53 protein-coding genes (1 of these 53 only partly in view) are annotated in these 56,067 nt (G+C 66.5%); 26 read left to right on the top strand and 27 right to left on the bottom strand.

The window, feature by feature from the left end:
- Positions 1 to 119 carry the start of a Kelch repeat-containing protein gene (locus AC5Y6Y_RS23455; RefSeq protein ID WP_473139827.1) on the bottom strand. The gene continues 2,986 nt to the left of window position 1, outside the view, so the window shows 119 of its 3,105 coding nt (coding positions 1-119); the start codon lies at positions 117 to 119; its stop codon lies off the left edge, out of view.
- Positions 120 to 244: 125 nt separating this feature from the next.
- Here AC5Y6Y_RS23455 and AC5Y6Y_RS23450 point away from each other — a divergent pair, with 125 nt between their 5' ends.
- Complete coding sequence (locus AC5Y6Y_RS23450) at positions 245 to 1,093, top strand: arylamine N-acetyltransferase family protein (RefSeq protein ID WP_473139826.1); 849 nt, start codon at positions 245 to 247, stop codon at positions 1,091 to 1,093.
- Here AC5Y6Y_RS23450 and AC5Y6Y_RS23445 read toward each other — a convergent pair.
- From AC5Y6Y_RS23445 to fadD3, 5 genes are read right to left on the bottom strand one after another with little or no spacing between them, the layout of a single operon-like run.
- Positions 1,058 to 2,224, bottom strand: a complete 1,167-nt coding sequence (locus AC5Y6Y_RS23445) for a pyridoxal phosphate-dependent aminotransferase (protein WP_473139825.1) — start codon at positions 2,222 to 2,224, stop codon at positions 1,058 to 1,060. The two genes, AC5Y6Y_RS23450 and AC5Y6Y_RS23445, sit on opposite strands and share 36 nt — an antisense overlap.
- Positions 2,221 to 3,171, bottom strand: coding sequence for an acyl-CoA dehydrogenase IpdE2 (gene ipdE2, locus AC5Y6Y_RS23440; protein WP_473139824.1), 951 nt, complete (start codon positions 3,169 to 3,171; stop codon positions 2,221 to 2,223). The genes AC5Y6Y_RS23445 and ipdE2 overlap by 4 nt, the downstream gene beginning before the upstream one ends.
- Positions 3,168 to 4,109, bottom strand: a complete 942-nt coding sequence (locus AC5Y6Y_RS23435) for an acyl-CoA dehydrogenase family protein (protein ID WP_473139823.1) — start codon at positions 4,107 to 4,109, stop codon at positions 3,168 to 3,170. Before AC5Y6Y_RS23435 ends, ipdE2 begins: the two co-directional genes overlap by 4 nt.
- An 8-nt stretch (positions 4,110 to 4,117) precedes the next feature.
- Positions 4,118 to 5,254 carry an acyl-CoA dehydrogenase family protein gene (locus AC5Y6Y_RS23430; protein WP_463828600.1) on the bottom strand — a complete coding sequence of 379 codons (1,137 nt, stop codon included), beginning with the start codon at positions 5,252 to 5,254 and terminating at the stop codon, positions 4,118 to 4,120.
- Positions 5,254 to 6,783, bottom strand: a complete 1,530-nt coding sequence (gene fadD3 / locus AC5Y6Y_RS23425; protein ID WP_473139822.1) for a 3-((3aS,4S,7aS)-7a-methyl-1,5-dioxo-octahydro-1H-inden-4-yl)propanoate--CoA ligase FadD3 — start codon at positions 6,781 to 6,783, stop codon at positions 5,254 to 5,256. Before fadD3 ends, AC5Y6Y_RS23430 begins: the two co-directional genes overlap by 1 nt.
- Before the next feature lie 103 nt (positions 6,784 to 6,886).
- Here fadD3 and ipdE1 point away from each other — a divergent pair, with 103 nt between their 5' ends.
- Together ipdE1 and ipdF are read left to right on the top strand one after the other, a co-directional pair.
- The gene (gene ipdE1, locus AC5Y6Y_RS23420) at positions 6,887 to 8,035 is read left to right on the top strand and encodes an acyl-CoA dehydrogenase IpdE1 (RefSeq protein WP_473139821.1); all 1,149 of its coding nucleotides are present in this window, start codon (positions 6,887 to 6,889) and stop codon (positions 8,033 to 8,035) included.
- A complete protein-coding gene (gene ipdF / locus AC5Y6Y_RS23415; RefSeq protein ID WP_499930491.1) occupies positions 8,032 to 8,820 on the top strand; it encodes a (5R,7aS)-5-hydroxy-7a-methyl-1-oxo-2,3,5,6,7,7a-hexahydro-1H-indene-carboxyl-CoA reductase in 789 nt (262 codons plus the stop codon). Before ipdE1 ends, ipdF begins: the two co-directional genes overlap by 4 nt.
- Positions 8,821 to 8,845: 25 nt before the next feature.
- Here the strand turns inward: ipdF and AC5Y6Y_RS23410 are convergent, their stop codons facing one another.
- Positions 8,846 to 10,459, bottom strand: coding sequence for a PPE family protein (locus tag AC5Y6Y_RS23410; RefSeq protein ID WP_499919319.1), 1,614 nt, complete (start codon positions 10,457 to 10,459; stop codon positions 8,846 to 8,848).
- A gap of 341 nt (positions 10,460 to 10,800) precedes the next feature.
- On the opposite strand from AC5Y6Y_RS23410, the gene AC5Y6Y_RS23405 reads away from it, so the two are divergent.
- The 4 genes from AC5Y6Y_RS23405 (at position 10,801) to AC5Y6Y_RS23390 (ending at position 14,801) form a co-directional block, all read left to right on the top strand.
- A complete protein-coding gene (locus AC5Y6Y_RS23405) occupies positions 10,801 to 11,937 on the top strand; it encodes a hypothetical protein (RefSeq protein WP_473139820.1) in 1,137 nt (378 codons plus the stop codon).
- Positions 11,938 to 11,993: 56 nt separating this feature from the next.
- Positions 11,994 to 12,596 (top strand): TetR family transcriptional regulator KstR2, encoded by a 603-nt coding sequence (gene kstR2 / locus AC5Y6Y_RS23400; RefSeq protein WP_463828605.1) that lies wholly within the window; start codon positions 11,994 to 11,996, stop codon positions 12,594 to 12,596.
- Between the two features lies 1 nt (position 12,597).
- Entirely contained in the window at positions 12,598 to 13,758 is a 1,161-nt protein-coding gene (gene fadA6, locus AC5Y6Y_RS23395; protein WP_473139819.1) for a steroid 3-ketoacyl-CoA thiolase FadA6, read from the top strand.
- A gap of 182 nt (positions 13,759 to 13,940) precedes the next feature.
- Positions 13,941 to 14,801 (top strand): type IV toxin-antitoxin system AbiEi family antitoxin, encoded by an 861-nt coding sequence (locus tag AC5Y6Y_RS23390; RefSeq protein WP_473139818.1) that lies wholly within the window; start codon positions 13,941 to 13,943, stop codon positions 14,799 to 14,801.
- 130 nt (positions 14,802 to 14,931) lie between these two features.
- Here the strand turns inward: AC5Y6Y_RS23390 and AC5Y6Y_RS23385 are convergent, their stop codons facing one another.
- From AC5Y6Y_RS23385 to echA20, 5 genes are read right to left on the bottom strand one after another with little or no spacing between them, the layout of a single operon-like run.
- Complete coding sequence (locus AC5Y6Y_RS23385; protein ID WP_473139817.1) at positions 14,932 to 16,938, bottom strand: fatty acid desaturase; 2,007 nt, start codon at positions 16,936 to 16,938, stop codon at positions 14,932 to 14,934.
- A gap of 34 nt (positions 16,939 to 16,972) precedes the next feature.
- Positions 16,973 to 18,040, bottom strand: a complete 1,068-nt coding sequence (gene ipdC / locus AC5Y6Y_RS23380; RefSeq protein WP_463828608.1) for a (3aS,4S,5R,7aS)-5-hydroxy-7a-methyl-1-oxo-octahydro-1H-indene-4-carboxyl-CoA dehydrogenase — start codon at positions 18,038 to 18,040, stop codon at positions 16,973 to 16,975.
- Positions 18,037 to 18,783, bottom strand: a complete 747-nt coding sequence (ipdB, locus tag AC5Y6Y_RS23375; RefSeq protein ID WP_473139816.1) for a cholesterol ring-cleaving hydrolase subunit IpdB — start codon at positions 18,781 to 18,783, stop codon at positions 18,037 to 18,039. The genes ipdC and ipdB overlap by 4 nt, the downstream gene beginning before the upstream one ends.
- Entirely contained in the window at positions 18,780 to 19,661 is an 882-nt protein-coding gene (gene ipdA / locus AC5Y6Y_RS23370) for a cholesterol ring-cleaving hydrolase subunit IpdA (RefSeq protein ID WP_473139815.1), read from the bottom strand. The genes ipdB and ipdA overlap by 4 nt, the downstream gene beginning before the upstream one ends.
- Positions 19,654 to 20,415 carry a (7aS)-7a-methyl-1,5-dioxo-2,3,5,6,7,7a-hexahydro-1H-indene-carboxyl-CoA hydrolase gene (gene echA20, locus AC5Y6Y_RS23365; RefSeq protein WP_473139814.1) on the bottom strand — a complete coding sequence of 254 codons (762 nt, stop codon included), beginning with the start codon at positions 20,413 to 20,415 and terminating at the stop codon, positions 19,654 to 19,656. Before echA20 ends, ipdA begins: the two co-directional genes overlap by 8 nt.
- Before the next feature lie 66 nt (positions 20,416 to 20,481).
- Between echA20 and AC5Y6Y_RS23360 the strand changes: the two genes are divergently transcribed.
- Both AC5Y6Y_RS23360 and AC5Y6Y_RS23355 read left to right on the top strand, forming a co-directional pair.
- Positions 20,482 to 21,279: an SDR family oxidoreductase gene (locus tag AC5Y6Y_RS23360; RefSeq protein WP_473139813.1), complete on the top strand. Its 798-nt coding sequence runs from the start codon at positions 20,482 to 20,484 to the stop codon at positions 21,277 to 21,279.
- A gap of 16 nt (positions 21,280 to 21,295) precedes the next feature.
- The gene (locus AC5Y6Y_RS23355) at positions 21,296 to 22,216 is read left to right on the top strand and encodes an SDR family oxidoreductase (protein WP_463828613.1); all 921 of its coding nucleotides are present in this window, start codon (positions 21,296 to 21,298) and stop codon (positions 22,214 to 22,216) included.
- A gap of 4 nt (positions 22,217 to 22,220) precedes the next feature.
- On the opposite strand, the gene AC5Y6Y_RS23350 is transcribed toward AC5Y6Y_RS23355, so the two are convergent.
- From AC5Y6Y_RS23350 to AC5Y6Y_RS23335, 4 genes are read right to left on the bottom strand one after another with little or no spacing between them, the layout of a single operon-like run.
- Entirely contained in the window at positions 22,221 to 23,447 is a 1,227-nt protein-coding gene (locus AC5Y6Y_RS23350) for a class I SAM-dependent methyltransferase (RefSeq protein ID WP_473139812.1), read from the bottom strand.
- 11 nt (positions 23,448 to 23,458) lie between these two features.
- Positions 23,459 to 23,914 (bottom strand): nitroreductase family deazaflavin-dependent oxidoreductase, encoded by a 456-nt coding sequence (locus tag AC5Y6Y_RS23345; protein ID WP_473139811.1) that lies wholly within the window; start codon positions 23,912 to 23,914, stop codon positions 23,459 to 23,461.
- 9 nt (positions 23,915 to 23,923) lie between these two features.
- Positions 23,924 to 24,310 carry a DUF8021 domain-containing protein gene (locus AC5Y6Y_RS23340; RefSeq protein ID WP_473139810.1) on the bottom strand — a complete coding sequence of 129 codons (387 nt, stop codon included), beginning with the start codon at positions 24,308 to 24,310 and terminating at the stop codon, positions 23,924 to 23,926.
- A 7-nt stretch (positions 24,311 to 24,317) separates the two neighbouring features.
- Entirely contained in the window at positions 24,318 to 25,493 is a 1,176-nt protein-coding gene (locus AC5Y6Y_RS23335; protein ID WP_473139809.1) for a steroid 3-ketoacyl-CoA thiolase, read from the bottom strand.
- 122 nt (positions 25,494 to 25,615) lie between these two features.
- Between AC5Y6Y_RS23335 and AC5Y6Y_RS23330 the strand changes: the two genes are divergently transcribed.
- From AC5Y6Y_RS23330 to AC5Y6Y_RS23300, 7 genes are all read left to right on the top strand, one after another.
- Positions 25,616 to 26,866, top strand: a complete 1,251-nt coding sequence (locus tag AC5Y6Y_RS23330) for a cytochrome P450 (protein WP_463828618.1) — start codon at positions 25,616 to 25,618, stop codon at positions 26,864 to 26,866.
- On the top strand, positions 26,866 to 27,879 hold the full coding sequence (locus AC5Y6Y_RS23325; RefSeq protein ID WP_473139808.1) for an acyl-CoA dehydrogenase family protein: 1,014 nt from the start codon (positions 26,866 to 26,868) through the stop codon (positions 27,877 to 27,879). The genes AC5Y6Y_RS23330 and AC5Y6Y_RS23325 overlap by 1 nt, the downstream gene beginning before the upstream one ends.
- Entirely contained in the window at positions 27,870 to 29,033 is a 1,164-nt protein-coding gene (gene fadE29, locus AC5Y6Y_RS23320) for an acyl-CoA dehydrogenase FadE29 (RefSeq protein WP_473139807.1), read from the top strand. Before AC5Y6Y_RS23325 ends, fadE29 begins: the two co-directional genes overlap by 10 nt.
- On the top strand, positions 29,030 to 29,983 hold the full coding sequence (locus AC5Y6Y_RS23315) for a bifunctional MaoC family dehydratase N-terminal/OB-fold nucleic acid binding domain-containing protein (RefSeq protein WP_473139806.1): 954 nt from the start codon (positions 29,030 to 29,032) through the stop codon (positions 29,981 to 29,983). The genes fadE29 and AC5Y6Y_RS23315 overlap by 4 nt, the downstream gene beginning before the upstream one ends.
- Positions 29,980 to 30,381: a MaoC family dehydratase gene (locus AC5Y6Y_RS23310; RefSeq protein WP_463828622.1), complete on the top strand. Its 402-nt coding sequence runs from the start codon at positions 29,980 to 29,982 to the stop codon at positions 30,379 to 30,381. Before AC5Y6Y_RS23315 ends, AC5Y6Y_RS23310 begins: the two co-directional genes overlap by 4 nt.
- Positions 30,381 to 31,550, top strand: coding sequence for a 17-hydroxy-3-oxo-4-pregnene-20-carboxyl-CoA lyase (gene ltp2, locus AC5Y6Y_RS23305; RefSeq protein ID WP_473139805.1), 1,170 nt, complete (start codon positions 30,381 to 30,383; stop codon positions 31,548 to 31,550). The genes AC5Y6Y_RS23310 and ltp2 overlap by 1 nt, the downstream gene beginning before the upstream one ends.
- 306 nt (positions 31,551 to 31,856) lie before the next feature.
- Complete coding sequence (locus tag AC5Y6Y_RS23300; RefSeq protein WP_473140344.1) at positions 31,857 to 32,723, top strand: hypothetical protein; 867 nt, start codon at positions 31,857 to 31,859, stop codon at positions 32,721 to 32,723.
- Between the two features lie 467 nt (positions 32,724 to 33,190).
- Here AC5Y6Y_RS23300 and chsH3 read toward each other — a convergent pair whose 3' ends face one another.
- Positions 33,191 to 34,051 carry an enoyl-CoA hydratase ChsH3 gene (gene chsH3 / locus AC5Y6Y_RS23295; RefSeq protein ID WP_473140343.1) on the bottom strand — a complete coding sequence of 287 codons (861 nt, stop codon included), beginning with the start codon at positions 34,049 to 34,051 and terminating at the stop codon, positions 33,191 to 33,193.
- A 1-nt stretch (position 34,052) separates the two neighbouring features.
- Positions 34,053 to 35,747: a 3-oxosteroid 1-dehydrogenase gene (gene kstD / locus AC5Y6Y_RS23290; protein WP_473140342.1), complete on the bottom strand. Its 1,695-nt coding sequence runs from the start codon at positions 35,745 to 35,747 to the stop codon at positions 34,053 to 34,055.
- A gap of 72 nt (positions 35,748 to 35,819) precedes the next feature.
- Here kstD and AC5Y6Y_RS23285 point away from each other — a divergent pair, with 72 nt between their 5' ends.
- From AC5Y6Y_RS23285 to AC5Y6Y_RS23255, 7 genes are all read left to right on the top strand, one after another.
- Positions 35,820 to 36,605 (top strand): 2-keto-4-pentenoate hydratase, encoded by a 786-nt coding sequence (locus AC5Y6Y_RS23285; RefSeq protein WP_473140341.1) that lies wholly within the window; start codon positions 35,820 to 35,822, stop codon positions 36,603 to 36,605.
- 47 nt (positions 36,606 to 36,652) lie between these two features.
- Positions 36,653 to 37,567 carry an acetaldehyde dehydrogenase (acetylating) gene (locus AC5Y6Y_RS23280; protein WP_473140340.1) on the top strand — a complete coding sequence of 305 codons (915 nt, stop codon included), beginning with the start codon at positions 36,653 to 36,655 and terminating at the stop codon, positions 37,565 to 37,567.
- Positions 37,564 to 38,613: a 4-hydroxy-2-oxovalerate aldolase gene (gene dmpG / locus AC5Y6Y_RS23275; RefSeq protein ID WP_473140339.1), complete on the top strand. Its 1,050-nt coding sequence runs from the start codon at positions 37,564 to 37,566 to the stop codon at positions 38,611 to 38,613. Before AC5Y6Y_RS23280 ends, dmpG begins: the two co-directional genes overlap by 4 nt.
- Positions 38,614 to 38,726: 113 nt before the next feature.
- A complete protein-coding gene (locus AC5Y6Y_RS23270) occupies positions 38,727 to 39,008 on the top strand; it encodes a hemophore-related protein (RefSeq protein WP_463828629.1) in 282 nt (93 codons plus the stop codon).
- Positions 39,009 to 39,099: 91 nt separating this feature from the next.
- Positions 39,100 to 40,239, top strand: a complete 1,140-nt coding sequence (locus AC5Y6Y_RS23265; protein WP_463828630.1) for a hypothetical protein — start codon at positions 39,100 to 39,102, stop codon at positions 40,237 to 40,239.
- Positions 40,236 to 41,018, top strand: coding sequence for an SDR family oxidoreductase (locus AC5Y6Y_RS23260; protein ID WP_463828631.1), 783 nt, complete (start codon positions 40,236 to 40,238; stop codon positions 41,016 to 41,018). Before AC5Y6Y_RS23265 ends, AC5Y6Y_RS23260 begins: the two co-directional genes overlap by 4 nt.
- Positions 41,018 to 42,163: a sulfotransferase family protein gene (locus AC5Y6Y_RS23255; RefSeq protein ID WP_473140338.1), complete on the top strand. Its 1,146-nt coding sequence runs from the start codon at positions 41,018 to 41,020 to the stop codon at positions 42,161 to 42,163. The genes AC5Y6Y_RS23260 and AC5Y6Y_RS23255 overlap by 1 nt, the downstream gene beginning before the upstream one ends.
- A 174-nt stretch (positions 42,164 to 42,337) precedes the next feature.
- On the opposite strand, the gene AC5Y6Y_RS23250 is transcribed toward AC5Y6Y_RS23255, so the two are convergent.
- Positions 42,338 to 42,787, bottom strand: coding sequence for a hypothetical protein (locus tag AC5Y6Y_RS23250; protein WP_463828633.1), 450 nt, complete (start codon positions 42,785 to 42,787; stop codon positions 42,338 to 42,340).
- 4 nt (positions 42,788 to 42,791) lie between these two features.
- The gene (locus AC5Y6Y_RS23245) at positions 42,792 to 43,961 is read right to left on the bottom strand and encodes a 3-ketosteroid-9-alpha-monooxygenase, oxygenase component (protein WP_463828634.1); all 1,170 of its coding nucleotides are present in this window, start codon (positions 43,959 to 43,961) and stop codon (positions 42,792 to 42,794) included.
- Positions 43,962 to 44,089: 128 nt separating this feature from the next.
- Here AC5Y6Y_RS23245 and AC5Y6Y_RS23240 point away from each other — a divergent pair, with 128 nt between their 5' ends.
- Positions 44,090 to 44,617, top strand: coding sequence for a gamma carbonic anhydrase family protein (locus tag AC5Y6Y_RS23240; RefSeq protein WP_463828635.1), 528 nt, complete (start codon positions 44,090 to 44,092; stop codon positions 44,615 to 44,617).
- Positions 44,618 to 44,708: 91 nt separating this feature from the next.
- Here AC5Y6Y_RS23240 and AC5Y6Y_RS23235 read toward each other — a convergent pair whose 3' ends face one another.
- The 6 genes from AC5Y6Y_RS23235 to AC5Y6Y_RS23210 all read right to left on the bottom strand — a co-directional run bounded on the left by AC5Y6Y_RS23235 (position 44,709) and on the right by AC5Y6Y_RS23210 (position 52,785).
- Entirely contained in the window at positions 44,709 to 47,960 is a 3,252-nt protein-coding gene (locus AC5Y6Y_RS23235; protein ID WP_473140337.1) for a PE family protein, read from the bottom strand.
- Positions 47,961 to 48,233: 273 nt separating this feature from the next.
- Entirely contained in the window at positions 48,234 to 48,644 is a 411-nt protein-coding gene (locus AC5Y6Y_RS23230; protein ID WP_463828637.1) for a nuclear transport factor 2 family protein, read from the bottom strand.
- Positions 48,641 to 49,522, bottom strand: coding sequence for a TIGR03619 family F420-dependent LLM class oxidoreductase (locus AC5Y6Y_RS23225; protein WP_473140336.1), 882 nt, complete (start codon positions 49,520 to 49,522; stop codon positions 48,641 to 48,643). Before AC5Y6Y_RS23225 ends, AC5Y6Y_RS23230 begins: the two co-directional genes overlap by 4 nt.
- Positions 49,519 to 50,712 carry a thiolase family protein gene (locus AC5Y6Y_RS23220; protein WP_473140335.1) on the bottom strand — a complete coding sequence of 398 codons (1,194 nt, stop codon included), beginning with the start codon at positions 50,710 to 50,712 and terminating at the stop codon, positions 49,519 to 49,521. Before AC5Y6Y_RS23220 ends, AC5Y6Y_RS23225 begins: the two co-directional genes overlap by 4 nt.
- Complete coding sequence (locus AC5Y6Y_RS23215) at positions 50,712 to 51,773, bottom strand: thiolase family protein (protein WP_473140334.1); 1,062 nt, start codon at positions 51,771 to 51,773, stop codon at positions 50,712 to 50,714. Before AC5Y6Y_RS23215 ends, AC5Y6Y_RS23220 begins: the two co-directional genes overlap by 1 nt.
- A 16-nt stretch (positions 51,774 to 51,789) precedes the next feature.
- Positions 51,790 to 52,785, bottom strand: coding sequence for a Zn-ribbon domain-containing OB-fold protein (locus AC5Y6Y_RS23210; RefSeq protein ID WP_473140333.1), 996 nt, complete (start codon positions 52,783 to 52,785; stop codon positions 51,790 to 51,792).
- A gap of 69 nt (positions 52,786 to 52,854) precedes the next feature.
- Here AC5Y6Y_RS23210 and AC5Y6Y_RS23205 point away from each other — a divergent pair, with 69 nt between their 5' ends.
- A complete protein-coding gene (locus AC5Y6Y_RS23205; protein ID WP_473140332.1) occupies positions 52,855 to 53,886 on the top strand; it encodes an LLM class F420-dependent oxidoreductase in 1,032 nt (343 codons plus the stop codon).
- Positions 53,887 to 53,943: 57 nt separating this feature from the next.
- Here AC5Y6Y_RS23205 and AC5Y6Y_RS23200 read toward each other — a convergent pair whose 3' ends face one another.
- Positions 53,944 to 54,654 (bottom strand): acetoacetate decarboxylase family protein, encoded by a 711-nt coding sequence (locus tag AC5Y6Y_RS23200; RefSeq protein ID WP_473140331.1) that lies wholly within the window; start codon positions 54,652 to 54,654, stop codon positions 53,944 to 53,946.
- A 45-nt stretch (positions 54,655 to 54,699) separates the two neighbouring features.
- Between AC5Y6Y_RS23200 and AC5Y6Y_RS23195 the strand changes: the two genes are divergently transcribed.
- On the top strand, positions 54,700 to 55,929 hold the full coding sequence (locus AC5Y6Y_RS23195) for a cytochrome P450 (RefSeq protein ID WP_463828644.1): 1,230 nt from the start codon (positions 54,700 to 54,702) through the stop codon (positions 55,927 to 55,929).
- Positions 55,930 to 56,067: the final 138 nt, after the last annotated feature.

Below are 56,067 nucleotides of genomic sequence, written 5' to 3'. Positions count from 1 at the left end.
CGGTAGATGACACCGGCGCCGCCGCGTCCGACCTGCTGCGCGTCTTCGAAGCCGGCCGCTGCCAACTCCGCAACGATCCCGCTGGCTGCCGCGCCCTCGGTAGGGGAGTCTTCAGGCATATCTCGGCGTTTCCCCTTCGCGGCGTTGGATGATGCGCGAGGTCAACAGTAGCGAACCAGTTCCTTGCGTAGGTACCGTTCCGGCAACTATCGCCCGGGAGGGTCGTGGGGGCCACAATGGCGGCATGGCACTGGATCTGACCGCGTACTTCGAGCGCATCGACTACCGCGGCGCTGCTGAGCCGACCCTGGAGGTCCTCGAACGGTTGATCGCCTCCCACACCCGGGCAATCCCGTTCGAGAACCTGGATCCGTTCCTGGGTGTGCCCGTGGACGACCTGAGCCCCGCGGCACTGGCTGACAAGCTCGTCCACCGGCGTCGCGGCGGTTACTGCTACGAGCACAACGGCTTGCTGGGATATGTGTTGGCCGACCTGGGTTTCAAGGTGCGCCGCCTGACCGGACGGGTGATTTGGATGAGGGCTCCGGACGCCCCGATCCCGGCGCAGTCCCACACCGTCCTGGCGGTGACCTTCCCCGGCTGCGCCGGCCCCTACCTCGTCGATGTCGGCTTCGGTGGCCAGACGCCCACCTCGCCGCTGCGGTTGCTGACCGGCGGTGCGCAGCAGACCAGGCACGAGCCGTACCGTCTGCAGGACGGCGGCGACGGACTCGTCCTGGCGGCCCGGCTGCGCGACGAGTGGCAGCCGTTGTACGAGTTCGCCACGAAGACCCGGCCGCCGATCGATCTGACGGTCGGAAGCTGGTATGTCTCGACGCATCCGTCGTCGCACTTCGTCACCGACTTGATGGCGGCCCGAGTCACCGAGGAGGGGCGGATGAACCTGGGCGGGCGCACGCTGGTCATCCACCGGCCCGGCGGCACCGAGAAGATCGACCTCGACGACGCGGCAGCGGTGGTGGACACCCTCGCCGCCGATTTCGGGATCAACCTCGGCGACCTGGACCGGGCCGCTCTCGAGGCCCGCATCGACGCGCTACTGGCGCGGGAGCCACGAACCGAGCCGGCGTAACGCCTCTTCGACGTCGCCGGTCGGTCCGGCGAACGACAGCCGGACGAAGGAGCTGCCCCGTGCCGGGTCGAAGTCGATACCCGGTGCGATCGCAACACCGGTGTCGCTCAACAATTTCGAACAGAACCGCAGCGAGTCGGCAGTGAAGTCGGAGACGTCGGCGTAGACGTAGAACGCACCGTCGGTCGGGGCCAGCCGGTCGAGGCCGATGCCGCGCAGTCCGTCGAGCAGCAGCGCGCGGTTCACCGCATAGTGCTGCAGATTCGTCTCGGCCTCAGCGGTCGATTCCGGGGTGAACGCCGACACCGCGGCGGTCTGCGACAACACCGGCGGGCAGATGCTGAAGTTGCCGGTCAGACAGTCGACTGCGCGGCGCAGTTCGGCCGGCACCAGCAGCCAGCCCAACCGCCAGCCCGTCATCGCGTAGTACTTGGAGAAACTGTTGACCACCACGGCATTTCGCGAGGTCTGCCAGGCCGAACTGGTCTGCGGCGCCCCGTCGTACACCAACCCGTGGTAGACCTCGTCACTGATCAACCGCACGCCGGTGTCGTCACACCAGGATGCGATCGCCGCGAGTTCCTCCGGCGGGATCACGGTGCCGGTCGGGTTGGCCGGACTGGCGACGATGACGCCCTGCACCGGCGGGTCCAGCGCGGCCAGCATCTGGGCAGTGGGCTGGAACCGGGTCTCGGGTCCGCACGGGATCTCGACCACTTCACATCCCAACGCCGACAGGATGTTTCGGTAGCAAGGGTACCCGGGACCGGCCATCGCGACCCGGTCGCCCACGTCGAAGCAGGCCAGAAACGCCAGCAGGAAGCCACCCGAGGATCCCGTGGTGACGATCACCGCATCCGGCTCAACCGAAATACCGTGACGCACTTGATAATCTGCCGCTATCGCGGCCCGCAGCTCGGGAATGCCCAGCGCAACGGTGTAACCCAACTGGTTGCGATGCAAGGCCGCGGCGGCCGCGGCGCGCACCGGTTCCGGGGCACCCACGCTGGGTTGGCCGGCCGACAGATTCACCAGGTCGCCGTGCGTGCGCTGGCGCTCGGCGGCCGCCAGCCAGACATCCATCACGTAGAACGGTGGGATGCCTGCGCGCAGCGCGACGTGCCGGGTCACGATGCCGGCAGAACTTCGGATTCCAAGCCGCGCAGAATGTCTCGCGTAGTGCTCAGCAACTGCGCACTGCCGTGGGCGCGTTTGAAGTACAGATGCATATCGTGTTCCCAGGTGATCGCGATCCCACCGTGCAGCTGAATAGCCTCGGCCGCCACCATGTTCAGCGCCTCGGTCGCGGCCAGTCTGGCCGTGGCGGCATTGACGGGTGTGGGCTGGTCGCATGCCTCGTTGACGACGGCCTTCGCGGCGGCGACGGTGACGTACAGGTCCGCCATCCGGTGCTTGAGCGCCTGGAAGCTGCCGATCGGGCGGCCGAATTGCACGCGGCTCTTGGCATATTCGACGGTCAGGTCCAGACACCGCTCGGCAGCACCGATCTGCTCGGCCGCCAGCAGAATGGCCGCGAAGTCCGCCAGACCCGGATCGGCACCCAGGTCGGCGGTGTCCGTGGGGGTCAGGCGCGCCAGTCGGCGAGTCAGATCCATGGTCGTCACCGGTTCCGCGCTGAACTCGGTCCACCTGCTCACCCGGCCGTCGGCGGCGGCCACGACGACGTCGGCGACGTCACCGTTGACCACGTAGTCCGGGTCGAGCACCAGCGCCCCGATCGAGCTGCCGTCGGCCAGCGCCGCCAGCGTCTCGGCATCGGGTTCTGCCGCGGCCAGCAGCGCGAGCTCGGCCAGGGTGGTACCCCACAGCGGGGACGGCACCAGCGCGCGGCCCAGCTCCTGCAGCACCGTGGCGGCATCCGCCAGTTCGCCGCCCGCGCCGCCGAGTTCGTCCGGGACGACCAGCGCGGCTGCGCCGACCTGCTCGCACAACAACTGCCACAGCGACTCGTCGTAACCTCGTTCGGACTCGATCGCCGCCCGCACGGCGGCCGGGCCGGCGTGCTTGCCCACCAGTGCGGCGACGGTGTCGCGCAACATCTCGCGTTCTTCGGTCATAACGCCTCCAGCACTCGTCGCCGGTGCGATCGCGGTGTACCCCAGGCCGATCGCAACGCCTGCACCCGCAACAACAACAGCGATAGGTCGTGCTCCTGAGTGAAACCGATGGCACCGTGGGTCTGCAACGCCGAGCGTGCGGCCAGCAGACCAGCCTCGGCCGCTGCCGCTTTGGCCGCGCTGACGTCGCGGGGCTGCATCGACAGCGCCGCGCCGTACACCAGCGGCCGGGCCAGTTCGACCGCGATGTGCACGTCGGCAAGCTTGTGCTTGATCGCCTGATACGAGCCGATCACACGGCCGAACTGGGACCGCTGTTTGGCGTAGTCCACGCTGCCGGCCAGCAACGCCTCAGCCGCACCGACCAGCTGCGCCGCGGTGGCCAGCGCGCCGAACTCGAAGGCCCGGTCGACATCCGCCGGCCAGGCGTCCCCGGTGGCCGTGACGTCGAACAAGCGACGGCTGGGGTCCACGGACTCGTGGCGTCCGCCGGGGGTCGCTTCGCTGACGTCTTGGTCCACCATCAGCACCAGCTCGGCGACGTCGGCGTCGACCGCCCGCGGCACCTGTGGCGGCAGCGCGACGGTGGCGATCAACTCGCCGGCGGCCAGCCGGGCGGAGCGCTCGGCTTGAGCATCGCAGGCAAGCAATACCGGTGCGACGGCGATGGATTCGGTGACCGGGCCGGGCACACACCAGCGTCCGAGGCGCTCACACGCCACCACCAGATCGACCGGCGATGCGTCGATGCCGTCGTACTTCTCCGGCACCATCAGCGCGGTGACGCCGATGTTGGCCAGTTGCTCCCACACCTTCAAGCCGGGTTTGGCATCGCCTGCGGCCCAGGCGCGCACCGCGCCCGGGAGGTCCGCGGCGCCCAGGGCGGCGTCGATGCTCGCGGCGAAGTCACGCTGCTGTTCGTCGAGGATGAATTCCATTGGCGTTTCTACCCCTTCTTTTCTCGAGGCAGGCCGAGCAGGCGTTCGGAGATGATGTTGCGCTGAATCTCGTTGGTGCCGGCGTAGATCGGGCCGCCGAGGGCGAACAACAGGCCTTCGGTCCACGGTCCGGCCAGTTCGCCGTCGGCGGCGCGCAGATCGAGTGCGGTCTGGTGCAGTTGCACGTCCAGGTCGGACCAGAACACCTTGGTGACAGACGACTCCGCGCCCAGTTCGCCTCCCGCGGCCAGCCGGGTGACGGTGCCGAAAGTCTGCAGCCGGTAGGCCTGCGCCTTGATCCAGCCGTCGGCGACCCGGTCGGCGAACTCCGGTGGTGCGCCGCTCTCCTTCCACAGCTGCACCAGCCGTTCGGCGGCGGCCAGGAACCGGGCCGGGCTGCGCAGCGACATGCCCCGTTCGTTGCTCGAGGTGCTCATCGCGACGCGCCAGCCGTCGTTGGGCGTGCCGATCACGTCCTCGTCGGCAACGAAAACGTCGTCGAGGAAGATCTCGCCGAATCCGGTGTCACCACCCAGTTGGACGATCGGGCGTACCGTCACGCCCGCGGCCTTGAGGTCGAACATGAAGTAGGTCAGCCCTTGATGGCGCTGGGATTGCGGATCGGAGCGGAACAATCCGAATCCCATCTCGGCGAACGGCGCGCGGGAGCTCCAGATCTTCTGCCCGTTGAGCAACCAGCCGCCGTCGGTCCGCGTCGCGGTCGACCGCAACGACGCGAGGTCGCTGCCGGACTCGGGCTCGGACCAGGCTTGTGCCCAGATCTGTTCGCCGCTGGCCATTTTCGGCAGAATGCGGTCCAGCTGCGCTGCGGTGCCGTGCGAGAACAGCGTGGGTGCCAGCATCGAGGTGCCGTTGGCGCTGGCCCGGCCGGGTGCTCCGGCCCGGAAGTACTCTTCCTCGTAGACGACCCAGTGCAGCAGTGGGGCGTCGCGGCCGCCGTACTTCTCCGGCCAGGTGATCACCGACAAACCGGCATCGAACAGCACTTTGTCCCAAATGCGATGTTGGGCAAAGCCTTCGGCGTTGTCGTAGGACTTCGTCGGGATCGAGTCGCGGTTGGCGGCCAGGAAATCGCGCACCTCGGCCTGAAACTCCTGGGTCTGTTCGTCCAGTTCTAGATCCATCACGTCATCTCTCGCAGTTGTGGTTTGACCACCTTGCCGCCTGGGTTGCGCGGCAACGCGTCGACGAACCGCACCGAGCGCGGTATTTTGAAATTCGCCAAATGCGCACGGGTGTAGGCGATTACCGACTCCTCATCCAGATCGGCACCGGGCCGCGTCACAACGAAGGCGCGGCCCACCTCACCGAGTCGCCGGTCAGGGATCCCGATGACGGCGGCGTCGGCGATCCCGTCCATGCGGGCCAACACCTGTTCGACTTCGGCCGGATAGACGTTGAACCCGCCACAGATGTACATGTCCTTGAGCCGGTCGGTGATGCGCAGGTTGCCGGCGTCATCAACGGTGCCGATGTCGCCGGTGTGCAGCCAGCCGTCGGCGTCGATCGCGGCCGCGGTCGCCGTCGGATCGTCGAGGTAGCCCAGCATCACGTTGGGACCGCGCAGCAACACTTCACCGCTGTCGTCGATGCGTAGCTCGAAGTCGGCGAACGGGCGCCCACAGGTGGTCGCCACGGTCACCGCGTCGTCCTCAGGCCGGCAGGCGGTGCCCATGCCGTTGGCTTCGGTCAGGCCGTACGCGGTCAGCACGATGTCGATGTCGAGTTCGGACTGCATGCGTTCCACCAGCACCACCGGAACGGTCGCCGCGCCGGTCACCGCGAACCGCAGCGAACTCAGGTCGTAGTCGGCGCGGGCCGGGTGGTCGAGCAGCACCTGATAGATGGTCGGCGGCCCGGGCAACACGGTGATGCGGTGCCGCTCGATGGCCTGCAGCGTGCGCAGCGGATCGAAGGTCAGGTGCGGGATCAGCGTCGCGCCGGTCTGCAGACAGGCCAGGATGCCCGCCTTGTAGCCGAAGTTGTGGAAGAACGGGTTGATGCACAGATAGCGGTCCGCGCTGGTGATCTTGCCGTTGGCCGCCCACGCTGCCGATGCCGCCAGCGACTGCCGGTGCGCGCACAGCACACCTTTGCTGCGGCCGGTGGTCCCGGAGGTGAACAGGATGTCGCTGACGTCGTCGGGTGTGACGGCCGAGGCACGCCCGGCTGCCTCGCGGACCGCCGCGGGGTCGTCACCGTGGGCGACGAATTCCGCCCAGGTGCCGTCGGACTCGTCGATCCCGATGCGCACGATGTGACGCAGCGCGGGCAGTGCCGCACGATCGAGATCCGCGGTTCGGTCAGTGCCCAGGAAGCGGCCGGCGGCGAACAACACCGGAGCGTCGGTGCGGGCCAGTATGTCGGTGGCTTCCTCGGCGGTGTAGCGCGTGTTCAGCGGCACCATCGCGGCGCCGACGTGGTGAATGGCCAGGCAGGCCACCACCCAGTGCCAGGTATTGGGCGACCAGATGGCTACCCGGTCCTTCGGTGCCACACCCAGGGTCACCAGTGCCGCGGCCGCCCGGCGCACTTCGTCCCGCAGGGCGGTCGCGGTGAAGCTGCGGTCGTCGGTGATCAGCGCGTCGTGATCGGGGTAGCGGCGGGCAAGGTCGTCCAGCGCCGCCGGTATGGTCCGGGGATCGCTGGTCATCGACGCTCCTGTATCGATTGCCCGCCTGCTCAGCACACGGCCGCATCGCGGGCTGCGTCGCCAGGCTAACAAAGCAAGTGCTTGGTAGGTTAGCCTACAGGTTATGCAGGACGTCGAAGAGTTCCGGGCCGAGGCACGGCAGTGGCTCGCCGACAATCTGGTCGGCGAATTCGCAGCACTCAAGGGACTCGGCGGTCCGGGACGCGAACACGAAGCGTTCGAGGAACGCCGAGCCTGGAACCAGCATCTGGCCGCGGCGGGCCTGACATGTCTGGGCTGGCCGGTCGAACACGGGGGCCGGGGACTGTCGACCGCGCACCGGGTGGCGTTCTACGAGGAGTACGCGCTGGCCAACGCCCCGGACAAGGTCAATCACTTCGGCGAGGAACTGCTGGGTCCGACCCTGATCGCGTTCGGCACTCCCGAGCAGCAGCAACGCTTCCTGCCGCGCATCCTCGACGTCACCGAATTGTGGTGTCAGGGTTACTCCGAGCCGGGCGCCGGCAGCGATCTCGCCAACGTCGCGACCACCGCCGAGCTGGACGGCGACCACTGGGTGATCAACGGCCAGAAGGTCTGGACCTCACTGGCGCACTTGTCGCAGTGGTGTTTCGTGGTGGCCCGCACCGAGAAAGGCTCCAAACGCCACGCCGGGTTGTCGTATCTGCTGGTGCCGTTGGATCAGCCCGGTGTGGAGGTGCGGCCAATCATCCAGATCACCGGCACCGCGGAGTTCAACGAAGTGTTCTTCGACGACGCCCGCACCGAGGCGTCGCTGGTGGTTGGTAAGCCCGGCGACGGGTGGCGGGTCGCGATGGGAACGCTCACTTTCGAGCGTGGCGTTTCCACGCTGGGTCAGCAGATCGTCTATGCCCGAGAGCTTTCGAATGTGGCGGAGCTCGCACAGCGCACCGGTGCGGTGGACGACCCGTTCATCCGGGAACGGCTGACCCGGGCCTGGACCGGGCTGCGGGCCATGCGTTCCTACGCCCTGGCCACCATGGATGTGGAGCAGCCCGGTCAGGACAACGTGTCGAAGTTGTTGTGGGCCAACTGGCATCGCAGCCTGGGTGAGCTGGCGATGGATGTGCTGGGCAAGCCGGGACTGACCCTGGCCGACGGTGATTTCGACGAGTGGCAGCGGTTGTATCTGTTCACCCGCGCCGACACCATTTACGGCGGATCCAACGAGATCCAGCGCAACATCATCGCCGAGCGGGTGCTCGGCCTGCCTCGGGAGGTTAAAGGGTGAGCTTGGCCGAAGCGCCGAAAGAGATTGCCGGACACGGACTGCTGGACGGCAAGGTCGTGGTGGTGACCGCCGCTGCCGGCACCGGCATCGGATCGTCCACCGCGCGCCGGGCACTCGTCGAGGACGCCGACGTGCTGGTCTCCGATCACCACGAACGGCGCCTGGGTGAGACAGCGGACGAGTTGACGGCGCTGGGGCTGGGCCGGGTCGAGCATGTCGTGTGCGACGTGACGTCCACCGCGCAGGTCGACGCGCTGATCACCACGGCGACAGCGCGATTCGGTCGGCTCGATGTGCTGGTGAACAACGCCGGACTGGGTGGTCAGACGCCGGTGGCCGATATGACCGACGAGGAATGGGACCGCGTCCTGGACGTATCGCTGACGTCGGTGTTCCGCGCCACCCGGGCGGCGTTGCGGTACTTCCGCGACGCGGACCACGGTGGCGTGATCGTCAACAATGCCAGCGTGTTGGGCTGGCGGGCGCAGCACTCGCAGTCGCACTACGCCGCCGCGAAAGCCGGTGTCATGGCGTTAACCCGTTGCAGCGCAATCGAAGCCGCCGAGTACGGAGTGCGGATCAATGCGGTCTCGCCCAGCATTGCGCGGCACAAGTTCCTGGACAGGACGTCGTCTGTGGAACTGCTGGACCGGCTGTCCGCCGGGGAGGCATTCGGGCGCGCTGCGGAGCCGTGGGAGGTGGCCGCCACCATCGCATTCCTGGCCAGCGACTACTCGAGTTACCTGACCGGGGAAGTGATTTCGGTCTCCAGTCAGCACCCCTGAACCGTGGCGCCGCTCTCGGGCGTCGTCAGAACGGGGTGTTCAGCAGTCCGGCGATGCTGAACAGGCCCGCCATTTGCGAACCCATATTCCATAACCCGGTGGTGAAGCCGCTGACGAGGTCCGAGTTCGGTTCGGGTACCGCGGCATTGAAGAAGCCGGAGACGCGGCCGTTCTCACCCAGCATGGGGTCTGCTCCGCCCGCCGAGTTGAAGAAGCCCGACATGCTGCCGTTCACCAATCCGCCGGAGGCCCTGTTGTTGAAGCCACTGACGTTCAGACCCGTATTACCGAATCCCGAGGTGGCTGCGCCACTATCGGTGATAACCCCGACGCCGGTGTTGGCGTTGCCGGCATTGAAGAATCCGGTGTTGGTGTTGCCCGAGTTTCCGTCGAAGGTGTTGTAGTCGCCGGAATTGTCCATCCCCGTGTTGAGTACGCCCGCGTTCGCGAAACCGGTGTTCAATCCGCCGGAGTTACCGAAGCCCGTATTCAATACGCCTGAGTTGCCGATGCCGAAGTTTCCGCTCGCCGAGTTTCCGAAACCGATGTTGCCGAAGCCGGAATTGCCGATGCCCAGGTTGCTCAGACTGCCCGGGGCGTAAGGGTTGCTGCCCGTGTTGAACAGGCCGACGTTGCCGCTGCCGGAATTGAAGAAGCCGATGTTGTTGGATCCTGAGTTGCCGAAGCCGATGTTGCCGCTGCCGGAGTTCAGGCCGTGGAAGGTGAACTGTCCGGTGGACAGGTTGTAGTACGCATTGCCGATGCCGATCAGTCTGTTGCCGTCGAGGCCGAAACCGATGTTGTACTCGCCGTTGTTACCGGCGCCGATGTTGGCGGTGCCGTTGTTGCCGAAACCGAAATTGAAGTTGCCCCAGTTACCGGCGCCGGCGTTGCCGCCTTTGTCAAAACCGACACTGAGATTCCCGAGTCCGAAATTGCCCGCGCCGGTGTTCCCGAAGCCGACGTTGCGGTCGCTGTAGTTTCCGCCGCCGATGTTCGCGTTGCCGTTGTTGCCCCCGCCGACGTTCGAGTTGCCTCGATTGCCGTTGCCGAAGTTGCCGGCACCGGTGTTGCCGCTGCCGACGTTGCCGCTGCCTCGATTGCCGACGCCCAGGTTGAAATCCTGCGCACTGGCCACAAGCCGGCCGATACCGGGCAGTTCCGACAGCGTCTGCTGCCAGGACGACAGCTGTGCGACCGCCGCGGACGCAGCGCCGTGGTAGCCGAGCATCGCGGTGACGTCGGCGGCCCAGAACTCCTGGTAGATTCCCTCGACTGCCGCGATGGCCGGAGCGTTGAGCCCGAAGATGTTGGAGCGGAACAGGTTCAGCATGGTGTTGCGATTTGCTGCGATCAGCTGGGGATCGACGGTGGCCGCCTTGGCCGCTTCGAAAGCACTTGCCACCGCGGTAGCTTGGGCGGCCGCGACGGTCGCCTGTGCCGATGCCGAGTTCAGGAGCGTCGTGTACTGAGCCGCCTTGGCGGCCATGGCGATAGCTGCCGGACCGTGCCATACCTGTCCGGCCAGGTTGGCGGTCACCGAGCCGAAAGATTCCGCGGCGGAGCCCAGTTCGTCGGCCAGTCCGCACCATGCGGTGGCCGCTTCCAGCATCGGCGCCGCTCCCGCTCCGGCGAACATCCGCAGTGAATTGATCTCCGGCGGCAACGTCAGGTACAACACGATTCCGGCCCTTCCTGTGTCGGAGCAACTGTGGACTGACTGAGCAAAATTCGACCCGGGAGAACATACGACGCGACGAACGGATTGTGTGGTGTTTCGCGGAATTGGCGCCGCCCGGTCGACAATGCGCGACCGAACGTCGCCTCGCACCGTGACGGCCGGCCACCGGCGGCCGGATCGAGCGCGGAATAACCGCAACGAGACGACTTAGGATCAGCCGAGGCCTGGCATCGGTTACGGGCCGTTCAACGGGGGGGATGCACATAGCTGATGAGCAACGCTGGGAAAGAAGGTTTGTGGTGACTACGGGTCCATGGGGCCAGGCCCCAAATCCCGCTGACGGTGCGACCCAGGCCGGTTGGCAGCTGCCGCAGCCCGGGTCCGCGCCGCCGGTGCCGCCCCCTCCGGCGTGGCCGGGGCAGCCGCAGTCGGGCTACCAGCAGTGGCCGTCGGGTCCCCAGCATTTCGGCCAGTTCGGACCACCGGGCCCGCGCAACCGAAAGCCGCTCATCATCGCCCTGAGTGTCGCCGCCGCCGTCGTCGTCGTGGTTGTCGTGTTCGTCGTGATCGCGGTGGTGTCGTCCGGAAGTGACGGCAGATCGGGCAGCGCCGGGGACGCGGTGAAGGGATATCTCGAGGCACTGGCGCGGGGCGACGCGGAGACGGCCCTGAGCTACGGCAGCGATCAGCCGGGGTCGAAGGAATTCCTCACCGACGAAATCCTCAAGAAGCAGATCGCGCATTGGCCCATCACCGACATCAAGATCCTCGGCGACTCCGGCGCGCTGAGTTTCGGCCAGGTTCACGTGAGCGCGAAGTTCGGCGAGAACATCTCCGATGTGACGTTGTCGACCAAGAGGTCCGGCAAGGAATGGAAGATCGATCAAGCGGCGATCAAGATCGACACGGTCAGTTCCGTCGACAACAAGGCGTTCGAGACCTTGACGTTCTTCGGAACCGCGGTCGGCAAGTCGCCGGCGTATGTGTTCCCAGGCTGGGTGAATGCGGGCAGCACCAACGCGAATGTGGCAGTCAAGCTGAAGAAGCCGTACCTGCTCGACAGTCTGTCCACCGGCAGTTTCGGCAGCTTGGATTTCGAGCTGAGCGATTCCGGGCAGTCGGCGATCATGTCAGCCATATCGGCGCAATTGACTCAGTGCACGCGGTCCGCGCAATTGGCGCCGCCCGGCTGCCCACAGCGGGCACGCGATTACGACCTGGTCGACGGCACCGTGGTCTGGGGTAAGCCGGACGTGAGTGGTCTGAGCGTAGCGTTCTTCGACCAATATCATTTGGACGCACGGGTTTCCGGGGACGTCATCTTTCCGCTGACCGCCCAGACCAAGGCCGGCGGGACCAAGTCAGGTCAGGTGCGCTCCTACGTGAGCGCGAAAGCTGACGTGTCGCAGAGCCCACCCGTGGTGACGATGCGCTGACCCCCTCGCGGGGAGGCCCGTTGGCCGAGCAAGCGCTTGGTTGATACGCTGACCCGGTGGAGCGCGTGGCCGGCCAGGCTAACAGCCGCCGCGACGAGTTGTTGGAACTCGCTGCGGTGATGTTCGCCGAGCGCGGGTTGCGTGCCACCACGGTGCGCGACATCGCCGACGGCGCGGGCATCCTGTCCGGCAGCCTGTATCACCACTTCGCCTCGAAAGAGGAAATGGTCGACGAACTGCTGCGCGGCTTCCTGGACTGGCTCTTTCTGCGTTACCGGGAAATCGTCGACAGCGAACCCAACCCGCTGGAGCGGCTCAAGGGCCTGTTCATGGCATCCTTCGAGGCGATCGAGCACCGCCACGCCCAGGTGGTCATCTACCAGGACGAAGCGCAACGGCTGTCGTCGCAGCCGCGGTTCTCCTACCTCGAGGACCGCAACAAACAGCAGCGCAAGATGTGGGTCGACGTGCTGCACCAGGGCATCGAGGAGGGTTACTTCCGGCCCGATCTCGACGTCGACCTGGTCTACCGCTTCATCCGCGACACGACCTGGGTGTCGGTGCGCTGGTACCAACCGGGCGGACCGCTCACCGCCCAGCAAGTCGGTCGGAAATACCTCGCCATTGTGCTGGGCGGGATCGCAAAAGAAGGAGTCTGAAATGGCGGAGGCCTATGTCATCGACGCTGTGCGTACCGCGGTTGGCAAGCGCGGGGGCGCATTGGCCGGGGTGCATCCCGTCGACCTGGGCGCGCTGGGCTGGCGCGGACTGTTCGACCGCAACGACGTCGACCCGGGCGCCGTCGACGACGTGATCGCCGGGTGCGTCGACGCCGTCGGCGGTCAGGCCGGCAATATCGCCCGGTTGTCGTGGTTGGCCGCGGGATATCCCGAAGAGGTGCCCGGCGTCACCGTCGACCGGCAGTGCGGCTCAAGTCAACAAGCTATTTCCTTTGGGGCACAAGCGATCCTGTCGGGTACCGCCGATCTGATCGTGGCCGGCGGCATGCAGAACATGAGTCAGATCCCGATCTCCTCGGCGATGACCGTCGGCGAGCAGTTCGGGTTCACCTCGCCGACCAACGAGTCCAAGCAGTGGCTGCACCGCTACGGCGACCAGGAGATCTCCCAATTCCGCGGCTCCGAACTGATCGCCGAGAAGTGGAACCTCTCGCGCGAGGAGATGGAGCAGTATTCGCTGGCCAGTCACGAGCGTGCCTTCGCGGCCATCCGCGGGGGTAACTTCGACAACGAAATCGTCACCGTGGAAACCGAATCCGGGTCGTTCCGGGTCGACGAAGGACCACGTGAGTCGTCGCTGGAGAAGATGGCGGGGCTGAAGACATTGGTCGAGGGCGGCCGGCTGACGGCGGCGATGGCCAGTCAGATATCCGACGGCGCTTCGGCGGTGCTGCTGGCTTCCGAGCAGGCCGTCAAGGAGCACGGCCTGACCCCGCGTGCGCGCATCCACCACATCAGTACCCGCGGCGCCGACCCGGTGTTCATGCTCACCGGTCCCATCCCAGCCACCCGTTATGCGTTGGAGAAGACCGGGCTTTCCATTGACGACATCGACACGGTCGAGATCAACGAGGCGTTCGCGCCGGTGGTCATGGCGTGGCTCAAGGAGATCAAGGCGGACCCGGAGAAGGTCAACCCGTCCGGCGGCGCGATCGCGCTCGGGCATCCGCTGGGTGCCACCGGAGCCAAGCTGTTCACCACCATGCTGAATACGTTGGAGCGCACCGGCGGTCGGTACGGCCTGCAGACCATGTGCGAGGGCGGCGGCACCGCGAACGTCACCATCATCGAACGGCTGTAGTTTCGCGCGCCCGACCCGGTGGCCCTCCCGCGCGCCCTCCCGCGCCCGCCCGCGTGCCCGCCCTCCCGCGCGAGTGTGCGTCTGGCGACCCTCCACCTGGGTTTTGCGTCGCGATTCGCACTGTCGGCAGGGTTGGGGATGAGTGACTGGCCGCGACCGCAGGGCGGGCGCACGATCCGTCGATGGACTGGCCGTTTCGGGCCGCGGAAGCACTCGCCGCAGGCGCTATCCCGGAGCGCACCATGCGGGCGCTGTATGAACCGGTGTACCCAGGCGTCTACGCCCCCTCCGGTATCAGGCTCAGTGCGCGCCAGCGCGCGCGGGCGGCGTGGCTCTGGTCGCGTCGGCGCGGTGTACTGGCCGGCACGTCCGCATCGGCGCTGCACGGTGCGAAGTGGGTCGGCCCCGAGCTCGACGCAGAATTGGTGCACGACAACCGAAGACCGCCAAAGCGCATCATCGTCCACTCCGACGTCCTGGCGCCCCACGAAACGCTGCTGATTGGAGCGATGGCCGTGACCACCCCGGCACGCACCGCCTTCGACATCGGCCGACGAACACCGAACAGACTTCGGGCCATCGAGCGGATCGATGCTTTGGCGAATGCGACTGATCTGAAGATCACCGACATCGAGGCAGTTATCGCCGAGCATTCCGGCGCACGGGGACTGGCCAGACTTCGGCGGGTGTTGCCGCTCGTCGACAGTGGCGCCGAGTCGCCACCGGAAACGCGGACGCGGTTAGCGATGATCGATGCCGGGTTGCCGGCACCTCAGACGCAGATCGTGGTGCGGGACGAGTTCGGCGACTTCGTGGCCCGGATCGATATGGGCTACAAGGAGTTTCTTGTCGGAGTCGAATACGACGGGTCGCAACACTGGACCGACCCCGCGGTACGCGCGGCGGACGCCGACAAGCAGGTCGCGTTGGCAGATCTGGGGTGGACGATCATTCGGGTCCACAACGACCTACTGCGTTACCGAGAGGGCACGTTCATCTCGCGGGTGTTCGCCGCGATGCATGCCGCTGGTTGGCGGACCTGAATGCCGACTGTGAAATCGCCGACGCAAACCCCAGGTGAAGCGTCGCCGGATGCACAGTCGCGCGGGGAGCGGGGAGGGCCGAGCGGGGAGCGGGGAGGGCGGGGAGCGCCGGGAGGGCGGGGAGCGCCGGTCAGGCGTCGAAGTCGACGGCGACGAACGGCGTGGTCGGGCGGGATTGACAGGTGAGCACATATCCTGCATCGAGTTCGGCGCGGCCCAGCGCAAAGTTGTGATCCATCTCCACGTCGCCCTCGACCAGCTTGGCCCGGCACGTCCCACAAGCGCCGCCCATGCAGGCGTACGGCGCGTCGTCACGCACCTGCAACGCACCTTCGAGCACCGAGTCGCCCGGGGTCAGGTCGCAGGTGTACTGCGTGCCGGACAATGTGAACGTCACCGTCGCAGTCTCGTAGCGGCCGCCGGCGACAGTGGACGTCTCGAAGCCGTGGAAGAGCTCGAGGTGGATCCGTTCGGTGTCCACGCCATGCTCGACCAGCAGCTCGTGCACTGTCGTCGTCATTTCCTTTGGGCCGCAGATGAACCACTCGTCCACGCTGTCGGGGGGCAACGAACTCGTCAGCCAGTTGCCGAGCTTGGCACGATCGATACGGCCACGGAGCTCGGGAGTGTGCATCGACTCGCCGGACAGCACATGCAGGATCTCCAGACGATCGGCATAGCGCGATTCCAACCGGTCGAGCTCGGCCCGGAACATCGTCGACTCCTTGGTGCGGTTGCCGTAGATCAAGGTGAACCGGCTTTCGGTCTCGATCTCCAACGTGGTTGCCAGAATCGACAACACCGGGGTGATGCCGCTGCCGGCCACCAGTCCCACGTAGTGCTTCCGGTGCAGCGGATGCAGCGGGGCGCCGAACCGCCCGGACGGCGTCATCAGCTCCAGCACATCGCCGGCCTGCAACTGCTCGGCGACATATGTCGAAAAAACTCCGCCGGCAATGTGTTTCACCGCGATGCGTAACTGGGCCCGGGTGGCGGGCGCACAGATCGAGTAGTTGCGACGCGCACCCTCCCGGACAACCGTCACATGCTGGCCCGGTTCGAACCGGAACGCATCCTGCAACGGCTCGGGCACCGCGAAGGTCACCAGCGTGCTGTCGGCGGTGATCGGGTCGACCGACGCCACCGGAATCCGGTGCAGCATCGCGTGCGGCGAGTTGGACCTGGTCGGCATCCGCACTGGCAGCACCGCGGCCAGCCTGCCGTTGAGCTCCTTCCACTCCCGGAACTCGTCGGGATTGAGCTGCTGCCCGAAGACCGTGTTGATCGCGGGGTTGCGCTCCAGGTACACTTCCTCGTTGCGCTTCCAGGTGCGGATGTAGCGGTAGAACGGCACCGACGGGTGCAGGTGATGCACCAGGTGGTAGTTCTGCGACAGCAGCAACGGTGTGAAAAGCCATTCTGCGCCAACGCGATTGCGGGTGGCCCGGTATCGATTGGTGCGCTGGGTGTCCGCCAGCCCGTGATGCGGCAACCAGTCGAACCACCAGGCCAGGACGGTCAGGCCGATCCGTTGGGGGATGAGGAACACCACCGCCAGCGTCCAGAAGTTTCCGGTGGCGATGGCCGCGACCACCCCGGCGATGCTCAGCGCCAACATCAGCAGCGTCTCGGCCACCTCACCGACCGGCCGGCTGCGGACGCGCGGCAGGTAGTAGCGGATGTAGAAGTACTCCACCAGCGACCACCGCAACGGCAGCTGCCACCACTTCCCGTGTGAGGCAAAGGTATCCGGGTCCTGGTCGTCGTCGTTGGAGTGCCGGTGATGCTGAATGTGGATGTAGCCGAACGACGGGAAGGCCACCACCGGACCGACGAACGTCCAGGCCAGCCGACCCATCAGGGCGTTGACCCAGCGGGCCGAACTGATCGAGTAGTGCGACGCGTCGTGCACCACGGTGAACATCACGAACGTCACCGCGGCGTTGACCGGAACCGTCACCCACCACGGCGACCATCCGTTGACATAGCCGAGCGTCGCTGTGACGAAGCCGGTCAAAGATGCGAGGAAGATGCCGATCGTCGGCAGCGCGAGCTTGGGTACCGCTTCACCCGGATCGGGCAGCGCGTGGTGCGCAGCGGACTCTGGAGCCGCTTGGTCCATCTCGACGGTCGCCATAAATGCGAAAGCGTAACCCACTTGACACGGGCGGCTACTGCACGAAGTTGGCGGCCTTGTGTAAATGCTCGATCGCCTGCGCCACGATGGACTCGATCAACTCCGCGCAGGACGGCAGGTCGTCCAGAATTCCGGCTACCTGGCCCGACGCCAGCACACCCGCTTCGGTGTTGCCCTCGACCAAACCGGCCTTCAGCAGCATCGGCGTGTTGGCCGCCATCACCACCTGCGACCAGCTCAGTTCCTTGCCGTGCCGCATGGCCAGACCATCCTGGATCATCGAGCGCCACGACATCTGTGACATCTTCTTGAACTTGGCCGCGTTGCCCACGGCTGCGGTGAAACCCCTTGCCCGAGAGCCGCCTTCGAGTTTCTCCACCAAACCGGTGCGCAGCACCCGGTGCGGCATGCCGTCGACACGGGTGGTGACCACGGTGCCGTCCAGCGCGGCGTCCAGGTATCGCTGCTTGACGGCGTCGGGCACGGTGGAATCGGAGGTGAGCAGGAACCGGGTGCCCATGGCCACCCCGGCCGCGCCGTAGGAAAGTGCGGCGGCGAGTCCCCGTCCGTCGAAGAAACCACCCGCGGCGATCACCGGAATCCCGCTGCCCTCGACGGCGTCGAGCACTGAGGGCAGCAACAGCGTGGTTGCGACGGGACCGGTGTGTCCGCCGCCCTCGCCGCCCTGCACGATCATCGCGTCCGCACCCCAGCCGGCCACCTTGCGGGCATGTTTGGCGGCGCCGATCGACGGAATGACAACGGCACCGGCCTCTTTGAGCCGCGCAATCAGTTCCGGCTTGGGCGCCAGCGCAAACGACGCCACCTTGACGCCCTCACGGATCATCAACTCGACGCGGTCGCCGGCGTCGGCGGCGTCGGCCCGGATGTTGACGCCGAACGGCTTGTCGGTGGCGGCCTTGACTTTGCCGATCGCTGTTGCCAGTTCGTCCAGCGTCATAGTGGCCGACGCCAGGATCCCGAGGCCGCCGGCGTTGGCCGTCGCCGACACCAACCGGGCACCGGCCACCCAGCCCATCCCGGTCTGTACCACCGGATGCTCGATGCCGACCAGCTCGGTCAGCGGGGTACGCAGCTTCACTGGCGGATCTCTCTGTCGCGCAGCGCTTTCGGATCGATAACGTCCCGAATGAGGCGCAGTTCGTCCTGCGTCGGCTCCCTGGATTCGCCAGCCTCGTCGAGGCCGTGCACCTCGAACGAGGTCGCCTCGCGAACCTCGTCGGGCCCGACGCCGGGGTGCAGGCTCAACGCCCGCATGGTCCGGTCCGGACCGCCGAAGTCGAAGACGCCGAGATTGGAGACCACCCGGTAGACGTTGACGAACCGGAACGCCGGGTTGTCCGCGTCCACCTTGTCGTAGCCGATGCCGGACACCACGTCGACGGTTTCGGTGAAGACGCGCTTGGAGTGGTTGCCGACCCAGTAACTGGTCGCGTGGTTGATGGTGTTGCCCGGCGAGCCGCGCACCCCGAACATCTGCCGGGTCGGCTGTTGCAGGGGCCCGAACGCCGAAATGTTCTGATTGCCGTAGCGGTCAACCTGATTGGCGCCCATGACGACGTGCCGCCGGCCCCAGGCCAGCGTCTCGAACACCCGGCCGAACGGCATCCAGCCCTCGATGGCTCCGGTCTTGCCCAGCGCTGGGGTGTCGGCCAGCAGTTGGGCCTCCCCGTCGGTCAGCAGGATGTCCGGCGAGAAGGTGAGTCGCGCCAACCGTGCACCCACCGACGCCATATTCGTCATCGGGCTGATCATGATTTCGCCGGCGTCTCTGAACAATTCAGCGCAGGCGATCGCGCAGACTTCGACTCTGGTCGCGCTCATTTCGAAGCCTCCTCACCGAACTTGCGCACCGCCGCCTGGTAGTCGTCCTCGCTGCCGGACAGATAGGTCGCCTTGAACTGCTGCCAGCCCTCGTCGGTCGAGGCGGCCTCGGCATAGTGTCGCTGGAATTTCTCGTCCCGTCCGTAATCCGGTGCGGCGGTGGTGAAGTGCGCGCCGCCGGGAGCCTCCACCACACCGTCGACCATCATCCGGTTGATCAACAGCGCTTGCGGGGGAACCGATTTGACCAGCTCCTCGGTGGGCACCACGCGTTCTACGGACAGGAACCGCCGGTCGGCGGCCATCAGGAACAGGTCGTCGAAGTAGGGGTCGATGCCGGTGTAGGCCGCGTTGCCTTGGGCGTCACCGAGGTTGAGGTGGGCAAAGGCCGCGTCCAGGCGCAGAGCCGGCATCGCGATCAACTTCTCGTAACCGCCGTCGGTCGGGTACGGCGAGGTGACGGTCTGCAGTTCGCCCGCCCAGAAGTCCGGCACCGAGCTGCCCAGCCCCGCGCGGATCGGCAGGAACGGCAAGCGCTGTGCCGCCGCCTGCAGCCCGCAGCGCAGCATGCCTTCGTCCATCTCCCGGGCCTCGATGGCGCCGGTCGTGCGCGCCTTGGCGAACCAGGGATCGTAGAAGGGCGGCGAGTCCAGTGAGACGAACCCGTAGTAGACCCGCTTCACCTTGCCGGCCGAGCACAGCAGACCCAGATCTGGCCCGCCGTAGGTGACGACGGTGAGGTCGGTGACGTCGGTGCGCAGCAGGGCGCGGACGAACGCCATCGGCTTGCGTCGGGAACCCCAGCCGGCGATGCCGATGGTCATGCCGCTCTCGATCTGGGCGACGGCGTCGTCCAGGGTGGTCCGCTTGTCACTCATCCTTCTTGCCCTTCGCCGTGCCGGCGAACGCGTCGCGGTGCTCGTCGGCCACGCCGGCGAGGTTGAGCTCGAAGGTGAACCCCTGCTCCATGCGATAACTCGCGTTGACCCGTTGCACGTCGATGAGATTCAGCGCCTCTTTGGCGGCGCGGATCACCCGGGTGTCCTTGGCGGCGATGTCGCGGGCCACCTTCAGCGCGGCCTCGTCCAACTCGCCCCGCGGCACCACCTCGTGCACCGAACCGAAGTGGTGCAGGGTGGCTGCGTCGACAGTGGCGGCGGTGAAGAACAGCCGCCGCATCATGTGTTGGGGCACCAGCCGGGACAGGTGGGTGGCCGCGCCGAGTGCACCGCGCTCCACTTCCGGGAGTCCGAACACCGCGTCGTCGGAGGCGACGATGACATCGGAGTTGCCGACCAGGCCGATGCCGCCCCCGACGCAGAAACCGTTGACCGCCGCGATCACCGGCACCGCGCACTCGTAGACCGCGCGGAACGCGTGGAAGCAGCCGCGGTTGGCGTCGATCAGCGCGGTGAAGCCTTCGGTGCGCTGCATTTCCTTGATGTCCACGCCGGCATTGAAGCCGCGGCCTTCGGCCCGCAGGATCACCGCGTGGGTTTCCGGGTCCCGGCCCGCGGCGGTGATGGCGTCGCCGAGTTCGAACCATCCTTGGGACGGAATGGCGTTGACCGGCGGGTAGTCGACGGTGACCGCGACTATTCCGGGTTCGAGGGTGGTGGAGGTGATCGTCATGGCACTTCCTGCTGGGTCCGCTGGGGTCAACTACCTAAGCAAGCACTTGCTTGGTACGCTAGCACAGTGACCAATCCGCAAGCAGCCCCCCCGAATGCGAATGGGATCAACCTCGGACTGACGGGGCGAGTGGTCCTGGTGACCGGCGGGGTGCGTGGCGTCGGAGCCGGTATCAGCTCGGTTTTCGCCGGGCAGGGCGCGACGGTGGTGACCTGTGCCCGTCGTCCGGTCGAGGGGTTTCCGCACGAGTTTCACAGCTGCGACATCCGTGACGAAGTGGCCGTCCAGGCGCTGATCGAGACGATCGTGCAACAACACGGCCGCCTCGATGTGGTGGTCAACAATGCCGGCGGTTCGCCGTACGTGCTGACCGCGGAATCCAGCCCGAAGTTCAACCGCAAGATCATCGAGCTCAATCTGATTGGCGGACTGCTGGTTTCGCAGTACGCCAACGACAAGATGCAGGCACAGCCCAGCGGCGGGTCGATCGTCAACATCGGCAGCCTCAGCGGGCGGCGGCCCAGTCCGGGCACCGCGGCCTACGGCGCGGCCAAGGCCGGCCTGGAGAGTCTGACCGAGACGCTGGCCGTGGAGTGGGGGCCGAAGGTCCGGGTGAACGCGTGTGTGGTCGGCATGGTCGAGACCGAGCAGGCCGATCTGTTCTACGGCGACGCCGAGTCGATCGCCGCGATCTCCAAGAACGTGCCGCTGGGCCGGCTGGCCCGCCCCGACGACATCGGTTGGGCCGCGGCATTTTTGGCCTCCGACGCGGCGTCCTACATCAGCGGTGCCACGCTCGAGGTACACGGTGGCGGCGAACCACCGCACTATCTAGCCACAACGAACGCAAGCGCGGTCAAGTAGAGGACAGGGGAAACTCATGGGAGTGGTTGACGGCCGGGTTGTCATCGTCACCGGAGCGGGCCGCGGTATCGGCCGCGCGCATGCCTTGGCGTTCGCCGCCGAGGGCGCGCGCGTCGTGGTCAACGACATCGGCGTCGGGCTGGACGGGTCCGCCGGCGAGAGCCCCGCGCAGCAGGTGGTCGACGAGATCAAGGCCGCCGGCGGCGAGGCTGTGGTCAACAGTGACGACGTCGCCGACTGGACGGGTGCCCAGAACCTGATCGACACTGCCGTCGATACCTTCGGCGGCCTGGATGTGCTGGTCAACAACGCCGGGTTCATTCGTGACCGAATGTTGGCCAATACCAGTGAATCCGAGTGGGATGCGGTGATCCGCGTCCACCTGAAGGGGCACTTCGCGACGCTGCGGCACGCCGCGGGCTACTGGCGCCGGCAGATTAAGGGCGGCACCGTCGGTCCCGACGACCTCAACGCTCGCATCATCAACACCAGCTCGGGGGCCGGCCTGCAGGGCAGTGTCGGGCAGGGCAACTACTCGGCGGCCAAGGCCGGCATCGCGGCGCTGACCCTGGTCGGTGCCGCTGAACTGGGACGCTATGGCATCACCGTCAACGCGATCGCGCCGGCCGCCCGCACCCGGATGACCGAGGCGGTGTTCGCCGAGACCATGGCCGCACCCGAAGACGGCGGGTTCGACGCGATGGCGCCGGAAAACGTCTCCCCACTTGTGGTTTGGCTGGGCAGCGTGGAGTCCCGGGACGTCACCGGCAAGGTGTTCGAGGTCGAGGCCGGCCTGATCCGGGTCGCCGAAGGCTGGGCGCACGGACCGCAGATCGACAAGGGAGCCAAGTGGGACCCGGCCGAACTGGGGCCGGTCGTCACCGACCTGCTGGCCAAGTCGCGGCCGCCGGTTCCGGTGTACGGGGCGGGTTCCTGACCCCCTAGCGGCGCACCGCTTCCAGACTCATCTCGATGAAGTCCAGTCGCCACAGCGACTGAAACAGCCCGCGGCCGAAGTTCTCATACAGCCCGAGCTTGAACGGGTCCGTTTCGTTGTGCGCGACCGCGGCCGCGATTTCGCGGATGGTGCGCTGACCGTTGATGTACTGGACGTAGGGCAGTTCGGTGGCGTTGAGGGTCATGTCCCAGTGCGGTCGGTGGATGACAGCCCCGGACAGGTTGCAGCTCAGGCGCATTCGCGGAACGAAGTCCAGCGCCTCGGCCGCACTGAAGTCGATGGTGTAGCTGGCCTTGGGCCGGTCGCGGTGCGTCGCGATGAAGAAGTGGCAGGCGTTGGCCGTGCGCAGCCGCTCCATCACCGACCACATCTGCCGCTGCGGCAGTGCACTGATGATCTCGTAGAACTCGGTAGCCGGGTTGGCCAGGCTGTTGACATCGTGCGGGTAGTACGGCGCGTTGTGGAACCAGCGCTGGAACTCCAGGCCAGCCGAGGTGAGCAGGTCCAGACAGTCCCCCGTGGTGAAACTTCGGTCGCGGCCGTGCAGGCAGGTATCGACCAGTCCCGCATCGTAATACAGGTCCGGTGCCGTATCGCGGTAGACCAGGAAGGGGTGGTTGGGATCGAGCATCGCGATGGTCTCGTTCACCTTTCGGATGCCCTCGTCGTCCTGTTGCAGCCCGAGATCGCGAAAGACCGACTGCACCAGCTCCACTCCGATGCGGCCGTACCTGGCGTAGAGCATCAGTCCGACGGCGCCGTCCGGGCGCAGGCAATCGGCCAGCGCCTTCATACCCAGCTCGGGATCCGCCAGGTGGTGCAGCACCCCGGTTGACATGATCAGGTCGAAATCCCGGCCCAGCGTCGAGACCTCTTCGATCGCGAGGCGGTGCAACTCCAGGTTGGACAACCCGTGCCGGTCCTTGAGGTACTGCTCGTGGTCCAGCGACCGCTGGCTGACGTCGATCCCTATCACGCGGGAGGCGCGGTTGTTATAGGCGACGATGGCCGCCTGATTGCTGCCGCAGCCCGCGATCAGGATGTCCATGTCCGGCTTGTAGTCCCGGTCGGGCCAGAACTGGATGGACGCGTGACTGGGGTCGAACCACTGCCACCCGTCCTGCAACCACACCTCGAGATCTTGTATCGGCTCGGGATACGTCCACTTCTCGTACTGGTTGGCGACGACGTCGTTCAGCCGGTCGGTCATGCCAAGAGATGTTAGGGGTCGCAGATGATGATCGGTATTTTGCGGTCTGTCCAGGACTGGTAGTCGTCGAACGACGGATACATCGCGACCAGCTGCGGCCAGTACCGCTCGCGCTCGTCGTCAGTGGCGTCGCGGGCGGTCAGTTCCAGCGTTTCCTTCTTGATCTGCACCTTCACCTCCGGGTTGGCCTTGAGGTTCAGGTACCACATCGGGTGCTTGTCGGAGCCGCCGCGGGAGGCCACCAGGATGACCCGGTCGCCGTCGCGCAGGAAAAGCAGTGGGCTGACCCGGGGTTCACCGGTCTTGCGACCGGTGGTGGTCAGCAGTGCCACCGGGCTGTTGCCGAAGGTGCCGCCCAGACCGTCGCCGCCATTGCGGCGGTACATCCACGTATTGAGCTTGGCCATCCACTTCATGAAGAAATCGGTGAACGGCGAATTCAGGTACCGCGGTTGGGCTTTCGGCATCATTGGTTCCTAGTGCTGGATGAACGGCACGAACCGTGCCCGGATGTGCTGGATCTCGGCCTTGCCGCTGGGACTTTCGGCCGGGATCACGAAGGTCTCGGTGACCCGTCCGACGACCCGGCGGCCGGCGAACGCCACCTTGGTCAGCACGTCGTACTCCGCGTGCACGTCGTCGCCCTCGATGCGGTATTGCGGGGGTGTTGCGTCGGCGATGATCCGGTACTGCGGGTTGCGACTCAGGCTGCGCCGCAGGTGATTTCCGGAGAAACCGTTCTTCACACCCAACTCGATGCGAGTGCAACCGGCGGCGAACGGCACCGCGTCCGCGTCGTGGCTCACCAGTGCGTCGATATAGCTCTGCGCGGCCGCGATGCGGTGCTCGTCGGAAACCGGCACGGCCCGATCAGATGCGCTCGATGATGGTCCCGGTCGACAGCGCGCCGCCCGCGCACATCGTGATCAGCGCGGTGCTCTTGTCGGTGCGTTCCAACTCGTGCAGCGCGGTGGTGATCAGCCGGCTGCCGGTGCTGCCCACCGGGTGACCCAGCGCGATCGCGCCGCCGTTGACGTTGACCCGGTCCATGTCGGGCTCGTGCACCCGCGCCCAGGACAGCACCACGGATGCGAACGCCTCGTTGATCTCGACGATGTCGATGTCGCCGATCTTCATGCCGGCCTTTTCCAGCACCTTGGCCGTTGACTGCACCGGACCGTCGAGGTGGTAGTAGGGTTCGGCGCCGACGAGTGCCTGGCTGACGATTCGCGCGCGAGGCTTGAGTCCGAGCGACTTGGCTTTGTCTTCGTCCATCCACAGCACCGCCGCGGCACCGTCGGAGATCTGTGACGATGTGCCTGCGGTGTGAATTCCGCCGTCCAGCACGGGCTTCAGCGCGCTCAGCCCCGACAGCGAGGTCTCCCGCAGGCCCTGGTCGCGGCTGATCGTGACACGTTCGTCGGTCGGTTGCTTGTTCTCGTCGAGCGCGGGGGCTTCGATCGGCGAGATTTCGCGGTCGAAGCGGCCCTCCGCCCACGCCTGCTTGGCCTTCGCTTGCGACTGGTAGCCGAATTCGTCGATTTCGTCGCGGGTGATGCCGCGCCGCTTGGCGATTCGCTCGGCGGCGGTGAACTGGTCCGGCAGGTCGATGTCCCACGAGGCGGGCCGCAGGATGCTGCGGTCGGGGCCGGCGTTGGCGCCGAGGCCCACCCGGCTCATTGCCTCGATCCCGCAGGCGATACCGATGTCGATGGCGCCGGCGGCGATCAGGCCGGCGACCAGACCGTTGGCCTGCTGGCCGCTGCCGCACTGGCAGTCCACGGTCACCGCACCCACGTGGTCCGGCAACCCGGCGACGAGCCAGCTCACCCGGGTGATGTTGTTGGACTGCTCGCCGAACTGTGTCACGCAGCCGCCGATGATCTGCTCGACCTCGCCGGCTTGAAATTCAGACGAGATTCCGGCCTTGTCGACCAGCGCCTTCTGCGTAGCTCCGAGCAGTTCGGTGGCGTGCAGTCCAGAGAGCCAACCGTTGCGCTTGCCGATCGGGCTGCGGGTGGCTTCGACGATTACCGGGTTACCCATGCAGCCAGGCTAGAACACGTTTCATTACTATGACAAGCGAGGATGCCGGACCGCCTTTTGTCTGCGGTGGAGGCGTGTTTTACTGGAACTAGAACTCGTTGCAATTTTAGGAGAACACTCGAATGGCACCCGCAAATATTTCGGCTGACTTCGACTTCCTCGATCCCGACATCAACCTCGCCGGCCTGCCCGTAGCCGAACTCGCGCAACTCCGCGCGTCCGAACCTATCCACTGGGTCGAGGTGCCCGACGGGTGCGGGGGCTTCGAGGACAACGGTTACTGGCTGCTGACCAAGCACGCCGACGTCAAGGAAGTGTCGCGCCGCAGCGACATGTTCTCCAGCTGGCAGAACGGGGCCATCCCCACGTGGCCCAAAGAGATGACGCGGGAGAGCGTCGAGCTGCAGCGCAACGTCATGCTCAACATGGACGCCCCGCACCACACCCGGTTGCGCAAGATCATCTCCCGCGGCTTCACCCCGCGGGCGGTGGGCCGGCTGGAGGACGAGCTGGCCCGGCGCGCGCAGAACATCGCCAAGGAAGCGGCCGCAGCGGGCAGCGGCGACTTCGTCGAGCAGGTGTCGTGTGAGCTGCCGCTGCAGGCCATCGCCGGTCTGCTGGGTGTGCCGCAGGAGGACCGCGACAAGCTGTTCCGCTGGTCCAACGAGATGACCGGCGGGGAGGACCCGGAGTACGCGGACATCGATCCCGCGCAGTCGTCGATGGAACTGATCATGTACGCGATGGCGATGGCCGACGAGCGGGGCAGGAACCCCACCGACGACATCGTCACGACCTTGATCCAGGCCGACATCGACGGTGAGAAACTGTCCGACGACGAATTCGGTTTCTTCGTCATCATGCTGGCCGTGGCGGGCAACGAGACCACCCGCAATTCGATCACTCACGGAATGATCGCCTTCGCGAACAACCCCGACCAATGGGAGCTGTACAAGAAGGAACGTCCCTCGACGACCGCCGACGAGATCGTCCGCTGGGCGACGCCGGTGTCTGCGTTCCAGCGCACCGCCAATGCGGACACCGAGCTGAACGGCGTACAGATCAAGAAGGGCCAGCGGTTGGTAATGTCCTACCGCTCAGCCAATTTCGACGAAGAGGTCTTCGACGATCCGCATTCGTTCAACATCCTGCGCGACCCGAATCCCCACGTCGGCTTCGGCGGCACCGGGGCGCACTACTGCATCGGCGCCAACCTGGCGCGGATGACGATCAATCTCATCTTCAACGCCGTCGCCGACCACATGCCCGACCTCAAGCCCATCTCCGAACCCGAACGGCTGCGGTCCGGCTGGCTCAACGGCATCAAGCACTGGCAGGTGGACTACACCGGTAAGACCCCGGTGACCTCCTGATGGATTTCGACCTCAGCGCAGAACAAGAGGCTGTCGCCGATGTCGTCACCTCAGTTCTGAGTCGCGAATCGACCTGGGCCGCTTTGGCAGACGGCGGCGTCACGGCGCTGGCGGTTCCCGACCGGCTCGGTGGCGACGGTGTCGGCCTCTCCGAGGTGGGCACCGTGCTGACCGAAGTGGGTCGGCACGGCGCCATCACCCCGGCCCTGGCCACCCTGGGATTTGGCGTGGTGCCGCTGGTGGAGTTGGCGTCCGACGAGCAGCAGGACCGCTTTCTGGCCGGCGTGGCCAAGGGCGGGGTGTTGACGGCGGCGTTGAATGAGCCTGGCCGCGCATTGCCGGACCGGCCCTCGGTGAGTCTCGTCGACGGACGGCTGTCCGGCACCAAAGTCGGTGTCGGATACGCCGATTCGGCCGACTGGATCGTGGTGACCACCGACAGTGCCGTGGTGTTGGTGTCGCCGAAGGCCGATGGCGTCCGGCTGGTCCGGACGCCGACGTCGACCGGTGCTGACGAGTTCACGGTAACCTTCGACGATGTTGCGGTCGGGGAATCCGAGGTGCTGGCCGGTGCCGCACCGGCGCGGGTGAATCAGTTGGCGCTGGCCATGATCGGCGCCTACGCCGATGGTCTGGTGGCCGGCGCGCTGCGGCTGACCGCCGACTACGTGGCTGAACGCAAACAGTTCGGCAAGCCGTTGTCGACGTTCCAAACGGTTGCTGCGCAATTAGCCGAGGTCTACATCGCTTCGCGCACCATCGATTTGGCCGCCAAGGCGGTGCTGTGGAAGTTGTCCGAGGGGCTCGACGCCACCGCCGATTTGGATGTCCTCGGGTACTGGCTGGCCGCTCAGGCGCCGCCGGCAATGCAGATCTGCCATCACCTGCACGGGGGCATGGGCATGGACATCACCTATCCGATGCACCGGTACTACTCGTCGATCAAAGATCTGACCCGGCTGCTGGGCGGGTCGTCTCATCGGCTGGGATTGGTGGGAGCGCAATGTTTATAGACCTGACCCCCGAGCAGCGCCAGTTGCAGGCGGAGTTGCGGGAATACTTCTCCAATCTGATTTCGTCGGACGAGGCGAAGGCGATGGAGTCCGACCGGCACAATGAGGCCTACCGCGCGGTCATCCGCCGGATGGGGAAAGACGGCAAGCTCGGTGTCGGGTGGCCAAAAGAATTCGGCGGCTTGGGATTCGGGCCGATCGAACAGTCCATCTTCGTCAACGAGGCGCACCGGGCGGACGTGCCGCTGCCGGCGGTGACGCTGCAGACGGTCGGTCCGGTCCTGCAGCAATTCGGCAGCGATCTGCAGAAGAAGAAGTTCCTGCCGGCGATCCTGGCCGGCGAGGTCCATTTCGCGATCGGCTATACCGAACCCGACGCCGGCACCGACCTGGCGTCGCTGCGCACCACCGCCGTGCGCCAGGGCGACGAGTACATCGTCAACGGGCAGAAGATCTTCACCACCGGCGCGCACGACGCCGACTACATCTGGCTGGCCTGCCGCACCGACCCGGAAGCCGTTAAGCACAAGGGCATTTCGATCCTGATTGTCGACACCAAGGATCCCGGCTACTCCTGGACACCGATCATCCTGTCCGACGGTGCCCACCACACCAACGCCACCTACTTCAACGATGTCCGGGTGCCGGCCGACATGCTGGTCGGCGAGGAAAACGGCGGCTGGCGGTTGATCACCACCCAGCTCAACAACGAGCGGGTGATGCTGGGTCCGGCTGGACGGACCGCGGGGATCTACGACCGCGTGCACGACTGGGCATCCAAGCCCGGTGGCGACGGTGTCACCCCCATCGAGCACGACGACGTCAAGCGGGCGCTGAGCGAGATCTATGCGATGTGGCGGATCAACGAGCTGCTGAACTGGCAGGTGGCCGCAGCCGGTGAGGACATCAACGTGGCCGATGCCGCGTCGACCAAAGTCTTCGGTACCGAGAAGATTCAGTACATCGGACGGCTGGCCGAGGAGGTCGTCGGCAAATACGGCAACCCGGCGGAGCCGGAGACCGCTGAACTCCTGCAATGGCTGGACTCGCAGACCAAACGCAACCTGGTCATCACCTTCGGCGGGGGCGTCAACGAAGTCATGCGTGAGATGATCGCTGCCGCCGGGCTGAAGGTGCCGAGGGTCCCTCGATGACGGATATTCGGGAAGCGGTCGCGGAGATCACCGCCACCGTCGTCGCCGCACCGCGCGTGTCCCGCGACCCGGTGAATCAGCCGATCGTCAACAACTGGGTCGAGGCACTGGGCGACCGTAACCCGATCTACGTGGACGAGGAAGCAGCGAAGGCTGCCGGACATCCGGGAATTGTCGCACCGCCGGCCATGATTCAGGTGTGGACGATGTTCGGGCAGGGTGGCGAACGCCCGACCGACGACCCCATGGGCCCGATCATGCAACTCTTCGACGACGCCGGATACATCGGCGTAGTCGCCACCAACTGTGAGCAGACCTACCACCGCTATCTGCGCCCCGGCGAGCGGGTCACCATCCACTCCGAGATGCGCGACGTGGTCGGCCCCAAACAGACCGGACTGGGCGAGGGCTGGTTCATAAACCAGCACATCACCTGGCGCGTCGGTGACGAGGACGTCGCCGAGATGGCTTGGCGCATATTGAAGTTCAAGCCGCGCGAGGCCGATGCAGCCGTGTCTGCGGTGCCGGATGACCTGGATGCCGATGCAATGATGCGGCCCGCGGTGTCGCGGGACACCGCGTTCTTCTGGGAGGGCGTCAAAGCCCACGAGTTGCGCATCCAGCGCCGCGGCGACGGCAGCCTGGTGCATCCTCCGGTGCCGGCGGTCTGGCAGCCGCCCGGCGATCCGGTCGACTACGCGGTGGCCAGCGGCCGCGGCACCGTGTTCAGCTTCGTGGTGCATCACGCGCCGAAGGTGCCGGGCCGCACGCTGCCCTTCGTGATCGCGCTGGTGGAGCTTGAGGAGGGGGTGCGCATGCTGGGCGAGTTGCGGGGTGTCGATCCTGGTGCGGTGAAGATCGGAATGCCGGTTCGCGCAACCTATATCGACTTTCCGGCCGGCGATAGCGGCCCGGAATGGACGCTTCACGCTTGGGAGCCTTCGACATGAGCGCGCCGGTGGTCGAAGTGGGCGTGCAGCTGCCCGAACTGAAGCTGGAGGGCACGCCGACATTCATTATTTCAACGGCGTTGGCCACCAGAGACTTTCAGGATGTGCACCACGACCGGGACCTGGCCCAGGCCAAGGGGTCCAAGGACATCTTCGTCAATATCCTCACCGACACCGGCTTGGTGCAACGCTTCGTCACCGACTGGGCCGGCCCGTCGGCGCGGATCAAGTCGATAGGGCTGCGGCTCGGTGTGCCGTGGTACGCCTACGACACGGTGACCTTCTCCGGTGAGGTGACCGCGGTCGAGGAGGGGCTGATCACGTTGAAGGTGTTCGGCCGCAACAGCCTTGGCGACCACGTGATTGCCAACGTCACGCTGACGATCGGGGATGCGTAATGCTCTCGGGTAAGGCTGCGATCGTCGGCATCGGCGCCACTGACTTCTCCAAGAACTCCGGTCGGTCCGAACTGCGACTGGCGGCCGAAGCGGTCCGGGATGCGTTGGACGACGCCGGGTTATCGCCCGCCGATGTCGACGGCTTGACAACGTTCACAATGGACACCAACAAGGAGATCGCCGTCGCCCGCGCCACCGGTATGGGCGACCTGAAGTTCTTCTCGCAGGTGCACTATGGCGGTGGAGCTGCGTGCGGCACTGTCGCCCACGCCGCGATGGCTGTGGCGACCGGGCTGGCCGACGTCGTGGTGGCCTACCGGGCGTTCAACGAGCGGTCCGGGATGCGTTTCGGGCAGGTACAGACACGTTTGGTGGGAAGCGCTGCGGCTGAAGCCGATTCGACGTCGGCCGACAATTCCTTCTCGTATCCGCACGGGCTCTCCACGCCGGCCGCGCAGGTGGCGATGATCGCGCAGCGATACATGCACTGGTCTGGGGCGACCAGTCGCGACTTCGGTGCCATCTCGGTGGCCGACCGTCGGCACGCCGCCAAGAACCCCAAGGCGTACTTCTACGAGAAGCCGATAACCATTGAGGATCACCAGAATTCGCGGTGGATCGCCGAGCCGCTGCGCCTGTTGGACTGCTGCCAGGAGACCGACGGCGCGGTGGCGTTGGTGATCACCTCGGTCGAACGTGCCAAGGATCTCAAACAGCGCCCGGCCGTCATCGACGGTGCCGCACAGGGCTCGAGTCCTGATCAATACACGATGGTCAGCTACTACCGGCCCGAACTGGGACTGCCCGAGATGGGTCTGGTCGGCCAACAGCTGTGGGCGCAGTCGGGGTTGTCGCCGTCGGATATCCAGACCGCGGTGATCTACGACCACTTCACGCCGTTCACGCTGATTCAGTTGGAGGAGTTGGGGTTCTGTGGCCGGGGCGAGGCCAAGGACTTCATCGCCGACGGCGCCGTAGAGATCGGTGGGCGGTTGCCGATCAACACCCACGGCGGGCAGCTCGGTGAGGCCTACATCCACGGCATGAACGGGATCGCCGAAGGGGTGCGACAGTTGCGCGGCACCTCGGTGAACCCGGTGCCCGACGTCGAGCATGTGCTGGTCACCGCGGGTACCGGGGTGCCGACGTCGGGATTGATCCTGGGTTAGATGTCGTCCCTGGCGTAGCTCGGCGCCTTTGGTCGCCGAGCGTCACGCCAGCGTGGCGCGGCAAGGTTGGTGGGGGGCGCGGCGGTGCTGTTGGTCGCCGAGCGTCACGCCAGGGTGGCGGCGGGCGTTGAGTGTCATGCCAGTGTGGCGGGGCAGGATTGGTGGGGGTTGCGGCGGCGCTGTTGGTCGCCGAGCGTCACGCCAGCGTGGCGGCGGGCGTTGAGTGTCAAGCCAGTGTGACGGGTTGTGGATCGCGCGCTGTCGGTGAGCTGACGACTTGTCGCAGCCGTGGAACCCTACGGTTCCATGCCCGAACCATTTGTCGGCAGTGAGGCCGTCGCCAACGGCGATATCGTCAAGAGCGCACTACGAACGCGCTACAAGAAGCTACTTCGTGACGTATACGTCGGTCCGCACGACGAGTTGACACCAGAGGTGCGGGCCAGAGCGGCATGGCTGTGGTCGCGACGGAGAGGCATCGTCGCGGGTATGACCGCGAGTGCGGTGCACGGTGCGAAGTGGGTCGACGCTTGTGCGCCTTTGGAAATCCTGCATACTAATCGGAACCCGTTGCCAGGTCTGAAGGTTCGGGGTGATCGCATCGAAGATGACGAGGTTGTTCACGTCCGCGGGATGCCGGTGACAACTCCGGCCCGGACTGCCTTGGACATGGGTTGCTGGTATCCGACCGACGATGCCGTTGAGGCTCTGGATGCGTTATTCGCCGCGGTCGACATCAAGGATGCGGATGTGGAATTGCTCTGTCAGCGCTACCCCACTCGGCGCGGTATCCGGCGGGCACGGACTGCGCTCGAGCTGGCCGACGGTGGCTCGCAATCGAGAAAGGAAACGTGGCTCCGCTTGCTGCTGATCCGGGCTGGTTTTCCGCGGCCGCGCACCCAGATAACGGTGTGCGACGAGGCGGACGAGGCTTTCGCTTATCTCGACATGGGTTGGGAGGAAGTGAAAGTCGCTGTGGAGTACGACGGGGAACAGCACCGAGTCAATAGTTGGCAGTACAACTGGGATCGCACGCGGCAAGAGAAGATCAGGGCCCGTGGATGGATTGACATCCGGGTGCTGTCTGGGGATCGTCCGGCCGACATCATCAAGCGTGTCGCAGCGGCGCGTGCCAGTCGCGGGTGCGCAGACCGGCTGCGGCTGTCACGCTAGCGTGACGTTCGGCGGGGTGAGCAAATCTGTGGTGAGCAAACGGCTGCGTGGGCCACGCTGGCGTGACGTTCGGCGTCGACAGCCACGCTAGCGTGACGCTCGGCGGGGTGACGCTCGGCGGGGTGACGCTCGGCGGGGGTGAGAGGCGTGGCGTTCGGCGGGGGTGAGCAAATCTGTTGTGGGCAAACGGCTGCGGAGGCCACGCTGGCGTGACGTTCGGCGTCGACAGCCACGCTAGCGTGACGCTCGGCGGGGGTGACGCTCGGCGGGGGTGAGAGGCGTGGCGTTCGGCGGGGGTGAGTAAATCTGTTGGGGGCAAGCGGCTGCGGGGGCCACGCTAGCGTGACGCTCGGCGTCGACAGCCACGCTAGCGTGACGTTCGGCGGGGGTGGGAGGCGTGACGCTCGGCGTCGACAGCCACGCTAGCGTGACGCTCGGCGGGGGTGGGAGGCGCAGAACAGCAGGCGCTACGCAGGGATCAGTTCCACCCCGGACAGCACGACAGCGTTGTCGCGTGCCGGTGCGACGACCCCGGCCAGGAAGCGGCCGTCCTCTTTCCAAATGTTGACCTGCAGCGTCTCCCCGGGGAAGGCCACACCGGCGAAGCGGGCACCGTAGGCCCCGACCGCCGAAGCGTCCCCGTCCAGCAGTGCGTCGGTAATCGCCTTGCAGGTCATGCCGTAGGTGCACAGACCGTGCAGGATCGGCCTGGGAAATCCTGCGGCAGAAGCGAATTCAGGATCCGAGTGCAGCGGGTTGCGATCGCCGCACAGCCGGTACAGCAGTGCCTGCTGCGGCAGCAGCGGCATCGCCAGCTCGAGATCGGGTGCGCGGTCCGGTGCGGTATCCGACCCCGACGGCCCCCGTTCGCCGCCGAACCCGCCCTCGCCGCGAGCGAAGATCGACCGTCGCTGCGTCCACAGCAAATCACCGGAAGGCGCGGTCACCGTCGTCTCACTCCAAATCACCGCGGCCTTACCTTTGTCCCAGATGTCGGTGAACCGGGTGACAGCCGTGGCCGATCCTGACGGCGGTAGCGGGGCAGGCACCTCGACCCGCTCGGAAGCGTGCAGCACTTTCGCCAACTCGATGTCGATGCCGGGGAACTGCACGGTGGGTGGCTCCGTCATATGAAACGACGCGGCGACATTGCCGAACGTCGGCAACACCTGCGGTGTGTCGTCGATCAGGTAGCGCAGTTCGCGTGGGTCCATCGGATCACTGCCGGCGCCCAGCCCGAGGTGGTAGAGCTGTATGTCGCTACTGGTCCAAGAGAACTCGATCGGCTCCAGCTCGGCGGCCAGCGCGACGTCAACATCGATGGGCATGTCAGTTGTTCCCAGCTATGTGCAACGCCGCCAGGTATCCGAATGTCATGGCCGGACCGATCGTGCCGCCCGGACCCGGATAGGTGTGACCCATCACCGGTGCGCTGACGTTGCCTGCGGCGTAGAGGCCGTCGATGACGCTGCCGTCGTCGCGCAGAGCCCGACCGTGCACGTCGGTGCGGATACCGCCCTTAGTGCCCAGGTCGCCCGGGACCATCTTGGCGGCGTAATACGGTGCGTGGCTGATCTCTCCGAGGTTCGGGTTCGGCTTGTTGGTCGGGTCGCCGTAGTACCTGTCGTAAGCGCTCTCGCCGCGGTGGAAGTCCTCGTCGACGCCGGAGCGGGCGAAGCCGTTGAAGCGGGCCACTGTCTTGTTGAATTCATCGACCGGCAGGCCGGCTTTGGTGGCCAGTTCTTCCAGAGTGTCCGCCTGGATGATCACTCCCGACTCCATCCACTTTCGCGGAATGCGTTGTCCCGCCTGCAGTCCGGCGAAGATATAACGGTCCCGGTACTGCTGGTCGAACACCAGCCAAGCCGGAATATTCTCACCCGGCCCGGGGCCCTGGCCGTACTCGCCGCCGTACATGTGATGGCAGGCTTCGACGTAGGGCATCGACTCGTTCATGAATCGCTTACCGGACATGTTGACGATGATCGAGCCCGGCGAATTGCGCTCGGAAAGCGCGAACCACGGTGCGCCGACCAGCGGAACCGTCGGGCCCCACCACGCATCCTCCATGACATCCAGTGCGGCACCGAGCTTTTCGCCGGCGATGATGCCGTCCCCGGTGTTGGCTTTGGCGCCGACCGTCCACTCGGTGGTGATGGGCGCCCGCTGGTACTTCACTCGCATCTGTTCGTTGTGCTCGAAACCGCCCGAGGCCAGGATCACGCCGCGCCGGGCGCGGATCAGCCGGGGTTCGGCGGACTCGGGCGCCGCGGTGTCGCGCACATATATTCCGCGGACCGCACCGTCCTCGACGTAGAGGTCGGTCAGCGCGGTGTTGAGTACCACCGGAACACCCGCTTGTTGCAAACCGATGCGCAGAGGCGCTATCAACGCGCGACCCATGCCGACCAGGTTCTTACCGGTCGCCTTGGCCCACATGGTGCGGGCGCCCACCTTCAAACTGCGGGCCACGCCCCGCGGGTGTCGCTTGAGCATGTTCAGTCGCACGTAATCCTGCTGCATCACAACCACATTGAGCGGGACCTTGCCGTAGGCGGGCTCCAGTCCGGCCTCGTCGGGTCCGAGCTTGCGGGCGTCGAACGGCTTCGGTTCGATAGACCGGCCTTCCGCGCGGCCGCCCGGTGCCTCGGGGTAGTAGTCGGAGTAGCGCGGCACCCAGCACATTTTCAGCGGTGTGTGCTTGAGGACGAACGAAAGCATCTCCGGTCCGCGCTGCAGATAGGTGTCGATGCGTTCGGGTTCGACCCCGCTCACCGACTTGTCGCCGACGATGCCGTGCAGGTAGGTGCGGGCGGCTTCGGGTGTGTCCTTGACTCCGTCGCGCTTGAGCACTTCGTTGTTGGGGATCCACACGCCACCGCCGGAGCGGGCGGTGGAGCCACCGAAGTGCGCAGCCTTCTCGACGACTACTGTCGAGAGGCCGCGGTGGGCGGCGGTCAGGGCAGCTACCATGCCGGCGGCGCCGCTGCCGACCACGACGACGTCGTACTCCTGTGCGGTCATGTAGAACACGTTATAGAATTGCCCGGGTCGGGCGCTACTGGCCCGGTCACAAGCGCGAAGGGAATTCGGTAAATGCTCGATGTGGCCACCCGCGACGAGCTCGCTGCCGACCTGGCGGAGGCGGAACGAAGCCGCCGCGGCATCGCCCCGTTGACCGCCGCATACCCCGATATCGACGTCGTCGACGCCTACGAGATCCAGCTGATCAACATCCGCCAACGGGTGGCCGAAGGCGCCCGCGTGGTGGGGCACAAGGTCGGCCTTTCCTCGAAGGTGATGCAGCAGATGATGGGCGTCGACGAACCCGATTACGGTCATCTGCTCGACGAGATGGAAGTGTTCGAGTCGACGCCGGTGCAGACGAGTCGTTATCTGCTGCCGCGGGTGGAAGTCGAGGTCGGGTTCATCTTGGGCGAGGACCTGCCGGGCGCAGGCTGCACCGAGGACGACGTGCTGGCTGCCACCGAAGCCGTCGCCCCGGCGATCGAGTTGATCGACACCAGGATCAGGGACTGGAAGATCGCGCTGTGCGACACCATCGCCGACAACGCCTCCTCAGCCGGCTTCGTGCTGGGTGAAGCGCGCGTGGGGCCGAACGACATCGACATCACCGGGATCGACGCGAAGCTGACCCGCAGCGGGGAGTTGATCGCGCAGGGGCGCAGCGACGCCGTGCTGGGCAATCCCGCCACAGCAGTGGCCTGGTTGGCCCGCAAGGTGGAAAGTTTCGGGGTGCGGTTGAGAAAGGGTGACATCGTGTTGCCGGGATCGTGCACCGTAGCGGTTGACGTGCGAGGTGGCGACGAATTCGTCGCCGACTTCGCGGGTCTGGGTGCGGTCCGTCTTACATTTCAGTAGCGAGCGATCGCAGCCGCCGGATCGCGACAAGTTAGTAGAGGAGCAACATGCCTGGTAAGGCGAGTGTCGCCATCGTCGGGTCGGGGAACATCAGCACCGACCTGCTCTACAAGCTGCTGCGATCGGACTGGCTGGAGCCGCGCTGGATGGTCGGCATCGACCCGGACAGCGAAGGCTTGGCCCGGGCCCGCAAGCTGGGTCTGGAGACCAGCCACAAAGGTGCGGACTGGCTGCTGGAGCAGTCCGAGAAACCCGACCTGGTGTTCGAGGCGACCAGCGCCTACGTGCACCGCGACGCCGCTCCCAAGTACGAGGCCGCCGGTATCCGTGCCATCGATCTGACTCCGGCCGCGGTGGGCCCTGCGGTGATCCCGCCCGCGAACCTGCGCGCGCACCTGGACGCCCCCAACGTCAACATGATCACCTGTGGCGGACAGGCCACGATCCCGATCGTGCACGCGGTGTCCAGAGTGGTCGATGTTCCGTACGCCGAGATCGTGGCGTCGGTGGCGTCGGTGTCCGCAGGCCCCGGAACGCGGGCCAACATCGACGAGTTCACCAAGACCACGTCGCGCGGGGTGCAGACCATCGGTGGCGCCGCTCGCGGCAAGGCCATCATCATCCTGAACCCGGCCGATCCGCCGATGATCATGCGCGACACCATCTTCTGCGCCATCCCCGAGGACGCCGACCGTGATGCGATCGCCAAGTCCATCCACGACGTGGTCGCCGAAGTGCAGACTTACGTGCCCGGCTACCGCCTGCTCAACGAGCCGCAATTCGATGAGCCCTCGGTGGTCAACGGCGGCAATCACGTGGTCACCACGTTCGTGGAGGTAGAAGGCGCCGGGGACTACCTGCCGCCCTACGCCGGCAACCTCGACATCATGACCGCGGCAGCGACGAAAGTCGGCGAGGAGATCGCCAAGGAGACGCTGGCCGTGCAAGGAGGCGCACGATGACGACCGACATCTTCTTCAACCCGGTCTGGGACGTCCGGATGACCGACACGTCGCTGCGGGACGGGTCGCACCACAAGCGTCACCAGTTCACCAAGGACGAGGTGCAGGCGATCGTGACGGCGATCGACGCCGCCGGGGTGCCGGTGATCGAAGTGACGCACGGCGACGGCCTGGGCGGCTCGTCGTTCAACTACGGCTTTTCCAAGACACCCGAGCAGGAGCTGATCAAGCTCGCCGCCGAAACCGCCCGGGATGCCAAGATCGCCTTCCTGATGCTGCCCGGGGTGGGCACCAAGGAGGACATCAAGGAGGCCCAGGACAACGGCGGGTCCATCTGCCGGATCGCCACCCACTGCACAGAGGCCGACGTGTCGATTCAGCACTTCGGGCTGGCGCGCGAACTGGGTCTGGAAACAGTGGGATTCCTGATGATGGCGCACACCATCCCGCCGGAGAAGCTGGCCGCGCAGGCCCGAATCATGGCTGACGCCGGCTGTCAGTGTGTTTACGTCGTCGACTCCGCCGGCGCGCTGGTGCTCGACGGTGTCGCCGACCGGGTGGCCGCCCTCGTCGCCGAGCTCGGCGACGACGCCCAGGTGGGTTTCCACGGCCACGAGAACCTCGGGCTCGGAGTGGCCAACTCGGTGGAAGCCGTACGCGCCGGTGCCAAGCAGATCGACGGCAGCGTGCGCCGGTTCGGTGCCGGCGCGGGCAACGCCCCGGTCGAGGCGCTGATCGGCGTCTTCGACAAGATCGGTGTGAAGACCGGCATCGACTTCTTCGACATCGCCGACGCCGCCGAGGACGTGGTGCGTCCCGCCATGCCGGCCGAGTGCCTGTTGGACCGCAACGCGCTGATCATGGGGTATTCCGGCGTCTACTCCAGCTTCCTCAAGCACGCCGTACGGCAAGGGGAGCGGTACGGCGTCCCGGCGCACGAACTGCTGCACCGGGCCGGACAGCGCAAACTGATCGGCGGTCAGGAGGACCAGTTGATCGACATCGCGCTGGAGATCAAGCGCGAGCAGGAAGCGGCACGCAGCTAGAGCCCGCTCCGAGGTCGGCGCGGGCGCGCTGAGCAGCTCGAATTCCTCAGCTTGTGCCTAACTTGCGTGGGTACTCTCGACTGCACCGTTTCGCCTCGTGAAGGAGACTTCCGATGATCGTGACTTCGAGGATTTCCCGCCTGCTCGTTGGCGGCCTGCTGGGTGCTTGCGCCTCGGCACTGATCGCGATGCCGGTGGCCAACGCAGATCCCTGCAACACCACCGTGGGACAGACCGCGGGGGAGCAGGTGAACGGCTACTTGGACCGCCACCCCGACGTCAGAGCCCAACTACAGGCCCGGGCCGGGTCGGGCACGGACCTCAACGACTACCTCAACCGGCACCCCGATGTGCGGCAGGCGCTGATCACGCTGGCCAATCAGTGCACCTCGTGAGGTGAGCGGGATTCGTCGGCCCTCCGCGTCTGCGACGCGCGGAAATGTTAGCGGTTGACTCAAAACAGGAACACGTTCTAGCGTCAGAGCCGTGTCCGCACCCCTTGTCTCCGACCAACTGACCGAGGCGATCGCCGAAGCCGAGAGGTTGGTCGCCGCCGCCCCGTTCATCGAGACCGAAGCCGACCTCCTCGAGGGGCTGCAATACCTGGCCGGATGTGTGTCCGGTTGTCTGCATCTGGCCTTCGACTACGAGCGTGACCACCCGTTCCTGCAGTCGGGCACCGGGCCGTTCACCAAGATGGCCCTGGACAATCCCGACACCCTGTACTTCGGCACCCGCGTGCATGCCGATCGCGACTACGTGGTCCGGGGTGTGCGCGGTACCACTACCGATCTGAGCTTCCAGTTGCTCGGCGGCGAGTACACCGACGACAACGTGCCTGCCAGCCAGGCCGCGTTCGACGACCGGGAACTCGACATCGCGCCGGACGGCACCTTCGAGTGGCGGGTGCGCCCGACCAGTCCCGGCCAGCTGGTGATGCGCGAAGTGTATGGCGACTGGTCGGCGCGACGCGGCACGCTGACCATCGAGCGGCTCGACACCGCCGGCACCGCACCGCCCCCGCTCACCCGTCAAACGATCGAAAAGCGTTACGCCACAGCCGGAAAACAGCTGGTGAATCGCGTCAAGACGTGGCTGCAGTTCCCGCAGTGGTTCTATCTCGACATACCGGTCAACACCATGGTGCCGCCCCGGCTGACCCCCGGCGGACTGGCGACGCAGTACTCGTCGGTGGGCCACTTCGACTTACGGCCCGATCAGGCGCTGGTGATCACAGTGCCGGTCAGTGACGCGCCGTACCTGGGCTTCCAGCTGGGCAGCCTGTGGTACATCTCGCTGGACTACATCAATCACCAGACTTCATTGAACAACACTCAGGCTCAAGCCGATCCGGACGGCAAGGTGCGCATAGTGGTCAGTGACCACAACCCCGGGGTCACCAATTGGGTTGAGACGCTGGGACATCGGCGCGGATTCCTGCAGTTCCGCTGGCAGCGGGTGTCCAGGCAGCTCACCGACGCCGACGGTCCCGCCGTCGAACTGGTGGACGTCGACAACGTGCCGGCCGCGCTGCCGTACTTCGACCACAACAAGATTTCCGAGGAAAACTGGCGGGCGCGAATCGCGCTGCGGCAGCAACAAATAGCGGCAAGGATGCTTGGATGACCGATCTGCTCGACGGCAAGGTAGTGGTGATCAGCGGGGTCGGCCCCGGTCTGGGAACCACGCTGGCGCGCCGATGTGCCCTCGACGGGGCCGACCTGGTGCTGGCGGCCCGCAGTGCCGACCGGTTGGACGATGTCGCCAAGCAGGTCGTCGATATCGGCCGCAAAGCGGTTGCGGTACGCACCGACATCACCGACGACGAACAGGTGAGCAACCTCGTTGACGCCTCGCTGGAGGCATTCGGCAAGGTCGACGTGCTGGTCAACAACGCGTTCCGGGTGCCGTCGATGAAACCGCTGGCCGGCACCACGTTTCAGCACATCCGAGATGCGATCGAACTCAGTGCGCTGGGTGCGTTGCGGCTCATTCAGGGCTTCACTCCGGCGCTCGCGGAGTCGCATGGCTCCGTGGTCAACGTCAACTCCATGGTGATCCGGCACTCGCAGGCCAAATACGGGGCGTACAAGATGGCCAAGTCGGCCCTGCTGTCGATGTCGCAGTCCCTGGCGACAGAACTCGGTGAGCAGGGTATCCGCGTCAATTCCGTTGCACCTGGCTATATCTGGGGTGACACCCTGCAGGGTTATTTCAATCACCAGGCGGGCAAGTACGGCACCACCGCCGAGCAGATCTATCAGGCCACCGCGGCCAACTCCGACCTCAAACGGTTGCCCACCGAGGACGAGGTGGCGTCGGCGATCCTGTTCATGGCCAGCGATCTGTCCAGTGGCATCACCGGACAGACCCTGGACGTCAACTGCGGGGAGTATCACACGTAATGGCCGAGCGAACTGACATTGCGACGGTCGACGAATTGCACGCGTCGGCAACCAAACTCACCGGGTTGGATGATTTCGGCTCTGACGACGACAACTACCGCGAAGCGCTGACGGTGTTGCTCGACTCGTATCGGACCGAAGCCGGCCTGACGGTGTTGGGCAGCAAGATGAACAGGTTCTTCCTGCGCGGCGCGCTGGTGGCCAGGCTGCTGTCCGAATCGGCGTGGAAACAGCATCCGGGATACGCGGACGTCGTGATCGAGCGGCCGATTTTCGTGACCGGATTGGTGCGCACCGGGACGACGGCGCTGCACCGGCTGCTGGGCGCCGATCCGGCGCACCAGGGTCTGCACATGTGGCTGGCGGAGTTCCCGCAGCCCCGCCCGCCGCGCGACACCTGGGACTCGAATCCGTTGTACCGCAGGCTTGATGACCAGTTAAACCAGCACCATGCGGAGAACCCCGGTTACACCGGCCTGCACTTCATGGCGGCCTACGAGCTCGAGGAGTGCTGGCAGTTGCTGCGGCAGTCGCTGCACTCGGTGTCCTATGAGACCCTTGCCCACCTGCCGACTTACGCGAGGTGGCTGTCCGAACAGGATTGGACGCCGTCGTACCAGCGGCACAAGCGCAACCTTCAATTGATCGGCATGAACGACACGGACAAGCGTTGGGTGCTGAAGAATCCGAGTCATCTGTTTGCGCTGGACGCGCTGATGGCGACTTATCCTGACGCGCTGGTGATCCAGACGCACCGACCGGTCGAGACGATCATGGCGTCGATGTGCTCGCTGGCCCAGCACACCGCCGAGGGATGGTCCACCACGTATACCGGGGCCCAGATCGGGGCCGACTCGATGGAGACCTGGTCGCGCGGGCTGGAACGGTTCAATGCTGCGCGCGCCAAATATGATTCGGCGCAGTTCTACGACGTCGACTATCAGGAATTGATCGCCGACCCACTGGGCACGGTGGCCGACATCTACCGGCACTTCGGTATCGCCCTGACAGACGAGGCCCGGCAGGCGATGGAAGCCAGTCACGCCGCGAGCCAGCAAGGTGATCGGGCGCCGAAACACCGGTATTCGCTGGCCGATTACGGGCTGACCGCCGAAGCGGTGAAGGAGCGGTTCGCCGGCCTGTGAGCGTGCCCGGCTGCGAACGACTTGCCCACCAGCAGCGACAATGCACTGCGCGGCCAAAGTCGCTGATAGGTGGGAAAGTCGCGGTGAGGCGGGCAGTCGCGTGAGCATCCCGGCCGTGGGGCTGGCGTGACGGATGTGACCGCGTGGCTAACCCGCGCGACTGAGTCGCGCGTCTCAGTCGGCCGCTTCGTGCTCGAGAATGCCCTCGGCCACCGCGTGCTCGATGCTGTCGGATAGCCGCGGACAGGCCCTGGTGCGTGCGGTGTCGCCGCCCCCGGCGCGCACCTCGGCAAAGTGCGCACAGCGCTGAGCGGCCTCGGTATTCCATTGCACCGCAGTGTGTCCCGGTCCGAGCCGCCGCACCGTCACCGTGACGTGGCAGAACCGGCAGTCCACCGGCCGTAACCCTGCGCTCAGGTAGCGGTCCCGGTCGACGCGGCTGGCTTCGGCCACCGAGGCGGCGCGCTCCGGGTCATTGGTGAAATCCCTTGACTTGGACCACGTTCCGGAACCGCTACGGCCATTGTGCGACGGTGCGTCGTCATGATCATGGTGATCGCCGTGCAGGGCCAGCATCGACCGGGCCAGCCGGTCGACGTCGGGTACGTCCTGGTCGTCGGCCACGACTTCAGTGTTGCTGCGCAGGTACGTCGTCGGCGGCCGGCTCGGCGTCGCGTGCCTTCAGGTTGTCCGCAACCTCGGCGTTCCAGAACTCGTTGGCGCGGGTGGTGTCGACCTCGATCTCGAAGCGCTCCACCATTTCCGGCTGGATGTCGGCCACGTCGACGTAGAACTGCTGATACCAGCGGCGCAGCTGATAGACGGCGCCGTCTTCCTCGACCAGCAAGGGGTTGTCGATGCGCGTCTTGTGCTTCCAGATCTCCACGTCCTGCAGGAAGCCCTTGCTCACGCCGTCGGTGAAGACCCGGGACAGCTTGTCGGTCATCTTCTCGTCCATGCCCTTGGGCTTCTCGACGATCACGCCCCACTGCAGCACGAACGAGTTCTGAGTGACCGGGTAGTGGCAGTTGATGAGGATCGACTCGGCCTTGTAACCGCCGTAACTGTTGTGCAGCCAGTTGATCATGAACGACGGGCCGAAATACGAAGCCTCCGAATCCAGATGCGCCTCACCGTAAGTGGTGCCCAGATCGTCGACGTCAGGCCGGCCGACGTTGTGCAGGTACTGCGAAGCGATGTGGCCTTCGAAGACGTTCTTGAAGTACGTCGGCAACCCGAAGTGGATGTAGAAGAAGTGCGCCATGTCAGTGACGTTGTCGATGATGTCGCGGCAGTTCGACCCTTCAATGAGGATGCTGTTCCACCGCCACTCGGTCCACTCGTCGCTGGCCGCCTCGGCCAACTCCGGAATCCGGACCGCAGGGTCCGGCGGGTTGCCTTCGTGGTCGTGCCACACGAACAGCAGACCGCTGCGGACATCAGTGGTCCACGCCCGGGTGCGCGCCGTCTTGGGGGTGCGTTTGGCGTACGGCACCAGCTTGCAGCGGCCGTCGCCACCCCAGCGCCAGTCGTGGAACGGGCAGGCGACCTCGTCGCCCTTGATGGTGCCCTCGGACAGGTCGCCACCCATGTGCCGGCAGTAGCCGTCGAGCACCTTGATGTCACCGTGAGAGTCGGCGAACACCACTAGTTTGGTGCCGAACGCCTGCACCGAGTGCGGTTTGCCGTCCTGAAAGTCTTTCGCGACGCCCAGGCAGTGCCAGCCGCGGGCATACCTGGTCGGCAAGGCGCCGGGGTCGATTTCCCGGACACCGACGTGGCTTGTGTCGGTACTCACCCTGTTACCTCCGCGGTTGTATCGCAAAAAAGGGGCTGCTAACTAGAACACGTTACAGTTTTGGGGCGGAGGTGCGCAACGACGGTGAGGCTAACCACGGTATATGCGCGTTACGGTATATGTAATTGATGCCGTTGTTCTCTTTCGAAGGTCGCTCGCCGCGCGTCGATCCGACCGCATTTGTGGCACCTACCGCGACGCTGATCGGCGACGTCACCGTGCAGGCCGGCGCGTCCGTTTGGTACAACGCTGTGCTGCGCGGCGACTATGCCCCGGTGGTGATCCGGGAGGGCGCCAACGTGCAGGACGGGTCGGTGCTGCACGCCCCGCCCGGAATCCCCGTCGACATCGGTCCGGGGGCGACGGTCGCGCATCTGTGCGTGATCCACGGCGCCCACATCGGGTCCGAGGCGCTGATCGCCAACCACGCCACGGTGCTGGACGGCGCGGTGATCGGCGCGCGGTGCATGGTGGCGGCGGGTGCGCTGGTGGTCGGGGGCACGCAGATTCCGGCCGGGATGATGGTGGTGGGTGCGCCCGCCAAGGTGAAGGGGCCGATCGAGGGGACCGGCGCGGAGCTATGGGTGAACGTGAATCCGCAGGCCTACCGGGACCTCGCGCAGCGGCACATCGCGGGGATCGAGCCGGTTTTGTGATTCGGGTTCGGCAACGAGGCCAACGACGAACACACCTGTAAGTGCGTGGGCGCTGCTACGACGTCGGTCATCGGCATCTGACGGGGTGGATCTACGGGGTTCCGTGGGTGCCGGGTGTGCCGGGGGGTGTTCCGCGGCCCGCCGATCCGCCGCTGCCGCCGATGGCGTTGCCGAAAACAGAATCGGTGGTCGCATTCCCGCCGTCACCCCCATCGCCACCTGCGCCGCCGTTCCCTGCACCGCCGTTTCCTCCACCGCCGGCGGTCGCCGTGGCGGTGGACGCTGAATTGATGATGGTCGCGTCGCCGCCGTCGCCGCCGTTGCCGCCGCGCCCGGCGCTGCCCTCACCGCCCACCCCGCCGCCACCGGCAGTGGCCTGCCCGGACCCGGCGGTCGCGGCGTTGCCACCGTTGCCGCCGTTGCCGCCGGTGGCCCCGCTGGTGCCCGCGGCGCCGTTGCCGCCGATGGCGTTGCCCGACCCGGAGGTCTGGGCGTTGCCGCCGCTGCCGCCGTTGCCGCCGCCGGTGGTACCGGTGCCACCCGCCGCACCGCTGGCGCCCACCACGTCCTGCGCCGACCCGGAGTAGACGGTTTCGGAACCGCCGTTGCCGCCGTTGCCGCCGCGCCCGGCGCTGCCGTGACCGCCCGCACCGCCGGCTCCGGCAGTGACCTGCCCGGACCCATCGGTCGTGGCGTTGCCGCCGTTGCCGCCATTGCCGCCGGTGGCCCCGTTAGTGCCCGCGGCGCCGTTGCCGCCGGTGGCGCTGCCCGACCCGAAGGTCGAGGCATCGCCGCCGTTGCCACCGTTGCCGCCGCCGGTGGTGCCCTTGCCGCCCGCCGCACCGTCGGCGCCCACCACGTTCTGCGCCGACCTGGGGTCGGCGAGTAATACGCTGCCGCCGTTGCCGCCGTTGCCGCCGCGCCCGGCGCTGCCCTCACCGCCCACCCCGCCCGCACCGGCAGCGACCTGCCCGGACACCGAGATCGACGAGCCGCCGTTGCCGCCGTTACCGCCGGTGGCCCCGGCGGTGCCCGCGGCACCGTTGCCGCCGGTGGCGCGGCCCGACCCGTTGGTCGCCCCATCGCCGCCGCTGCCGCCGTTGCCGCCACCGGTGGTGCCGGTACCACCCGCCGCACCGTCGGCACCCGTGACGTTCTGCTTCGAATCGGTGGCCAACGCGTATTCGGAGCCGCCGTTGCCGCCGTTGCCGCCGCGCCCGGCGCTGCCGTGCCCGCCCACGCCGCCGGCACCGGCTTTGACCTGCCCGGACCCGGAGGTCTGGGCGGTGCCGCCGTTGCCGCCGTTGCCGCCGGTGGCCCCGTTAGTGCCCGCGGCGCCGTTGCCGCCGGTGGCGCTGCCCGACCCGTCGGTCGCGGCGTTGCCGCCGTTACCGCCGTTGCCGCCGCCGGTGGTGCCCTTGCCGCCCGCCGCACCGTCGGCGCCCACCACGTTCTGCGCCGAACCGGTGTTGGAGACGGTTTCGGAGCCGCCATTGCCGCCGTTGCCGCCGCGCCCGGCGTTGCCGTCACCGCCCACCCCGCCGGCACCGGCAAAGACCTGCCCGGACCCGGTGGTCCTGGCGTTCCCCCCGTCGCCGCCGTTGCCGCCGGTGGCCCCTGCGGTGCCCGCGGCGCCGGCACCGCCGGTGGCGCTGCCCGGCCCGTTGGTCTGGGCGTTGCCGCCGTTGCCGCCGTTGCCGCCGCCGGTGGTGCCGGTGCCGCCCGCCGCACCGTTGGCGCCCACCGCGTGCTGCTTCGATTCGGAGTAGACGTATTCGGAGCCGCCGTTTCCGCCGTTGCCGCCGCGCCCGGCGCTGCCGTGCCCGCCCACCCCGCCGGCACCGGCAGTGACCTGCCCGGACCCGGAGGTCTCAGCGCTGCCGCCGTTGCCGCCGTTGCCGCCGGTGGCCCCGTCGGTGCCCGCGGCGCCGTTACCGCCGGTGGCGCTGCCCGACCCGTCGGTCCGGGCGTCGCCGCCGTTGCCGCCGTTACCACCGTTCCCGCCGGTGCCTGCGGCGCCGCCCGAGCCGCCGTTACCTCCCACGACGTTGCTCGAACCGGAGGTGAACACAGAGCCACCGTCGCCGCCTCGGCCTCCGGTACCACCGGTACCTGAGGGGCCGGTGGTACCTCCGGTGCCTCCGGTGCCGACGGCACCGCCGGCGCCGGCGTTGCCGCCGCGACCGCCGGTGCCGCCGTCGCCGCCGGTCAATGCGCCAGCGGAGCCGTCGGCCGCGCGCCCGCCGGCGGCGCCATTGCCGCCGAGCCCGCCGCTGCCGTTGATACCGCCGGCACCGCTGTTCCCGCCCGCGCCGCCAGCCCCGCCCGACCCCCCAGCAAAGCCCGAACCGCCGTTGCCCTTGGTCGGTATGTCGGTGTTGTTCGCGCCGATAGCTCCATTGCCGCCGTCACCACCGTGCCCACCGTTACCCGATGCGCCCGCCACGCCGCCAGCCCCAGCGGCGCCACCGGCACCGGCCGCACCGCCGGCACCACCGGCTCCGCCATCACCGCCCGCGGCGCCGCTAGCCGAGGCACCGTCTCCGCCGTTGCCGCCCAGACCTCCGTGACCGCCCAGACCGCCGCTACCGCCCTGGCCGAACAGCAGTCCGCGTGCTCCGCCGGCACCCCCTTGGCCGCCGACCCCGCCGACCCCGCCCGTAGCACCGGCCGCACCGCTACCCGCTACGGCCGACGCGCCCGCCCCGCCTTCGCCGCCTCCGCCACCGATCCCGCCGGCTCCGCCCTGACCGAAGAACAATCCACCGGCGCCACCCGCGCCACCATTGGCGCCGGCCATCCCCGGTGCACCGGCCGCACCGGCCTGTCCGGCACCGCCGGCCCCGCCGGCCCCGCCCGTGCCGACCAAACCCGCCGAGCCACCTGCTCCGCCGCTTTGACCAGCCGCGCCAGCGGCCCCATTGCCGCCGTTGCCCCACAACAGCCCGCCGTCGCCGCCCCGGCCGCCCGGGACGGTCGCGTCGGCGCCATTGCCGATCAGCGCGCGTCCCAGCAATGTCTGTGTCGGCGCATTGACTACCTCGAGCAGCAGCGCATCAATGCCGCTGGTTTCGGCTGTGGCATACGCCTTGCCGGCGCTCGCGAGGGTCTGCAGGAACTGATCGTGGAACGCCGTCGCCTGCGCACTGAAGGCCTGATATTCCTCGCCGTGCGCCGCGAACAGGGCCGCGATGGCCGCCGACACCTCATCACCGGCGGCAGCCACCAGCCGCGTCGTCGCGACCGACGCCGTCCGGTTTGCCGTCTGAACGGCCGTCCCGATCCCGGCCAAATTATCAGCCGCAGCCGCCACCAAGTCAGGTGTTGCAATGACAAACGACATTTGGCTCCCTCAAACTCTGTGGTCGCGAGATTTACACGCGGCCCTGATCGTGGCTCTGCGCATCCCGCCCGACGGAACCCAGAGTTAGCTCATCGCACGCTTGTTGCCGGCGACACCTGACCCGTGCGAATGGAAGCCCAACGGACTTTAGCCCCTTGCTGACAGAAAGGGAGGGAAACTGACACGATGCGTAGCTGGTCCATATTCGACTTCACCACAGCGAAAGTGAAGTCGGCGACGCAGAATCGCCGTGTTGTGTCGTGTGATTCACACTCAGCTGGAGACTGGGCGAGCGGACGCGGTCGCCTGGTCCAACTCCCAGTAGGCGCGCAGCGCCAGCAGCTGCCCCTGATCGTCGGCCCGGTAGGTGAACACGCCCTGGGCGGTGACCTGGTAACCGCCCGCAGTGATCAGGATGTGCCCGACGTTCGCTTCCTCATTTCCGCATTGATAGCTGTCTTGGAAGAAGAACTCGATCTTGTCGGTGGGCGCGATGGCCAGATCCCAGAACCGCGAGATCGCCTCCTTGCCGCGATGCCCCTTGCCCTCAGGGTCGAAATGCGATGGCCCGATAGGGTCTTCGACAATCGCGTCGTCGGCGAATACCGCCAGCCAGGCCTCCTTGTCGCGCGCGCCGACCGCCTCGCGGGAGCGCCGGCCGGCCTCGTGCGCCGGATGAGTCACGCGTCCTGCCAACCCGAGTGGATGTAGGTGTCGGCGAACCGCTTCATCGAATCCTGCTTCTTGTCCAGCGGCGCATCGAAGCTCAGGCCGTCGAAAACCCAGGGAATGGTGATGTAGTCGGTCACCCCGATGTCGGCGAGCTCGCGGTGGCCGTCCACGCCGAACTTGTCCATGCACACGGCCTGGTACTCGAAAGGGTCTTCCGCACGGCCGTTTTCGGCGAGCAGCGCCTTGAGCTTGCCGATGGTTTCGTCCAGTTGCGCGTGCGTCATCATCGCGCTGGTCCAGCCGTCGCCGACGCGCACCGCCCGCTTGAGTGCCACGTCGGTGTGCCCGCCGACGTAGAAGGGCACCGGCTCACTGGGCGCCGGACTCATCTGCAGACGGTCGAAATCGTAGAACTCGCCGTGGAATTCGACCATGCCACCGGCGAGTACCAGCTTGATCACGTCGATCATCTCGTCGACCCGCTTGCCGCGACGCGCGTACGGTACCCCGCACCATTCGAATTCTTCGGGCGCCCAGCCGATTCCGACACCGAATCCGAACCGGTTGTTGGTCAGGTTGGCCACCGAGCCGACCTGGCGGGCCAGCAGCAACGGGTTGCGTGACCCCAACTTCATCACGTTGGTGTAGAACCGCAGTTTCGAGGTGACCGCGCCCATGGTGCCCGCCAGGATCAGCGGGTCGACCCAGGGGGAGTTCTCGTCGAACATCCGCTTGCCGTCGGCGGTGTAGGGATAGTCGACGGACTGCTTCTCGAAGTAGAAGATCGAATCCGGCAGCGCGATCGCGTCGAAGCCGACTTCCTCTGCGGTTTTGGCGAGTTCGGTCAGCTGGTCGATCGGGCTGAACGCGATGCTGAGGGTGTATTTCATGCGCCGGCCTGTTCCGGCTTGTCGCATCCGACCACCCACATCGAGTAGTACTGCGAACCCCCGCCGTAGGCGTGGCCCAACGCCTTACGCGCATTCGGCACCTGATGGTCCCCACCCTTGCCCATCACCTGTATCGCGGACTCCGCGAAGCGGATCAGGCCCGACGCGCCGATCGGGTTGGACGACAACACCCCGCCCGACGGGTTGACCGGCAACCGTCCACCGATCGCGGTCTCGCCGGCTTCGGTCAGCTTCCAGCCCTCACCCTCGGGGGCAAAGCCCAGACTCTCCAACCACATCGGCTCGAACCAGGAGAACGGAACGTAGATCTCGGCGGCGTCGATCTCGTCGATGGGACTGGTGATGCCGGCCGCCTTCCACAGCGCGGCCGCGGCGTCCCGGCTCGCCTGCGGACTGACCTGGTCGCGTCCGGAGAACTGCAGCGGCTCGGTGCGCAGCGCGGTGGCGTGAATCCAGGCCACCGGGTTCCCCTCTGCCAGCCGGGCATCGGCGATCTCCTCGTTACCGATCACCACAGCGCAGGCGCCGTCGGACGACGGGCAGGTCTCGTCGAAACGGATCGGGTCCCACAGCATGGGGGACTGCATCACCTTCTCCACGGTGATGTCGGGTTGGTGCAGGTGCGCCAACGGATTCTTGGCGCCGTTGAGTCGGTCCTTCACGGCGACGATGGCACCGATGTTGAGCGGGGCACCGGAGCGGCGGATGTAGGACCGCACGTGCGGGGCGAAATAGCCACCGGCGCCGGCACCCACCGGCTTGATGAACGGGATCGGAATCGACAACGCCCACATGGCATTCGACTCCGACTGCTTCTCCCAGGCCATCGCCAGCACCCGGCGATACTTGCCCGATTGCACCAGGCTGGCCGCGACGATGCCGGTGGATCCGCCTACCGAACCTGCAGTGTGCACGCGGATCAACGGCTTGCCGGTCGCTCCTACGGCGTCGGCCATGAACAGTTCGGGCATCATAACGCCCTCGAAGAAGTCCGGCGCCTTACCGACGACGACAGCGTCGATGTCGTCGAAAGTGGACCCGGAGTCCGCCAACGCCCGGTCGATGGCTTCGCGCACCAGCCCGTTCATCGAAACGTCTTTGCGTTTCGCCACGTATTTGGTCTGTCCGGTGCCGAGCACCGCGGCGAGGTTCGCTCCTGCGCCAGCCATCAGTTCTTCCCTTCCATGACCGCGACCAGGTTCTGTTGCAGCGCAGGGCCGCTGGTGGCGTGTGCCAGCACCCGTCCCGCCGAGCCGTCCCAGATGTGTTGTGCGGCAAAACCGATGCGTTCCAGGCCGGCGACGAACATCGGGTTGGCGGCCAGTGCGCCGCCGGACGGGTTGACCTTCGTCGACTCCCTCAGGCCGATCGCCTCGGCGAGGATCAGGTGCTGGTGGGTGAACGGCGCGCAGATCTCGGCAACGTCGATGCCGGTGTCACCACCGGTGGCCGCCTTCGCCGAAGCCGCGGTGGACGACGAGATGGTCAGGTCGCGCAGACCCAACGCGGGGGTATCGATGCGGTGTTCGATTCCCGTTATCCAGGCCGGCTTTTCGCGTAGTTCGCGCGCCCGGTCGTCGGCCGCGAGCACGATCGCTGCCGCACCGTCGGTGATCGGCGCGATGTCGTGGCGTCGCAACGGATCGTTGAAGAACGGCCGGGCCAGCAGTTCGTCGATGCTGTCGGCCGGCTGCTCGGAGTCGGTCCGTTCCGACCGCGCGAACGAGTCGAGGGCGACCTGCGCCATCTGCTCGTGCGTCCACTTGCCGGAGTCCAGTCCGATGCGCGCCTGCAGTCCGGCCATCGACACCGAGTCCGCCCACAACGGCGCCACGGTGTAGGGGTCGGTCTGGCGCGACAGGATCTGGCGCAGGATGCCGGCCGACGACTTGCCGAACCCGTACACCAGCGCGGTGTCGACCTCACCGGTGAGGATCTTGATGTAAGCCTCGTACAGCGCCCAGGCGGCGTCCATCTCCACGTGGGATTCGTTTATCGGCGGCACCGCGCCGATCGAGTCGATCGCGGAGATGAACGAAAATGCCCGTCCAGCAAGGTAATCCGACGACCCCGAACACCAGAATCCGATATCGGACTTGGTGATGCCGAGGTCGCCGTAGAGCTGGGCGAAGCACGGCATCAGCATTTCGACGCCGTTGGTGGTGCCGTCGGTACGGCGTACATGCGGCGCGTGAGCGAAGCCGACCACCGCGACATTGCGAGTGCTCATGGTGTGAGTAAGCCCTTTACAGGTGGTGTTTGTAGGTGTCGTAGTCGGCGTCCGGTTCGCCGGTCGGCCGGAAGAACTCGATGTTGTCGATGCCGAAGCCCCACTCTTCGCGAGGACGCCACACCGCCTCCACCCGCATGCCCATCCGGACTTCGTGCGCGTCGACGTCGGCGACCAGGTGCAGGAACGGGATGTCGGCGCCGTCGAGCAGCACGTAGGCCGCCACGTAGGGCGGTTTGATGCGCTGACCCTGGAACGGGATGTTGATGATCGCGAACGTCGTCACCGTGCCCTTGTCCGGCAGTTCGACGAAATCGGTGGTGGGCAGGCCGGTGGCCGGGTCGGCGCCATGCGGGGGGAAGTAGACCTTTCCGTTTTCGCCGGTCTTGGCGCCCAGCAGCTTGCCCTCGGCAATGGCCCGCAGGTAGGCGCTTTCCTCGTGCGACGCGGTGTGCTGGATGGTCAGCGAGACGGGCGTGACGATCATGGTGACCGGATCCTGTTCGGACGGCTCGCCTTCGGGCTCGGTGTCTTCGCCGGGCACGAAGTAGGCGATGTCGGTGATGGCACCCACGGTCTGCTCGGCCCAGTGCACGTGCACCCGGTCACCGGTCTTGATGGACGAAGGACCCGCGGCTCCGACATCAATCGCGTGCAGCAGCGGGGTGTCCGCGCCGTCGAGCTTGATCAGCGCCCAGGCGAACGGTCGGTCCAGCGGCTCCCCGCCGAGCGGCTCGGGTTGCCACGTCCAGGACACCACGGTGCCGACGCTGGCCACGGGTACCATCTCGCGCAGCGGTTCGTAGGTGACGGGGTCGTATTCCGCCGGCGGCACATGAACCCGGCCGTCGGAGCCACGGACCCCCAACACCCGGCGGTCCCGCAGCGCGGTGAAGAACTCACCGAGCGTGGGACCCACCGAACGGGTGTAGTCGAAAGACAACGTCAACGGTGCGGAGAGAGGCGGCTCAGGGTGGTCGATCAGGGTCGGGCCGCTCGAACTGGCTGTCACGCCTTCGAGTAGAACAGGTTCTAAGAATGGTTTCAACTAGCCCTTTACCAAGGCCGTAGGAGGCAAGCTGTGAAGCTCGGACTGCAACTCGGTTACTGGGGCGCTCAACCGCCGGAGAACCACGCAGAGCTCGTCGCCGTGGCCGAAGAAGCCGGGTTCGATGCGGTGTTCACCGCCGAGGCATGGGGTTCGGACGCCTACACGCCGCTGGCGTGGTGGGGGTCCTCGACGCAACGGGTGCGGCTGGGCACCTCGGTGGTCCAGCTTTCCGCGCGCACCCCGACGGCCTGTGCGATGGCCGCGCTGACGCTGGACCACCTGTCCGGCGGCCGGCACATTCTGGGCCTGGGCGTGTCCGGACCCCAAGTCGTCGAAGGGTGGTACGGGCAGCGCTTCCCCAAGCCGCTGGCCCGCACCCGCGAATACATCGACATCGTGCGCCAGGTGTGGGCCCGCAGGGAGGCGGTCACCAGCGCCGGTCCGCACTATCCGCTGCCGCTGTCCGGTTCCGGCACAACAGGTTTGGGTAAGCCGCTCAAACCGATCACCCACCCGCTGCGCGCCGACATCCCGATCATGCTGGGGGCCGAGGGGCCCAAGAACGTGGCGCTGGCCGCCGAGATCTGCGACGGCTGGCTGCCCATCTTCTACTCGCCGCGCATGGCCGACATGTACAACGAGTGGCTCGACGAGGGGTTCGCGCGGCCGGGCGCCCGACGCTCCCGGGCGGACTTCGAGATCTGTGCGACCGCGCAGATCGTCGTCACCGAAGACCGGGCTGCGGCGTTCGAGGGCATCAAGCCGTTCCTGGCCCTCTACATGGGCGGCATGGGTGCCGAGGACACCAACTTCCACGCCGACGTCTATCGCCGGATGGGATACGCCGAGGTGGTCGAGGAGGTCACCAGGTTGTTCCGGTCCGACCGCAAGGACGAAGCCGGCAAGGCCATCCCGGACGAGCTCGTCGACGACGCGATGATCGTCGGCGATCTGGACTACGTGCGTAAGCAGATCGGCGCCTGGGAGGCGGCGGGCGTCACCATGATGGTGGTGGGTGCCCGCAGCGTTGAGCAGGTACGGGACCTCGCCGCGTTGATCTGAGCGGCGGCCTTGCGGTACCGCTAGAACGCGTTCTAGATTGACTCGATGGGGATGGGCTCAGACGGCGTGCGCGTCGCCGAACGACATCTCCACGTTGGTCACCGACTGCGTCATCAACGCCCGCTTGGGCAGGCCCAGCGATGCCAACTCCTTGGCGTAGGGGTGCTCGCCCAGCCTGATCCGGGCGCCGCCGAGGCGGGTGCGCACCCCCGAGGTCTGCATTGTCGACGAGGTCTCCCGGGTGACCCCGTCCAGGTGGGAGTACGTCGTGAGGTGCTGCGCTTTCATGGCCGGATGCGGAAGGCCGGGGCTGAACTCGATCCCGGCGATCAGCTGACCGTCGGCGCTGACGTCGAAGTCGAACTTGCGTCCCTCGCGAACGGTGAAGTCCGCCATGATCTTTGGATATCCCCAGATGGTGCGCCCGGCCTCGAGGGTGAACTCCTGGTCGACCGGCAGGCGATGGATGAAAGTGGCGGCATCGGCCATTGCCCGCAAGCCCTTGGCGTGCGTTCCCGGCCGGTTGACCAGGAAGGCGGTGCCGTACTCGTGGTACTTGCCGAGATCGCCGTCGAGGTAGCGGACCAGCAGCTGCACCAGAATCGCCCGGCCCGGCAGGTATTCGAAGACCTGCAGGCCGCTGTAGTCGATCAGACGCTGCGCGGCGCCGGCGGGGACCGAGAACATCGCGGAATGCTGATCGGCCTTGCGGATCACCACCGGCATGGTGAGCACGGTTCCGGCGATGGTGTGTTGCGAGACAGTCATGGGGCTTACTGTAATGGGCTCGACGTAGCGAACTGGAGGCTGTAGATGACTGACGTTGTGGGTGAAACCATTCCCGAGACGATCCTGAACATCGATCTGGCGGACGGCAACTTCTATGCCGACGGCGTCGCGGCGCGGGCAGCTTACCGCTGGATGCGGGCCAATCAGCCGGTGTTTCGGGATCGCAACGGACTGGCCGGAGCCACCACCTATCAAGCAATCCTGGACGCCGAACGCAACCCGGAACTGTTCTCCAGCACCGGCGGTATCCGCCCCGATCAGCCCGGCATGCCCTACATGATCGACATGGACGACCCGGCCCACCTGATCCGCCGGAAATTGGTCAACGCCGGGTTCACCCGCAAGCGGGTGAAGGACAAAGAAGCATCGATCGGCGAGCTGTGCGACACCCTGATCGACGCGGTGTGCGAGCGTGGCGAGTGCGACTTCGTCCGGGACATCGCCGCACCGCTGCCGATGGCGGTGATCGGCGACATGCTGGGCGTACTGCCCGAGGACCGCGGGATGTTGCTGAAATGGTCGGACGACCTGGTCTGCGGGCTCAGCTCGCACATCGACCCGACGTCGGCGGAATTCCAGACGGTGATGGAAGCCTTCGCCGCGTACACCGCTTTCACGATGGATCTGATCGGTAAGCGCCGTGCGGAACCGACCGACGACCTGTACTCCATCCTGATCAACGCCGAGGTCGAAGGTCAGCGGATGTCGGACGACGAGATCGTGATGGAGACACTGCTGATCCTGATAGGCGGCGACGAGACCACCCGGCACACGCTGAGCGGGGGGACCGAGCAACTGGTACGGCATCGCGATCAGTGGGAGGCGCTGGTCGCCGACCCGTCGTTGCTGCCGGGGGCGATCGAGGAGATGCTGCGCTGGACGTCGCCGGTGAAGAACATGTGCAGGACGCTGACCAGTGACACGGAATTTCACGGCACCTCGATGCGGGCGGGCGAGAAGATCATGCTGCTCTTCGAGTCGGCGAACTTTGACGAGTCGCAGTTCGACCAGCCGGAGAACTTCGACATCCGACGAAACCCGAACAGCCACTTGGCATTCGGATTCGGCACCCATTTCTGCATGGGTAATCAGCTGGCCCGCCTGGAGCTGTCGCTGATGACGTCGCGGGTGCTCGAGCGGCTACCCGATCTGCGGCTTGCCGATGAATCGGCGTTGCCGCTGCGTCCGGCGAACTTCGTGTCCGGGCTGGAGTCGATGCCGGTGGTATTCACCCCGAGCCCGCGAGTCTGCTGAAGAGCGTTCGCGCAGCCGGTCCCGGCGGGCTGCGGCGCGATTTGCCCGACCTGATCCGACGATGCCAGAAAATTTGAGGTTCATGGGTACGTTGTCCGGCTAATTTCCTATCGTTATGGCTGCAGGGCAGCGCGAAGG

Source organism: Mycobacterium sp. NGS24 (genome assembly GCF_059813065.1).
Note: the sequence above shows the minus strand (reverse complement) of the source record. Positions and strands in the feature narration are given on the sequence as shown.

Coding starts and splice junctions, on each gene's coding strand:
- AC5Y6Y_RS23450 (WP_473139826.1), top strand. CDS start 245: ATGGCACTGGATCTGACCGCGTACTTCGAGCGCATCGACTACCGCGGC.
- ipdE2 (WP_473139824.1), bottom strand. CDS start 3,171: ATGACCGAAGAACGCGAGATGTTGCGCGACACCGTCGCCGCACTGGTG.
- AC5Y6Y_RS23435 (WP_473139823.1), bottom strand. CDS start 4,109: ATGGAATTCATCCTCGACGAACAGCAGCGTGACTTCGCCGCGAGCATC.
- AC5Y6Y_RS23430 (WP_463828600.1), bottom strand. CDS start 5,254: ATGGATCTAGAACTGGACGAACAGACCCAGGAGTTTCAGGCCGAGGTG.
- fadD3 (WP_473139822.1), bottom strand. CDS start 6,783: ATGACCAGCGATCCCCGGACCATACCGGCGGCGCTGGACGACCTTGCC.
- ipdE1 (WP_473139821.1), top strand. CDS start 6,887: ATGCAGGACGTCGAAGAGTTCCGGGCCGAGGCACGGCAGTGGCTCGCC.
- AC5Y6Y_RS23410 (WP_499919319.1), bottom strand. CDS start 10,459: ATGTTCGCCGGAGCGGGAGCGGCGCCGATGCTGGAAGCGGCCACCGCA.
- fadA6 (WP_473139819.1), top strand. CDS start 12,598: ATGGCGGAGGCCTATGTCATCGACGCTGTGCGTACCGCGGTTGGCAAG.
- AC5Y6Y_RS23390 (WP_473139818.1), top strand. CDS start 13,941: ATGGACTGGCCGTTTCGGGCCGCGGAAGCACTCGCCGCAGGCGCTATC.
- AC5Y6Y_RS23385 (WP_473139817.1), bottom strand. CDS start 16,938: ATGGCGACCGTCGAGATGGACCAAGCGGCTCCAGAGTCCGCTGCGCAC.
- ipdB (WP_473139816.1), bottom strand. CDS start 18,783: ATGAGCGCGACCAGAGTCGAAGTCTGCGCGATCGCCTGCGCTGAATTG.
- ipdA (WP_473139815.1), bottom strand. CDS start 19,661: ATGAGTGACAAGCGGACCACCCTGGACGACGCCGTCGCCCAGATCGAG.
- echA20 (WP_473139814.1), bottom strand. CDS start 20,415: ATGACGATCACCTCCACCACCCTCGAACCCGGAATAGTCGCGGTCACC.
- AC5Y6Y_RS23355 (WP_463828613.1), top strand. CDS start 21,296: ATGGGAGTGGTTGACGGCCGGGTTGTCATCGTCACCGGAGCGGGCCGC.
- AC5Y6Y_RS23350 (WP_473139812.1), bottom strand. CDS start 23,447: ATGACCGACCGGCTGAACGACGTCGTCGCCAACCAGTACGAGAAGTGG.
- AC5Y6Y_RS23345 (WP_473139811.1), bottom strand. CDS start 23,914: ATGCCGAAAGCCCAACCGCGGTACCTGAATTCGCCGTTCACCGATTTC.
- AC5Y6Y_RS23335 (WP_473139809.1), bottom strand. CDS start 25,493: ATGGGTAACCCGGTAATCGTCGAAGCCACCCGCAGCCCGATCGGCAAG.
- AC5Y6Y_RS23330 (WP_463828618.1), top strand. CDS start 25,616: ATGGCACCCGCAAATATTTCGGCTGACTTCGACTTCCTCGATCCCGAC.
- AC5Y6Y_RS23325 (WP_473139808.1), top strand. CDS start 26,866: ATGGATTTCGACCTCAGCGCAGAACAAGAGGCTGTCGCCGATGTCGTC.
- fadE29 (WP_473139807.1), top strand. CDS start 27,870: ATGTTTATAGACCTGACCCCCGAGCAGCGCCAGTTGCAGGCGGAGTTG.
- AC5Y6Y_RS23315 (WP_473139806.1), top strand. CDS start 29,030: ATGACGGATATTCGGGAAGCGGTCGCGGAGATCACCGCCACCGTCGTC.
- AC5Y6Y_RS23310 (WP_463828622.1), top strand. CDS start 29,980: ATGAGCGCGCCGGTGGTCGAAGTGGGCGTGCAGCTGCCCGAACTGAAG.
- ltp2 (WP_473139805.1), top strand. CDS start 30,381: ATGCTCTCGGGTAAGGCTGCGATCGTCGGCATCGGCGCCACTGACTTC.
- AC5Y6Y_RS23300 (WP_473140344.1), top strand. CDS start 31,857: ATGCCCGAACCATTTGTCGGCAGTGAGGCCGTCGCCAACGGCGATATC.
- chsH3 (WP_473140343.1), bottom strand. CDS start 34,051: ATGCCCATCGATGTTGACGTCGCGCTGGCCGCCGAGCTGGAGCCGATC.
- kstD (WP_473140342.1), bottom strand. CDS start 35,747: ATGACCGCACAGGAGTACGACGTCGTCGTGGTCGGCAGCGGCGCCGCC.
- AC5Y6Y_RS23285 (WP_473140341.1), top strand. CDS start 35,820: ATGCTCGATGTGGCCACCCGCGACGAGCTCGCTGCCGACCTGGCGGAG.
- AC5Y6Y_RS23280 (WP_473140340.1), top strand. CDS start 36,653: ATGCCTGGTAAGGCGAGTGTCGCCATCGTCGGGTCGGGGAACATCAGC.
- dmpG (WP_473140339.1), top strand. CDS start 37,564: ATGACGACCGACATCTTCTTCAACCCGGTCTGGGACGTCCGGATGACC.
- AC5Y6Y_RS23270 (WP_463828629.1), top strand. CDS start 38,727: ATGATCGTGACTTCGAGGATTTCCCGCCTGCTCGTTGGCGGCCTGCTG.
- AC5Y6Y_RS23260 (WP_463828631.1), top strand. CDS start 40,236: ATGACCGATCTGCTCGACGGCAAGGTAGTGGTGATCAGCGGGGTCGGC.
- AC5Y6Y_RS23255 (WP_473140338.1), top strand. CDS start 41,018: ATGGCCGAGCGAACTGACATTGCGACGGTCGACGAATTGCACGCGTCG.
- AC5Y6Y_RS23240 (WP_463828635.1), top strand. CDS start 44,090: ATGCCGTTGTTCTCTTTCGAAGGTCGCTCGCCGCGCGTCGATCCGACC.
- AC5Y6Y_RS23235 (WP_473140337.1), bottom strand. CDS start 47,960: ATGTCGTTTGTCATTGCAACACCTGACTTGGTGGCGGCTGCGGCTGAT.
- AC5Y6Y_RS23225 (WP_473140336.1), bottom strand. CDS start 49,522: ATGAAATACACCCTCAGCATCGCGTTCAGCCCGATCGACCAGCTGACC.
- AC5Y6Y_RS23220 (WP_473140335.1), bottom strand. CDS start 50,712: ATGGCTGGCGCAGGAGCGAACCTCGCCGCGGTGCTCGGCACCGGACAG.
- AC5Y6Y_RS23215 (WP_473140334.1), bottom strand. CDS start 51,773: ATGAGCACTCGCAATGTCGCGGTGGTCGGCTTCGCTCACGCGCCGCAT.
- AC5Y6Y_RS23200 (WP_473140331.1), bottom strand. CDS start 54,654: ATGACTGTCTCGCAACACACCATCGCCGGAACCGTGCTCACCATGCCG.
- AC5Y6Y_RS23195 (WP_463828644.1), top strand. CDS start 54,700: ATGACTGACGTTGTGGGTGAAACCATTCCCGAGACGATCCTGAACATC.